We start from the raw sequence: 57,671 nt of genomic DNA, 5'->3' as shown, positions 1-57,671 counted from the left end.
AACCAAGGTTACACCTTCATCATTTAACAAGGTATTCTGTCTGTCGCGATAACCTCTTTGGTCGGCCTGGTAGCTTGTAGAAGCTGTGGCTCCCTGAGGATCTGTTGATTTCGAAATAGAATCGGCACGTTTAGTTTGTGCTTGTTTCTCTGCCCAGGTTTGTTTGCGGCCTGAGTAAGCATTTTCCTTAATTGGATTGCCATACTTATCAAGCGCAATTTTACCGTTTTGAGCATCTTCTAATTTTTTATTGGTGAAATAGTTACCACGGTAAGGGTTAAATGCATCAGCATCGGTAAATGTACCTGTTCTGTATACGTCGTTTACCCATTCGTTCACGTTTCCAGCCATGTTATATAAACCAAAATCGTTTGGTGTATATTGAATAACCGGAACAGTTAAATCACCCTTATCATTCAATGAACCGCCCACACCCATATAATCGCCGGGTGCTCTTTTAAAGTTGGCCTGAATCATACCTCTGGTTTTCTTTTTAGCCGAACTTACGCCCAGACCATTCCATGGGTAGATTTTGTTTTGGTTAATGTTTTCGTATTCAGTATTGCCAATTAAACCTAAAGCGGCATATTCCCACTCTGCTTCTGTTGGTAAGCGGTAAGGTTGCATAATAACACCATCCTCCAAAGTTGCATTTCTTCTCGGCTGACTGTTTCTACCACCACCAGTAGCTGCTGTTGAAGCACCCGCTGTAGTAGTTGCCGAACCAGACCTTGTGTTATAATCAATCGGCGCATTTTTACCTTTATCATCGTACTGGCCATTTAAATAAGCATCAGTATTAAATGGTTTGTTAGGTCTTTGGGTTGCGGCTGCAGTTGCATTATTGTTTCTGCCCGAGTTTCCGCCAGCTAAAGTTTTGTAATCTGTTAAGATTCCTTTTTCACGCAAGATAAATTCGTTGGCTCTCGAAGTTCTCCATTCGCAATAACGCGAAGCCTGCTCCCATGATACACCTACAACAGGATAATCGCGGTAGGCCGGGTGTCTTAAATAGTTATCTACATAAGGTTCGTTGTAAGATAACGCACGACGCCAAACCAAAGTGTCTGGAAGTTCGTTGTAATAAAACTCACGATCTTCAGGATAATTGTATCTGATCCAGTGTAAATATTCTAACCAATCGGTGTTCGAAACTTCGGTTTCATCCATGTAAAAAGAAGGAACGGTAACCTGTCTTTTGTAATTGTAGATATTCGGTTCAACACCAGCCACCTCAATGGCACTACCACCAACTACCAAAACACCACCCTCAATCGGGATTAAACCAGGGCCTGGTGCACGCTTATATTGCGTAGCTACAGCAAAAGCACCAGATTGGTTCTTCTTACTTTTCCTATCTGCATAAGGAATGCCTGTTTTACTAGAACTGTTCCCGCCTTTAGAGCTACAGCTCGAAAGCAGGGCGGCTAATGATAAACAAGTAAAAGAATATAGTATTAGTTTTTTCATATAATGCAACGGGATATAGCCTAATGGCCTTTCAACCGATAAAATTAAACAATTTTAAATGAATATATAAATAATGTGACAATAAAATATCTAATATATTTTTAAGCCATAACGTATTATTTTTAGGCGTATTGTGTCTGTTTACTTTTTCAGTGAAATTTTAGCTAAATAATTAGAAATAAGTGAGATAATTTTGGAGTTTCTTAATTACACCGCTGATTTTTTTATTAAACAGCTACCAAGCAAGCATATGGGATTTGGTGGGTTTGTATAGGTTACGATATGAAATAGCAAAGTGATGCAATCCTTAATCCCATTCAATAAAGCTTAATATCAATTAAACACAGTTGGTCGAAAATTTTGTTCGCTAAATAAAAAACTATGGAAAATTAAGTTTATAATTGAATAAGATAATATAGCTAAATTGCTGTTAATTTAATGTTTAGGTTAAATGCAGTCACAGCGATATGTAAAAATCGTAGGTTTAATTAGTAAATAATGATAGAATTCGTAATTTGGTGAAATATAATTTTTGGTTTTACGTTACATGATATATTCTCTAGTATTTGCTAAATACCAAAATCTAAAATTACGGACCTTCAAAGGATGAATTTCAAGTATATCAGTAAGCTTGCTTTTTCTGCACTCTCTATGGCATTGCTGTTTGGTAAAACAAATGCTCAGGTAACCATAGGAAATACACAGACAAATGGAAGCGAGTCGAACAATATTGTAACAGCAGTTCCGTTCCTGCTTATTACGCCCGACGCCCGTGCCGGTGCAATGGGTGATGCAGGTGTAGCTGTAGCCGGCGATGTAAATTCGGCCAGTATTAATGCGTCGAAACTGGCATTTTTGGATAAACCTTATGGCTTTTCTGTTTCTTATAGCCCCTGGTTAAAAAGCCTGGTGCCCGATATTAACCTGGCTTACTTAAGTGGGTTTTATAAATTAGACGATCGCAATACCATTGGCGCTTCGTTAAGGTATTTCTCTTTAGGCTCTATTCAGCTTACCGATATTAACCAACAGGATTTGGGAATTTCGAATCCTAACGAGTTGGCTTTTGATGTTTCCTTTGCCCGTAGCTTTGGCGAAGAATTTTCGTTGGGAACTTCTGTAAGGTACATTTACTCTAACCTGGCTTCTGGTCAGTTTTCGTCATCGGGGCAGGTACATAGTGGAAATGCCCTCGCAGTTGATGTTTCAGGATTGTATAAAACCAATACCTCAATGTTTGGTAAACAGGCTATCCTTTCGGCTGGAGCCAACATTTCTAATATTGGTACAAAAATGAGTTATTCAGACGGCGGCCAGAATTTTTTCCTGCCTACTAATTTTAAATTGGGCGGCGCTTCAACCATTATTGTCGACGATTTTAGTACCATTACCCTCGCACTCGATTTTAATAAGTTATTGGTACCTACACAACCGATATACGATTCGAACAACAATATTGTAAGTGGTAAAGATCCAAACCGCTCGGTACCAGCAGGTATTTTTGGTTCCTTTAGTGATGCACCAGGCGGATTCAGCGAGGAGCTTAAAGAGGTTGGCATTTCAACCGGACTGGAATATTGGTATAACCAACAATTTGCGGTAAGGGCAGGATACAATTATCAGAGTCCTATGAAAGGCGATAGCCGCTATTTTACACTCGGTCTTGGCCTTAAATACAATGTTTTTAATATCGATTTTTCTTATTTATTGGCCAATGCGCAAACTAGTCCGCTGGCTAATACCTTACGTTTTGGTCTTTTGTTTAACTTTGGCGATAAGAAACTGGTAAAAAAGTAAAACTTTAAACCATTTCCATTGCAGTTAAACAATTAACCCAAATTTCAAATGAAAATTAGAGTAGGCTTCGGATTTGATGTTCACCAGTTAAAAGATCAGCACCCCTTTGTAGTAGGGGGTGTAACATTAGATCATCATAAAGGTGCTTTTGGTCACTCCGATGCAGATGTGTTGCTACATGCCATTTGCGATGCGCTTTTAGGTGCGGCCAACCTTCGCGATATTGGTTTCCACTTTAAAAATACAGATGAACGATGGAGAGGAATCAGCAGTTTAATCCTTTTGAAGGAAACAGTTAGGTTACTAAGTGAAAAGGGTTGGCAGGTAGGCAATATTGATGCGATGCTTTGTTTAGAAGCGCCGAAAATCAATCCACATATTCCGGCCATGCAACAACACATTGCTGATGCGATAGGTATTTCTACCGAAGATATTTCTATTAAAGCTACTACCAACGAGCAAATGGGCTTTGTTGGCAGGGAAGAAGGCGTAGTAGCTTATGCTGTTTGCCTCATAGAAAAAAACTAGATATCCAAAGAAGTCAAGTTTTACAGCACACTGGTTATTAAACTTGACTTCTTTTTTTGCTGTCTATGATTGAAATCTTAAACTACGCGCAGTTAGGTAAGAAATTGGTAAGCCAATACAAAATATCAGTATTATAGTATTGATAATTGCCTTTTCTAAATGAATCGGTGACTCGGGTATTTGAGTTAATGGCACAATTAATAAATTCATTACTGCCCAAACAAAAATGCCATAAATTATGCCCGAAAGAAGAATATTCTTGCTTAAGGCCGATATTTTGTTCGATACCAGTACAAAGAAGACAGTAAAGCTGAAAGTAATGAAATAGTGAAGTACTAAACCAATCAGCACTGTTTTAATGCCACCGGCGTAAGCTGCTTTGCCCATTATTGCACTGGAAATATATTGAAATACCCCGCTGAAATTCATTTTCGCCAGGAATATTACTGCAGCCAATCCATCTAAAGTGCCTGCAATTAATGCTGTAGAAAGTAAGTTGCCGAAAGAAATTACATTTTGGTTAGCTTTTTTCATGCATTAATCTTTTATATAGGCCGGAGTATAAATTTAACGGTTCTAATGCACAATCAGTGATTAAAACCGTTAAATAATACTTTCAATTCTTTACAAAGCCACCTGCTCCTTTACATTACCTGTTCTTTTTAGGGTACCCCATGTTTCCAACTCGCCTTTTATGGCTTTTCTAACCGAGCGGAACAAAACAATATACATTAACTGTCGCCAGAAAAAACGTTGTGGGAAAAGATAAAGCAGGTTTTTATATTTTTCTTTTTCCATTCTGAAGGCGATGGCAGCAAAAAACATATCCACTACAATAAAGATAATGTAATAGAACAGTACCTGGCCAAAACCATTGTGTAAACTCAAAATACCTGAAAAACCTGTTAGCGTAAGATTATTAATGGCGCTTAGAGAAAACAAGCCGCTAATTAATGAGATGAGCATAAACAAATCTGCCAAGGGAGAAAACAAAGGCAAAATAATCTGATAAATCAGGATATTGGGCATGCCAACCATACCAAAGTATCCGTATTTTTTATTGAGTAATGTTTTTCTATTTTTCCAGAAACTTTGCATTACCCCAAAACTCCAGCGGAAACGCTGTTTTAGCAGCATATTTACAGTTTCTGGTGCTTCGGTATACGCAATTGCAGTTGAGCAGTTTTTTACTGTATAGCCGGCTTTTAAAATGCGCATGGTTAAATCGCAGTCTTCGGCAAGGGTATCGATGGTGAAACCGCCCACCTCTAAGATTACATTTTTTCTAAAAGCACCAATTGCCCCGGGTACAACGGTAATGGTGTTCAACAAATCGAAAGCACGTCTATCCATATTTTGGGCCGTAATGTACTCTATTGATTGCCACTTGGTGATGATGTTATGGGCATTGCCCACTTTAACGGTGCCAGCCACTGCAGCTATTTTATCACTATAAAAGTGGCGCATTAATTCGGTTACCGCATCATTTTTAAGCTGGGTGTCGGCATCAATGCAGACTACAAAATCGGCATTGGCTTTCGATATGCCATAGTTTAAGGCTGAAGCCTTGCCTCCATTGGCTTTGCGGTAAACTTTTACCTGCGGGTGGTTTCCAAACTGTTCGTTAATAATTTCGAAGGTTTTATCTTTCGAACCATCATCGACAAAAATCAGCTCAAAATCTGGATAGGTAGTTTTTAAAAGGCTGTTGATGGTTTGTACAGCTGTAACTTCTTCATTATATGCGGGAATAATAATACTCACCTTTTCGGTCGGATTTTGCACCAGCTTACCGGCATTTTGTTTAGTTTTTTTCTGCTGCCTGATGGCCAGGTAAGCAATAAACAGAGTTCTTAATATAGCCAGTACAATCGCTACCGAAAAGATGATATTCAAGGTCATGTTTCCGTAGTAAAAGAAATTGATGAAAAAATAATCACCAGATCCTGAAAAACCGCTATTGGCTGTTGATTTAACAGCAGGCATTAGTTCTGAACGTTTTTTGCCCATTAAATCGCCAACAGTTGTAAAAGTATAGCCTTTTGCTTTAAAGAATTTGATGATCCTTGGTAATGCTGCTACAGTGGCCTCGCGGTTACCACCAGCATCATGTAGCAGAAGAATATTGCCATTATCTTGCTGTTTTACCACCTCATTAAAAATCTGATCAGCAGTTTTTCCGGGTTCCCAATCTTCAGGGTCGATAAATTCGCCAATATTGATATAATTTTCTTTACGGCTTTGCGCAACCGGTAATATCTCAGAGATGTTCTGTGGTTCGGCATCGGCATTAAATGGTGCACGAAACAAAATGGTACTGTGACCAGTAACCGCCTCAATGAGCCTGCGGGTAGCATTCAGTTCAAATTTTACACGTCGGGGTCCAATGGCCGACATATCTGGGTGGAAAAAGGTATGATTCCCAATTTCGTAACCATCGTTATATTCCTGCCTCAACAACTCCATGTTCTGCTCGGCCATAATGCCAACCACAAAAAAACAACCCGGAACTTTTTCTTTTTTAAGGATATTGAGTACCTGCGGCGTGTAAACCGGATCGGGTCCATCATCAAATGTCAGTGCAATTTTCTTATCAGCCTCACCAAATCTTTTAATTACATACTGTTCGGGTAAACGGGTATATTGCTGATTGGCAATAGAAAAATTAGCTGGGTTGAGCGTAAATTTAACCATACCCGGTTGAGGTGTCGAAATCAGATCAAGAATCTCTCCATTGCCGATGTAAGAAATTCCACCCATGTTTAGCGAAGCTATTTTACGTAGGTCGAAAGGTTTTTTCTTTAATGTGTCCAAACTCAAATCGTTCGAAATAAAGCTCCATAAGCGTTTATCTTCCGAGCCTAAGCGCCAAAGCGCAATGCCGGCAATATCCCAATCATCAGCTTTACGGATTAAATTAAAGTAGGTGGCCGCATCAGTAAAATACACGTTGTGTTTTATCCCGCTACCATCACTATAGCTGTAGTTTAAGTTGGCCGATTCCGGATCGAAATTGATTTTGCTTTTGTAGTTTACAGCATTGATCATGGCCTCTTCGTAAGTTACTGACTTGCCTACACTATTTTGCGGCCAATCATAACCATAACAGGCGAGGGCCAGAATCACTTTATTGGCATCAACTTTACTGCAAATATTATCCAGTTTTTCTTCTACCCATTCCTGATGTGAAATGTCGCCGGCATTACTTTGCTCGGTATGCTGATCGTAAGCCATTAACACAATGTAGTCGTTGTATTTTTGAAGAATTTCTGGTTTATAATCATCATTTTCTGGTGAAATATCCTGCGAAACAATCAACTTTTGAGCATGAAACTCGGTGTAAAGATTTTTCATGAAAGCATTAAAGCTATCGCTGTTTTCGAGGTTAAGCTCTTCGAAATCGATGTTAATACCTTTATAGCCATACTTTTTAGTAATGGTGATTAAATCGCTAATTAATTTTTGCTGCGCCGGCTGGTTATTTAACAGGCGTTTTACCGCTGCTCCATCCCAATGGTCTTTATTATAGTTTGAAACTACGGCAATGGCCGATTTTTTAGCAGCATGGATTACTTTTAATGCCGCAGTATCGGCTTTATCAACAATCGAATCGCCATTTAAAAAGAACGATTCTGTAGCCACCATGTCTAAATGACTGATGTTTCTTTTTAAATCTGATATCGATGTTTCTTTAATTCCTGCCCAGCTTACATAAAAGGCCATGTTAATACGTTTGCTGTTACCGCGGTGGGTTAAAATCCGGCGTTCACGGTCTCTTTTAATTTTCTCGAGTTGCGACTTTTCTATCGAAAAAGCTTTGTATTGTTGCGATTTCTTTAGCTTATCTAACTGCTTTTGCGTTAAAGGCGTGTTGGTGTTAATAAAAGGTAAATTCGGTGCCTGTACCGAAGATAGGGTGTACACTACGCAGATAATTGCGATGATGAAGACTAAAAAGAAAGTGCGGCTTACCCATGTAAAAGTGTTCCAGCGGGTTTTAGTCTCAGTTTGAAATATTTGTTTTCCGGACATTTTTTCTGTTCTGATTTATAGTCAAATGTCATTAACGAATATGAAGATTATGTGAAAATAATTCGGGATGATGCCTGCGATCGTTAATTTATTCTAATTTACTCTTTTTAAGGATAATGCAGAAAGTTTGAGGTGAAATTTAAGGCATAAAAAAACCGGCACATTTTACAAAATGCCGGCTTATTATAGAAATGCTGATTAAGTTCAGCAAGACGGATTATTTTATTCTTCTAAATACCCAAACCTGCCCTGGTTATAATCTTCAATGGCTTGCTGTATTTCGGCTTCTGTATTCATCAGAAACGGGCCATATTGAACAATGGATTCATTTATAGGCTCACCACTTAATATCAAAATTACACTGTTTTCTAAAGCTTCGATTTCAATTTCAGTTCCATCATTTTTAAAATGAACGAAGCTATCTACAGGGGCATTTTCACTGCCATTTACTTTTATGCCACCTTCAATTATCACAAAGCCAGTATTAAAATTAGCAGGGAAATTAAAAATCGCCTTAGCTCCTTTATTTAAACGGGCATTGTACACTTCAATGGGGGTAAACGTATGGGCACTTCCTTTTATACCTTTGTAATTACCTGCTATGATTTCGATTTTACCTCCGTTTCCAGGTAAATCGAAATGGGCCATAGCGGCTTGTTTTATCGCCTGATAGCCGGGTTTCCCCATTTTATGTTTTGCAGGCAAATTTACCCAAAGCTGAACCATCTGGAACGGACCTCCGGTTAAGCTGTATTGTTCTTCGTGATATTCTTTATGTAATACGCCGCCTGCAGCTGTCATCCATTGTACATCACCGGGATAGATTACGCCGCTATTGCCTGAGCTATCGTGATGCGCAACTGCACCGTGATACGCAATGGTTACTGTTTCAAAACCCCTGTGCGGATGTACGCCTACACCCCGAGGTTCTTTTCGGGCCGAAAATTCGATTTTTGAACCGTAATCCATTAAAAAAAATGGGCTCATATCGATCTCGTATCCGCTTGGGAAAAAATTGTGCACCCTAAAACCATCACCCACCATGTGTGGAGCAGGTGCTTTAAGTATGTTTTTTATTTGTTTTGTGTCCATTACCTTCTAATTTTTAATAAGGCATGGCGCATAGCGCAGGGAGCGCTTTAAAAAGCTCCATGCACTTTGCTCTATGCTAAATTATGCTTGTTTCACGAATTGCAATTCACCTAAAATGCGCACTTCTTCACTTACCATTACACCTCCGGTTTCTAAAGCTGCATTCCAGGTTAAGCCAAATTCGCTACGGTTAATTTTTCCGCTTAAAGTAAAACCTGCTTTTGTATTTCCCCATGGATCAGTAGCAATGCCACCAAACTCTGCAGTTAGTTTTACAGATTTAGTTTCACCTTTAATGGTTAAGTCGCCATTAACGATGTAATCGTTGCCATCTTTTTTTACTGAGTTAGATTTAAATTCGATGTGTGCAAATTGTTCTGCGTCGAAAAAATCTCCGCTTTTTAAATGATTATCACGGTCTGTATTCCCGGTATCGATTGAACTGATATCGCCTTTGAAAGAAATTTCTGCATTTTCAAACTCATCACCTTCTGATGATAATTCTGCTGAGAAAGATTTTAAACTGCCGGTTACAGTAGTAATCATTAAGTGCTTTACTTTAAATTGTAATTCGCTGTGGGTTGGATCTAAAGTCCATTTTGTAGTTGCCATATTTTTGTTTTTTGAGATGTTTAATATTTACAACACAAAAGTACAGCCTAGGCTTTACCTGCAAATTGATGTATGATAAGTAATTAGGGGGGAGGGAATGATTGAATGAGAGCAGGATTGAATTAGAGAGGGGTTGAATGATTTAAAGCTGGAATGTTAGCTTGGCTAAATCATTCATCATTCAAAATTCAGTCATTTGTTTATTTGTTGGTGGGTCGAAAAGTTGGAATGTTGAAAGGTTAGTTTATCGAATCATTCAATAACTCCTTCATTCAAAATTTCTCAGGGTTTAAAATGTTTATTGGCCAGTTCTTTTCTCACGCGACTTAACGATTCAGGTGTAATACCAAGATAAGAGGCAATCATCCACTGTGGTACGCGCAAAGTAAGATTGGGGTAAAGCTTAATGAAATCGAGGTACCTTTCTTCTGCGGTAGCGCTTAATAACATGTTAATTCTTTTCTGCATAAAGCGGATCGAATTATTGAGCAACCTGATTTGCATGGGTTGTAGGCACGGCACTTTATTGGCCGCCTGTTCCATAAAATCGTTAGGCATCAATACGGCCTCTGTTGCCTCAATGGCATCAATAAAAAATATCGATGGCTCATTATTCATGTTATTCCGGTCTGAGATGAGCCAGTTTTCGGGGGCAAACTGTAAAATATGTTCTTTGCCTTTTATATCGATAGAGTAGGCCCTTAATAAACCTTTACCCACAAAGAAACCATGTTTGAGGTTATCGCCAGTATATTGAAGGATTTCGTTTTTTTCGAATTTCTTTACTTTTAACCCAGCTGAAATACTTTCAAACTGCTCATCAGTAATTTCTATTTTTTCTTGCAGGTACTTCTGGAACTGAAGGATCATAAAAAGAGGATGCTACTTTTTTACAGGTTTAATATCCGAAAAATCTACACCACATTTGCAATTACCACCGCAGCCATCCTTTTTTACCTGCACCGATTTAAAAACCAAACGGCCAACATATACCAATGCTACCGCAAAAAGTAAAAAGACTAAAATCGTTTGAACATCCATAATACAAATATAAGGGCTTTTGGGGTTTGGGTGTTCAATTGAATGTAAATTAATAGTTTTTTACCACAAAGTACACAGCATTTTACACCGAGTGCATGGAGCAATTTTACTGGCCATTAACCACTAATCTTTTTGACCACTATAGATCATTAGCCACAGATTCATGGAAAACACGGAGAGATTTATATCCGATGCTTTTTAAGTACTACTTATATTCATGTTGACACGAACCCCGGCTTTAGCTCTGTGTTACCTCTGTGCTTTTGCTTTGTGGGCTCTGTGGTTAAATTGCGGCTAATGCTATACCTCCATAAATCCAATTGTACCACCAACCCAATCAAAATCGGCATTGTAGCGTACGCCAATCATTTTTCCTCTACTTAAACGCGCCAGGTTTATACATAATTGTGGTTCGCCTCCATCCGGCCACAAGTACATCATCCTGATTTCAGCTTTTACACCTCCATCAGGTGCCTGCACCGCAGGCTCATAGTTTACTTTTCTCTGTAAAATCCAGTTTTCGGGGTCTTTAATGCTTGTAATGTCCGTAGCACTCACATCAATGATTACACCCATCCCCGCAAAAGAGAATAAAGGTTTAAGCACGTAGTTTTCTAAATCGGCTGGAATGGTTTCTACTTCGTTTAAAAAGCGGGTTTCGGGTACAAATTCGCTCTTTAAAAAAGGCATGGTGTATTTACTAATGCGGTAAAACCAGTTTGGATGTGTTACCCATTCAATATCCAGTTCTTCGCGTGGATCGAAACTGTTTTTGAAAATTTCGGTATCGTTAGCCACTTCATCAAATATAAGCCGGTTATAAATCCTTTTAAGCTGGACCTGTTTGCCGTTTTCTTCATAAAATAATTGCTTGCCAACTTTTTTAATGTCTTCCAAAGCCAAAATTTTAATGCCCAGCATCTTTTGTGTAACGAAAAAATCGATAGCTGTTTTTTGGTTTGGTGCATCAACATCCATCAGTGTTACTTCATCAGGCTGATGTTTGCCTATAATTACTTCCTTCAGCAAAGCAATATACTTTTCTTCGTTAAAACCGTTTAAGAAATGATTTACGGTATCGTTTATCTCAAAACTGCTTTTAAAAGTTTTAGCCAGATGGTGCTGAAAGCCATATAAAGATGGAAAGCCCTGCATTTCGATTAGCATAGGCGTAAGTGCCCCGGCCTCGTTTTTACAGATGCCGAAATCGAAAGTTAAGAAGTGAGGCTGTTCATTTTCATTGGGCACCTTCCAGTCTGCCGGAATTGCTTTTTGGGTTAGTGCTTTAAAGTTGGGCTGCTTAATGAGCTTAATGATTTCTTCTCCAGCAGCAATCAATTTTTCCTTTAATGCCTGTGGAACAAAAATTGGGGTTTCTGCAACGCGGAAAGGAATTTCGGGGTAACCTTCACCAAGCTGGGTTAAAAATGCCTGATACTTTTCTGTCGTAAATTGTTGATTGTACTTTTGGCGTTGTGCAGGTATCATAGGTTTTATTTGATTTTTGTTGTCTAAAACGTGATTTCGATCCGATAGCTACCGGATGAAGCATCGCGGAACAGAGAAATCTCTCTGTTTTTGCTAAAAGATTTCTCCACTACGGTCGAAATGACGATAACTGTAAAAAAGATTGCTTTATTCCAAATCTCTGCCCAGCGCTTCAGTTCGCAATGACGTAACTACAAGACTACACCTCCTGCAAATTCCCGATAGCTTTATGCAGAAAATTAGGCAAAATAACCCTTTGGGTTAATACTATCCTTGCCGGATCGTCTAAACTATTTAGCATATCCAGGTATTTTTGTTCGCCATGCATATCTACAATGGCTTTTTTTCTTTCATCCTGAAGCAGGTACATTTTCATGCCTACCGGATCGGCCTCCGGATGAAACTGCGTACCAATAATTTCATCAGAAAACCGGATTGACATCATGCAGCGTTCCAAATCGACATGTTTACGCTCCTTTTCGATGGCCAAAAGTTTAGCGCCCTTCTTTTCAAAAGTATCAAAATCAGGTTCGATAACCTGCCAGTCCCTGCTATCTACAGAATAGAATGGATTGGTGATGCCTTCAAAAATTTCGTCTCTTTCTCCTTCATCGGTTAGCGTAATCGGGAAAATGCCAAATGCGTTAGAGCGTCTTTCGGTAACATTGCCCAACTCGTATTTGCGGCAGGCCAGCTGAAAGGAGTGGCAGATTAAGAAAGCATATTTCTTTTTTTCTTCATTATTTTGGTTAAATGCCTCAATCTGATCGAGCAGGGTAAAGAAATCATTTTCCCATTTTTCTCCTTTGCTCTCAACCGGGCTTCCCGGGCCGCCACTCGAAATATAGGCATCGTAACCAATGCCAGGTATTTCGCCTTTTTGCCTTAAATCAAAAATATCAAAGGTTAAATCGATATTGTTTTCATTTCTAAAACGGGATAAAATTTCCTGAATTCCCCGCATACCCTGATTAGGTGCGCCGTTATTCATATCAATAACAGCCACCTTTAAGCCTCTTTTATCCATTGTAAAATTACTTTGCGCCTATAAGTGTTTGAGTAGTAATGTAATCTACTACGGCTTCAAAGTTACCAGTTTGTTGGTAAACGGCCAACTGTCTGTCTGCACCGGTACCGTGTTCTAATATTTTGTGTACATAATTGATGTCATCGCGGCAGCCTAAATCATCTACTACGTCATCCACAAAATCCAATAATTCTAAGATCAGGTTACGACAGTTTACCTCCATTTCTTTACCGAAATCGATCAGGTTGCCATCAATGCCATAACGTGCGGCACGCCATTTATTTTCATTAATTAATGCCCTCGAATAGCTGATAAATTCCATATTCTGCAAGCGTAACTTGTAGAGCTTGGCACATAATGCCTGGAACAAAGCTGTAAAAGCCATGGTTTCGTCAATCAGCATCGGGCAATCGCAAATGCGGAACTCAACGGTATCAAAAAAAGGATGCACACGGATATCCCACCAGATTTTCTTGGCGTTATCCATGCAATTGGTTTTGATAAGGAGCTTCACATAGTTATCGTAATCTTCAATGCTGTTAAAAATATCCGGAATTCCGGTACGCGGAAATTTGTCGAAAATTTTTGTTCTGAACGATTTATAACCCGTATTGCGCGACTCCCAGAAAGGAGAGTTGGTAGATAGGGCAAACACATGCGGCAGGAAATACCTTACCTGGTTAGCAATGTGAATGGCCAGCTCGCGCGATTGAAAACCTACGTGTACATGCAAGCCAAAAATTAGGTTAGAACGGGCAGCTTCCTGCAGTTCATTAACAATTTCGTTGTAACGCGGGTGCTCGGTAATTAATTGTTTTTCCCAATGGGAAAAGGGGTGTGTGCCAGCGGCACCAATTCTTAAACCTTGCTCTCCGGCCAGCTGCGATACGGTATAACGCAACTGGGAAATTTCTTTACGGGCTTCGGTAGTGGTTCTGCAAATACCGGTACCCACTTCTACTACTGCCTGGTGCATTTCTGCCTTAACCTGGTCTTTGTGTATTTTTTGTGCGGCCTCTACAATTTTTTGGTCGTGCGAAGTAAGTTCTCTGGTAACGGGATCAATTACCATGTACTCTTCTTCTATGCCCAGCGTAAACTCATTCATAATTATGCGTATTAATTTTTAATCCCTTTTATTTTTTTGGTGCTGCTTTTTTGGGTTTTGCAGTTGTTTTTTCAGGTGTAGCTTTCGTAGTTGTCGTTTTTGCAGCAGCAGGTTTAGCTGTTTTTGGAGCGGCTTTTGCAATAAGTGGTTTACCGCCAACTGAGGCTTTAATGTATTCGCCCCAGGTTAGGTTATCCTGTCCGTCTTTTTGCGCTTTTGCCCTTTCAATGGCATAATTTGCAGTGGTTTCTACTACCCAGTCAAAATTTTCCTGGCCAACACTTTTAACATCAGCATCGGGTGCAGGGTTACAGAAATCAATCGCAATAGGCACGCCATCGCGCACGGCAAATTCTACTGTATTAAAATCGTAGCCTAAATATCTACATAGCTTTAAGGTATATTCTTCTACGGTTTTAAGTAATTTCGGATCTGGCGATTTGCCTTCCGTAGCGTAACGTAAATGATGTGGATTACGTGGGTCATATTGCATAATGCGCACATGTTTGCCACCAATGCAATAACACCTGAAATATTCTTCAAAAATAATTTCCTCCTGTAAAAGCATTACCAATTGTTGTGTGCCGCTATGCTTGTCGAAAAAATCTTCTTTATCATGTAATTTGTAAACATCTCTCCAGCCGCCGCCATCGTATGGCTTCATGTAAGCAGGGAAGCCAGTATATTCAAAAATGGCATCCCAATCCAGTGGCATGGACAGATTAGAAAAAGACTCGCTGGTAGTGCCGTCAGGATGTTCTCTTGAAGGGATTAAGGCTGTTTTAGGTACCGGAACACCAATTTGTTCGGCCAGTGCATTGTTGAAAAACTTTTCGTCGGCACTCCACCAGAAAGGGTTGTTAATTACAGCAGTTCCTGTTATGGCTGCATTTTTTAGCGATGCACGGTAAAACGGCACGTCCTGAGAAATACGGTCGATGATTACGGAGTAACCCAGTGGTGCATTCTGAAATATTTTTTCGATTTTAACCGCTTCGGCTATAATACCTTTTTCGGCTTTTTGATTAATTCTTTCGATTACGGCTTCAGGAAAAGAGCGTTCCTGTCCAAATAAAATCCCTATTTTTTTCATTGGTACATTTTTAGTTTTATGATATAACCCATTAAGGTTAACTGATGAATCGGTTAATTGTTTAACTGCGAACTGAAAACTACAGTTGTGCAATGTAATCTGGAAACATTTCTCTCCATATTGGCCAATCGTGGTCGGCATTTGGCCTGATATCAAGCCAGTGGTCGATCCCCTTTTTATTGAGAATGGCCGATAAACGTTCGTTGTCGGGTTTACACATATCGCGATCTGTAGTGCCCAATACAATTTTCATGTAGTGCAATTCGGGATTACTGTTATTTAGCAGATTATCGACCGGATTGTTGAAGTACACATCGTCGTTATAAAAACCATCTAACTGACCGGTAATATCGAAAGCCCCACTCATACTAAACATGTGGCTAACCAGCCAGGGGTGCCTGAAAGCAAAATTTGCTGCGTGGTAACCACCAAAACTACAGCCTGCAGTAATAATTTTGCTGTGGCCGGTTTCGTGCCTGGCCAGTGGTGCAACTTCTTCAAGCAAATACTTGTCGTACCAGATGTGGTTTTTTACCCTATCGGCCGGATGAATGCTTTTGTTGTACCAGCTCAGCTTGTCAACTCCATCGGGACAATAGATTTTGATTTTGCCTTCGTTGATAAATCCTTCTACAGAATCTATCAGTTTGAAATCCTTGTTTTCAAAGTATCGCCCCATGCTCGTGGGGAACAACAGGATGGGGATACCACTGTGACCAAAGATGAGCATGTCGATTTCGCCGCTGAGGTTAGGGCTGTACCATTTCTTATGTTCTTCTTTAACCATAACAAAAAATTGAATGATTTAAGGTATAAATTAAAATCTATAAAAAGAATACTTTAAATGGTAATTTGGGGTAAATTAAAAGTGTAATGTAAAAATTAACCTTTGATAATTAATAGTTTATAGAGATTTGTACCTTTGCACCCTAATTCTGAGGCAGCAGCCATGTGATAGGGGATTTTGATTATGATGTACACAACAATTTTACCGGTAAAAATTAATACAAACGGTTATAAAATACAATCGACTTGTTTAAAGCACGAGGTAGAAATAGATATTTATACGCCTGAAGGTATTTTGGGGAATGAAAAAATAGAGCTTCTGTTATTGAATGATGGGCAGGATGTTGCCAAAATGGATTTTAGCCAGATTTTGGAGCATGCACACCATGGTAAAAGAAACCACAGGTTAATTGTTGTGGCTATTAAGGCATCGGCAGAGCGCTTGCTTGAATACGGTGTAGCTGGCGTTGCCGATTTTAAGGGGCGCGGAGCAAAAGCTAATCTATACACCGATTTTGTAATTAAAGAACTCCTACCTTTTGTTAAAAAGAAAATTGCTTTGCCAATTACTGGTAAGGTGGGTTTTGCGGGCTTTTCTTTAGGTGGTTTATCTGCATTTGATATCGTGTGGAATAACCCAACGGTTTTTGATGTTGTTGGTGTCTTTTCTGGTGCATTCTGGTGGCGCAAAAAAGACCTTACCGATGGTTATACCGATGCTGACCGTATTATGCATGAACAAATTGAGCATACTGCCACAAAACCTGAAATGAAATTCTGGTTAATGACCGGTACAGAAGACGAAAAGGCCGACCGGAATAAAAACATGATCATCGATTCTATTGATGACACGATTGATGTGGTTAAATTGCTCTTAAAAAAAGGATATAAACGGCCTGACAATCTTTTTTATTATGAAAAAGTTGGCGGTAAACACGATGTTCCCACCTGGGAAAGTGTAATGCCTGCATTTTTAAACTGGGCATTTGGCTATTAAGTGTGAAAAGCCGTATGCCCAACTACTTTTTCTTAATTTTCGAAATCCGCTGACCTATTATTTTTGTGGGTTTCTCCATGTCGTTTATGGCCAGGGCAATTGCTTCTTTAATCAATTGGTTTACTTGTTCATTTCTATAATCGCTTGTTTGTTTAACCGGAATATGTTTAATGAGGTTTCCGGTTCCTGCCAGTAGGTGCTGCGGATCATTTAATAAAGTGCCTTTGTTGAAACCGAGGTTTAAATGATTGGTGTAAATCGGGATCATACAGAATGAATCGCTAAGCTTATCAGAAATAGAGAATACCGTTGTTAGGGCGTGGGTATGATAGAGCAATTCGTTGGCATCGGGATAAAGCTCCAGTATAAAGGTCCTTAAATCGCAAAAGAGATTAATTAGGCTTTTCTCCTTAAAATTTAACAAATAACCAAAATCAGGGTGTATCGGTTTTGCTCCTGTCATTTTTATTCAGTTTTTGATTGTAACTGATGCTTAAAAATACCAAATTTTTGCAAATCCTGAATCGTTTTGCCACAGATTACATTAAATCTTCCCTATCAGCAGGCGCATTTTCAGGCTCAACTTTTTTGCGCCTAATTCATTCAAATGATCACCATCGTAAAAATCCTGCGCATGAAATGTGCTGTCTTCTAAAAGATTGTAGTATCTGATAGAAGTGTGCAATGTGTTTAGTTTTTTTATAGCCGAAAAAGTACCCTTCAATTGGATTTGGTTTAAATGCGAAACGTACGATTTATAGGCCGGCCCCGTAAACAGCAGTATTTTAATGTGCTTTTTTTCGGCAAAAGATACAATACTATTCAATAAGTGCAGGTTTGTTGAGTACTGCAAGTTATCTTTTGCTGTATGCCTTGCGGCGGCTATAACTCCCGATTTCATTAAATCTTTATGGTTAATGGCTTTGTAGCCCGATCCCCAGCCTAATTTAGTACAGCTGATATCATTTTCGCCCTTAAGGTAATAATTGTAGATTCTATGCAAGTTGACATCAAGTTTATTGCTGAGCATTTCAGCTGCATTGAAAATTTTATGGTCGTTATTAATATCGTAATATATGCGGTAGTTTTTTGCACGCCAGGCCTCCGGACTGTTTTCTAATCTGCCATAAAAAGAAAAATAATCGATCGGAACAACAATGTATTTTAAATGGGTCCATTGGCTGTTGTATTTTTTTAAAATCTCGAGATCATAATCGAACGATTGTGAGATATAGCTTGCATTAAAACTCGATTTGATGTACTTTGGATCAATACCATAATATACGTGGGAGCTGCCCAGAAACAAAACGTTTACCTCACCAGCATGATGATCTAGATAGCTTTTCTTATACTCATAATCATTGGGAATTCTTCTGATCAAAATTTCAGATACAAGCCCCAAAGCAATAATTGGAAAAAGGAATAAAGCGGTGTGTTTCACAAAGTTTTTCATAATCAGAATTGAAAGTAAATAAACTGTTGTTCTGCCCCGGCGAAAAAGAATATCAGTAAAACCAGGCTGTAATAAATGCCCCATCGAATTGGTTTGGGCCAGGACAATGCAAACCTGGCAATGGCATATTGTTCCATCCGGCCGTTCCATTCTATTGAAATAAACAACGCCAGCAGTAAGAAAAGTTTAACAGGCAGTATTTGTGGAAGTGTAAATAACGATCCGGAGCCAATGGCTGATATGATATTGAATGCATGCTGAACAGAATTGGCCCTGAAAAATATCCACGCAAAAACCGTTAAAGCAAAGGTTAATGCCATGGCTGCAAATTCTTTAAAGTTTGGGAACACTCTTCCCTCTGCAACGGTATCCAGATTTGAGCGGTTTGTGCTGAAAACTATTGAAGGCATAATGTACAATGCGTTTAACAATCCCCAGATAATGAAAGTCCAGTTGGCGCCATGCCAAAAACCGCTGACTAAAAAGATAATAAAAGTATTTCTTACTTTAATCCAGGTGCCACCTTTACTTCCACCCAATGGGATGTATAAATAATCCCTAAACCAGGTAGATAGCGATATGTGCCACCTGCGCCAGAACTCTGCAATATCTCTCGAGAAATAGGGGAAGGCAAAGTTTCGTAACAACTCTACACCGAACAACCTTGCTGTACCCAGGGCAATATCAGAATAACCTGAAAAATCTCCATAAATTTGGAAGGCAAACAGTATGGCGCCCAACAATAGTGTGCTTCCGTTGTATTCGGCAGAGTGGTTGAAAATAGTATTGGCGTAATTGGCGCATTGATCGGCAATTACAATTTTTTTAAATAAGCCCCATAAAATCTGCCTCAGACCATCAATGGCTTTGCTATAATCGAAATATCTTTCTTTTTTTATCTGCGGTAAAAGGTGAGTTGCACGCTCAATGGGGCCGGCAACCAATAGCGGAAAAAAGCTCACAAACAGCGAATAATCGATAAAATTCTTTTCGGCCTTTATGCGGTTTTTGTAGATGTCGATTACATAAGATAACCCATGGAAGGTATAGAACGATATGCCTACCGGTAAAATTACTTTTAAAGTCCACGGGTTTACCTGCAGCCCAAAGTTGGCAATGGCCTGCGCAAAAGAGTCGGCAAAGAAATTGTAATATTTAAATACGCCTAAAAAGCCCAGGTTGATGGAAATACTTAACCAAAACCAAAATTTTTTAGCCATTTTATTTTTGCTTACAGTCATTTTTAACCCGGTGAAATAATCAAGCAAGGTTGAGAAAATAAGCAGAAACATAAAACGCCAGTCCCAACAGGCATAAAAAAAGTAGCTGGCACCTAAAAGGAGTATGTTTTGGGCTTTTAGCCTTTCTTTGCCTAAAAGCCAGTACAGTATAAAAATGATTGGCAGAAAAACTGCGAAACTAAAAGAATTAAAGAGCATGACGTTTGAATTAATACTTCGTTAAGGAATAAAATTAACGCTTTAAGCCTGCCCGTTTATGCTACTCTATTAGGTTGTACGCCAATTGTTTAATGTGTAAAGGAAACTGTGAATGCACTTCTAACCCCTGTCTGCTGATTAAACTACCTGTATTTGATAAAAATGCCGGTATCGAAAATGGTCCACAGGCAGCTTTTTTGCCCACAAGCTTTTAGGGCAGCGTTTGCCCAGGTGTTGCAGGTTTTAAAAATACTGTAACTGCCTTTTGCCTCGTAAAAGGCGTCACCAATATCGTAATGCATAGTTGTTTTAATATAAATCAAATGCCCTGCCTTATCTTTTTCAAAACTGTTCAGTATATAATCAATCAATCGTTTGTATTGTTCACGGCTGATCATGATTTTTTTACAGTCGTTATCTTCACTTATATTTTGATAGTAAGTAGTATGCATGGCTGATGTGCTTAATCCGGAAATGGCACTGAGTGCGGTACTTAGCTTAAGATCTTCAAAACCAGGTGTTTCGATATAGAATTTTTTATCGCCCCAGCCCACGGCCAGGTATTGATAGCTGCTATCTGCTTCTAAAGTATTTTGATAGCTGATTTCTTTCGTCCAGTTTATTTGATTACTAATCGCCGGCATCACAATATCGGTATGTATACCATTAGTCATGATGTAGATGGCAACCTCGGGTTTATTTACTGGTTTAGCGTTTATGGTAATGCGTGATAAACAAAAGGCCAGCAGGAAATAAAATCCGATTAAGACAATCAGAAACAGACTAAATCGAGCTGCATGTTTAAGAAACCTTTTATTCATTTACTTAGATTCGAAAATTTATCCTTAATACAAAATTAAGCTTTAGGGTAACCCAAATGGCAAGGTTTAAACATAGATATCAATTTTATTGATGTGTTTATCGAAAAACATGATTTTTTATGCACATGCCGTATCGTTACCTTCACTTTATGATTAAAGGACTATTTGAAACACACATTTATGTAGAAAACCTGGAAAGATCTATCGATTTCTACAGCCAGACACTAGGTTTAAGCCAATGCCATTACGAAGCTGAACGACGGATTGCCTTTTTCTGGATTGGCGAGCCTAAAGGAGCCATGTTGGGAATTTGGGAAAAACCAAAGCAAGAGATCGATATCAGACATTTTGCATTTAGGTGTGAGGTAGCTGATGTGCTCAATAAATCAGTTAGCTTTTTAGAGGAGCACAACCTGAAACCGTATAATTTTTTAAAAAGTAACAATGTGGTTCCAATGGTGTTTGCATGGATGCCTGCAATAGCCATTTATTTTAACGACCCGGATGGCCATGCATTAGAGTTTATTGCCATTTTACCTGGTGAGGGACGGCCAGAGCTGGGCGTTATTACTTATGAAAACTGGTTGATGGTATATCAATAACTAATCTTTTTGGCATACATATTAATCCACCGGGTACCTTTACTCCGTATAGCATCGTAAGTAATTTGTTGTATCTCATTTGTAAGCGCAGTTAACGCCAATCTATTTAGCAATAAGCGTGGGGCTGTTGCACGGTAACCATAAAAACGAATGCGGCTAATTGCTCCCGAACTGTTATCTGGTGGCAGCGGCTCATGGTAGGTAAAAACAAAACGGGGTGTTTTATTATCGTTAGAAACAACTGCATAATTTAAATAGAGCACCAGGTTTGCCTCTTGTGGCGAATTTACTAATTGTATACTTTGTTCCTTTTCCAGCTTTGTTGTTATAGCATTCGCCAGATCTTTTGGGATAGACATTAGCACATAAAACCTACCCCGTTTGGCCATCGGAGAGATTTCTCGATGTGGATTTAGCTGGTTGGTGTATAAAAAGGTTGAGCTGCTAATGTCAAAAGTCCAGTTAAAATAATCCTGGTAGCCTTTATTTTTAGTGTAAGGCAATATTTCTCTTTTGAATATACTTGTAAATTCTGCCGAATTAAGGTTCGAAGCAGGAATAAAAATTTTAAGTAAAGGAGCTGAAATTCTGTAGGGATCTGACCGCACAAATACATCTCCTTTTTTAACTATTAAAGCCGGATTTATTGTAGCTATTGAGCTATCGGCAAACACTTTTAAAATTGTAAGGCTAATTTTATTGTCTTTTGATTTAAAAACATTCCCGAAGGCGATTTCATCATTGTAGCCAGCATTAAGTGTAATTGTACTGCTGCCGATGTTTATGCAACTTGCCATAAACGAAGGAGTAACTTTTTGCAAGGGTAAGCCAATAAAATTGGTGTACCTTCTTAAACTATCGAAATGATAAGTTGGGTCTTGTTGCAAACGTTGCTTAATGTCGACCTCGTTTGTTATCCTGGATATCACTTCTGAAAAAGACAGGTCTACCTTAGTCCTTTCGAAAACGCTGATCAACGATTTGGTAAATGCACCATGCGACCGGCCCGATTCGTCATAAATTTCCAGCGCCTTTTCTGCATTTGTACAGGCCGAAAGTGAGGCAAAACGTGAGTTTTTGGTTTCTGATGGTCGCGGAATGTTGGCTGTATCGGCAATTGTTAGCGTAGTAGTCATATCAAAGGGGATGCTTCCGCGCGGAACATCCTTATTTCCCTCAATTTCGTTGTAACGATAACCATTGTGCATAGGTGGAGCCTCTTTACCCATGGCAATATTTCCGCTATAACAGCAATCGAATAGGGTGGTAAGGATTAATTTTTTTTCTACGAAGCGGTTAAACAAGATCTTTAAGGTATTGTCTTTTACCAAACATCCGTGGTTGGGTGCATAAAGGTTGCTCATGCAAATGGCTTGACTGTACCCCAGTTTGAAAGGGTTTTTTAAGGTTGCCGGATTATCGATGTAAACCCCATGACCACAAAAAAAGAAAACTACCGCATCACCTGCTTTGCCTTTATCCAATATCTCGAGCATTGCATCCGTCATGTTTTTTTCGGTAGCTGCAGCATTTAACAGCATGGTAATATTTTCTTTTGGAAAACTGAAACGGTTTAAAAGCAGTGATTTTATACTTAATGCATCGTTTACGCAACCTTTAAGGTTATGCCTGTTACTTTTTACTCCCGGAGCATCAAAATATTCATTTATACCTATAATAACGGCATATTTATTTTGGGCTCCACTATTTAGCGGTAAAAAGAAAATGAAAAATATTATTATGATCAGGAACTTGCGCATATCATTCATTTTTGATTAAATTTAGTTTTTAAATAGCTGGTAATGAAAGAAGTAACTATTTTTTGTGCAGTATTCTTTACATGTTTTACAGTTTTTGCACAAACCAGGGAAGTAGATAGTTTATATGAAAATTTATCCTATCAGAAAACAGATACCGGCAGAGTTATTGCACTTTATAACCTCAGTTATTATTACCACAAGTACAAGCCCGATTCTGCCATGTTGCTGGCAAAACAGGCTTTTGATCTATCTAAAAAGATCAAATTTTTAAGGGGCGAATCGTGGGCTTTAAACAGTATTGCAAATGCTTTTCATTCTTTGCATAATTACCCAAAGGCGATAGAATATTTTATTGCGCAGATAAAAATTGAAGAAAAAAGGGCTATACCAGAAAATATTGGGAGTGCTTACCTCAGTATTGCACTGGTTTATAACAGCGAAAAAGAAGTAAAAAAAGCTTTGTTTTATGCCTTCAGGGCCGATTCTATTGCGAAGGCCAATAAACTGCCCGAACTTGCATTATATGCCAAGCTCAATATTGGAGATATTTATGAGAAAGCAGATAGCCTCTCATCAGCCATGGTATACACGCAAAATGCCTATGAGTTATCGCTGCTTCAAAAAAACGGACTAATAACGGGAACTTCCTTAAATAATTTAGGCAACATTTACATTAAGCGGGCCGATTTTGCACAGGCCTTTACTTATTATAAACGAAGTATTCCATATTTAACGGCAGTTGAAGATTATAATACACTGGCCGAATGTAATTTAGGCTTAGCCAAAATTTACCGCGAGAAGGACAAAATAGATTCTGCTATTTATTATGCGCGCTATGTGTATCAACTGGCCAGTAAAAATGAATTTTTAGCCAGAGCTGTAGATGCAAGTGCATTTTTGGTGCAGCTTTATAAAAGCGAGGGTAAGATCGATAGCGCATTTGCTTATCAGGAAACGATGATTAACCTTTCTGATACGATTGATAGTAAAGAACGGGCAAAAGAAGTGCAAAGCATTACCATTGCCGAAGAAATGCGCCAAAAAGAAATTGTGGAAGCCCGGGAAAAAGAAGCTGAAGAAAGGAAACAGAAATTGCAGCTGCTTGCCATTGGCATTCTCATCCCCATCTTCTTTTTCATCAGTATATTTTTGAGCAGAAGAAAAGTAAACAAAAAACTGATCGAATTTTCGGGTATTGTTTCACTGCTAATGCTATTCGAATACCTTACACTGTTTATTCATCCCTTTGTTGCCGAAAAATCGCACCACTCGCCACTGATCGAAATTGTAGTTTTTGTGGTTATTGCATCCTTACTTACACCGGCTCACCATAAAGTGGAGCACTGGCTGATTAATAAGCTGAGTAAAATACGAGAATACCATCAGCAAATAAGGCAACTTAAAAACAATGACTAAATAACCAGGATTAGCTACTTATTTTTTTGGAGGTGGGGCTTGACCGTTCCTTCCGCCTGTATCGGTAGAATCTTTCATTTTTGAGGATGACATTACTTTTGTGCTATCTACAACCATTGTATCGGTTGTTTTTACGATAGTTGTGTCGGTAGTGGTTTCGATTTTCTTTTCATTGTTGCAGCTTTGCAGTGATAATGCCGATCCGAGTGAAACAACAATTGCCCCGGTTAAAATTATTTTTTTCATCTGGTTTGAGTTAAGTTTTCTGAAAGTTACAGCTTAAAATTTGCTTAGTAAATGGTTGTAAATCATTTTGTTGAAATGTGTAAACTATTTTTGCCGACTTACAAAGCAGTATTAAGCTTAAAATGGTTTATTACAGCTACTGCTATGTATAAAGCAATTTGAGCCGTATCGGCAGATTTTAGAAATTATATCGATATTAGATCCAAAGCTATTTAACCTCCTTAACCATGCAAGAAATAGATGTTGTTGCGTATGCCTTTTCTCAATTTGCTAAAATGGACAGTGCGGCCTTCGAACTATCAAAACTCAACTGGAAAATAAAACGATATAAAAAAGGCGAATTTTACAATGAGCATAGAACAGTTTGCAAATTTCTGGGCTTTATAATAGATGGTGTATTCCGTTCTTATGTGGTTGACGAAAAAAGTGGTGAAGAAAAAAATGTATTTCTCTATTCGGGCAATCAGTTTGTAGTCACTTTTAAAAGTTTTATTAATCAGCAACCCTGCGATTACCACACGCAGGCCATGACCGATGCATTGGTCGTATATATCCACATTGATGATTTACTACAGCTTTACCAGCAGTCGCACCAGTGGGAAACCTTTGGGAGGCTTTTGGCACAAGAAGCTTTTAATATTGCCATGGATAGGGCAGAGAGTTTTGTGTTTAAAACGCCCGAGCAGCGTTATCTTGATCTGATTAAGTACCACCCACAGATTTTTAACAATATTCCGCTCTATCACATTTCTTCTTATTTAGGCATTCAGGGGCCATCATTAAGCAGGATAAGAAAAAGACTTACCGGTAAATAACGATTTTAACCTGGGTTAAAATTATTGCTGTTTTTAAGGCGGAGATTTGAGGTGTCAAATTAAAACTAAAAACAACATGAAAACTTTAAAATCAAAAACAATCGTATTGGTACATGGTCTGTTTGTAAACAACAAAAGCTGGGAAAACTGGAAAACTTTCTTCGAAACCAAAGGGTACACCGTTTATGCACCTGCCAATCCATCTCATAACGGCAATCCCGAAGCGTTAAGAAAAAACATCGACCCTAATTTAACCCAGGTAAATTTTGTTGATGTGGTAAATAACCTCGTTCAGTTTATAGATGCCTTACCCGAAAAACCAATTCTGATTGGCCATTCCTTAGGCGGTTTAACTGTTCAGAAATTAATGGACCTCGGTAAAGGCGAAGCAGGCGTAATGATTGATGGCGCTCCTCCACAAGGTGTTATTCCATACGAATGGAGTTTTTGGAAATCTAATTTTACAGTGGTTAACCCATTTAAAGGCAACTCCGTTTTTATGCCAACTAAAGCCTGGTTTCATTATACATTTGGTAATACCTTGCCAAGAGTAGAATCGGATAAAGTATTTGATGAATTTGTAGTTCCCGAAAGCAGGGCAATTGCCTGGGGAACATTAAAAAGCTATGCTAAAATTGATTTTAAAAAGGCCCATCAGCCACTGTTATTCATTGCCGGCGAGAAAGATCATATTATGCCAGCCAGTTTAAATAAACGAAACTATGAAGCCTATAAAAACCAGGATAGCCATAGGGTAACTGATTTTAAAATGTTTAACGGCAGGAGCCATTTTATTTGTGGTGAGGAGGGCTGGGAAGAAGTAGCAACCTATATTTACAATTGGATTAAAAACTAGTTGTCTGCTGGTTTATATTCCGAAAGCTGGGGTTGAAATGAAAATTCGAGATAGCGGCTAGAGCGCTTTGTGCTCAACCAGGTAAGGTCATGAGCAGAGCGCTTGCCTTCTGATTAAAAATGAGCCAATTACAACATTATCTTCTTATTAAATAGTGGCTTGTATAGTTGAAAATCCATTTCTAAACACTATCTTTGCGCCAAATTTGAGGCGCATTTTATGCAAAAGATTAGAAATATAGCTATTATAGCACACGTTGACCACGGTAAAACCACGTTGGTTGATAAGATTTTACACTCTTGTTCTGTTTTTAGAGATAATGAACAAAAAGGAGAGTTGATATTGGATAACAACGATTTAGAGCGTGAGCGTGGTATCACAATCGTATCTAAAAACGTTTCTGTTCAATACAAAGATGTAAAAATTAACATTATTGACACTCCTGGTCACGCGGATTTCGGCGGTGAGGTAGAGCGTGTTTTAAAAATGGCCGATGGTGTACTTTTACTTTGCGATGCTTTTGAAGGTGCAATGCCTCAAACACGTTTCGTAACGCAAAAAGCTTTGGCACTGGGTTTAAAACCAATTGTGGTTGTAAACAAAGTGGATAAAGAAAACTGTCGCCCTGAAGAGGTTTATGAGCAAATTTTCGAATTGTTCTTTAACCTTGAAGCAACTGAAGAGCAATTGGATTTCCCGGTTATTTACGGTTCATCTAAACAAGGATGGATGAGTACTGACTGGCAAAAACCAACTACAGATATTTTCGCATTATTAGATGCGGTTGTGGCCAACATTCCACCTGCACCAATAAACGAAGGTACTTTACAGATGCAAATTACTTCGTTAGATTATTCATCTTTCGTAGGTCGTATTGCAATCGGTCGTGTTCACCGTGGTTCAATTAAAGAAAACCAACCGGTTACTTTAATTAAACGCGATGGTAAAATCGTTAAATCAAGAGTAAAAGAACTTTATACTTTCGAAGGTTTAGGAAAAATCCGTACTACAGAAGTGGGTTCTGGCGATATTTGTGCAGTTGTAGGTATCGATGGTTTTGATATTGGTGATACAATCGCTGATTTCGAAGCACCAGAACAATTACCAGTAATCAGCATTGATGAGCCAACAATGAACATGTTGTTCACCATCAACAACTCACCTTTCTTTGGTAAAGAAGGTAAATTAGTTACTTCTCAACGTATCAAAGATCGTTTGATGAAGGAAATGGAGAAAAACTTGGCATTAAAAGTTGTTGAAACTCAAGGTGCAGATTCATGGTTAGTTTACGGTCGTGGTATTCTTCACTTATCTGTATTAATCGAAACGATGCGTCGTGAAGGTTATGAATTACAGGTTGGTCAGCCACAGGTTATTGTTAAAGAAATCGACGGTAAAAAACATGAGCCGGTTGAAACTTTAATTGTTGATGTACCTGCTGAAGTTTCTGGTAAAGTAATCGAATTGGTAACTCAACGTAAAGGTGAGTTATTAATTATGGAGCCAAAAGGCGATTTACAACACTTAGAATTCGAAATCCCATCTCGTGGTATTATCGGTTTACGTAACAACGTATTAACTGCTACTGCTGGTGAGGCGATTATGGCACACCGTTTCAAAGCTTACGAGCCTTGGAAAGGTGCAATTCCTGGTCGTTTAAATGGTGTACTAATCTCTATGGATAAAGGAACTACTACTGCTTATTCAATTGATAAATTACAAGATAGAGGCCGTTTCTTTGTTGATCCGGGAGTTGATATTTACGAAGGACAAATTTTGGGCGAGCACATTCGCGATAACGATTTAGTAATTAACATTGTTAAAGGAAAAGCTTTAACAAACATGCGTGCTTCTGGTACTGATGATAATACTCGTATTGCACCAGCAATTAAATTCTCGTTAGAAGAATCTATGGAGTACATCCAGGCTGATGAGTACATTGAGGTTACACCGCAAAGCATGCGTTTACGTAAAATCTTCTTAACAGAGCAACTACGTAAAGCAAACGGAAGTAAAAACTAATAACTTCTAAATCTCCAAAAAGGGATTTAAATACATACAGCCCATTTCTTAATTGAGATGGGCTTTTTTGTTTTAAGCCTTAATATTTGGCAGGGTTAAAAAATTAACAATTAAATGGCGGTTAATTTTCGTTTCGGCCCTAAATTTGTAAATTTATATCCTAATCTTTATCATGCTTAATAAAGGATTATCCTACTTGGGTATATTTTTCCTTAATATGCTCTCCCTTTTGCCATTGTTTGTTTTATACAGGTTGGCCGACTTCTTTTATGTATTGATATTTTATGTTTTCGGTTATCGCCGCAAAGTGGTTAAAGAAAATTTAATCAATGCTTTCCCCGAAAAAAGTATTGCTGAAATTAAAGGTATAGAGAAAAAGTTCTACAAATTTTTAGCCTCGCTTTTTATTGAAGTAATTAAAATGAAAAGTATTTCTAAAAAGGAACTGAATAAGAGAGTTGTTTTTAAAAATGCTGATCTGGTGGAGGCCTATCTTAAAAACAACGAAAGTGTAATTTTCTGCTCATCGCATTACGGCAATTACGAGTGGGTTTGTATGGCCATTGGCCTAAACTTTTCGGGCGAGCATTATCCCATTTATAAACCATTGAGCAGTGAAGCTTTTGATAACTGGTTTATTAAAATGCGGAGCCGGTTTGGTAATCACATGGTTTCGATGCGCCAAACGTTAAGATCCATTCAGGCAACCAAAAATGAAGCCACCATGTTTACTTTCGGTAGCGACCAGGCACCTACAAGAGAGGATTCGAGTTATTGGACTACGTTTTTAAACCAGGAAAGCGCCATTCAATTGGGAGTTGAAAAGATTGCAAAAAAAACAAATAGGCCAGTTTTTTACCTCAAAATTAATTACCTGAAAAGAGGTTATTATGAAGTAGATTGTGTGCCAATATGTTTAAACCCTGCAACAACTGTTGAGTTTGAAATTACAGAACTTCATACCCGCTTCTTGGAAGATATGATAAGGGACACCCCGCCTTATTGGTTGTGGAGTCACCGCAGGTGGAAATATAAAAGGGAAGACAGTGGACCAAGAGCGGAAGTGAAAGGTCGGAATTTAGAAGTTTAAACCATCTAAATGTTGGCTTAACATCTAATTGTATTTATGGGTGTAATGTTTGCAAGCAATGAAAACCATCAAAAAAATACTCTTAATTTTCATTTACGCCTTTTTCTTATCCCTATTTGGGTTATTTGTTTGGCGCCCCTATCTGCTTAAAGTAATAAAATACCGTACCCCAGGTGCCGAAACTTATAAAATTTTTCCGCAGGAGCTTGTACATAAAAGCGATTCGGCTTTTCATTTTATCCGGCCCACAACTCAGCGGAACGACCTGGATACGCTCCATGTTTTAGATGGAAAAAACCAATCGGTTACCTTAAAAGAATACCTGAAAAATGGATCGATCAATGCTTTTTTGGTAATTCGAAATGATAGTGTTTTGTACGAAAGATACGATAAAGGTTATAGCGATAGCACACTAACCACCATTTTTTCGGGCGCAAAAAGCATGATTTCTATTATGATTGGCCAGGCCTTAAATGAAGGAAAAATTAGGCACTTAAACGATAAGGTAACAGATTACATACCGGAGTTAAAAACTAACCGAGCCTTTAAACAAATTACACTGAAAAATCTTATAGATATGAAATCCGGGCTGGATTTTCAGGATGCTGTGGGTGGTGTTTTAAAGGCTTTCTTTTCTGACGAAGCTAAATATTATTATACCGATGATGTACAGGCTGAGCTGATGAAGGTGAAGCTGGTGAATAAACCCGGTACGGTTTGGAAATACAAAAGCATCGACCCGATTTTATTGGGCTGGGTATTAAAGAAAGCAACTGGTCAATCGGTTGCCGAATATTTCGAATCTCATGTTTGGAAGAAGATAGGGGCTGAATATAACGCAACCTGGGGTTTGGATCGGGTAAATGGAATAACCAATACGGCCAGCCGTTTTCAGGTTACCGCCATCGATTGGGCTAAAATAGGCCGTTTGTATTTAAATAAGGGTAAGTATAACAGCCAGCAGTTGGTACCGGAAGATTGGGTAAACCAATCGGTAAATATTGGTACCGAAAAACCTGCTTCAGCAAAAGGCTGGCAGCAATCTGCCCATCATTACCTTTGGTGGATTCCGCAGGCTGGCGAAAACGGAGACTATGCCGCAGAAGGTATGCTTGGCCAGCGCTTGTATATCGATCCTAAAACGAACACTATAATTGTGCAGTTTGCCGATCATGGCGCAGGTAATTACCCTTATCGAAAAATAAGCCGGTATTTAAGTGGCTTGCCATTTAGCTACCCGAAGCTTTAACCGCCAAGCTCGCAAAGAAAATAGGCGCAAAGTGCGCAATTTAGTTTTGCATTGCGTAAAACTTAGCGTTCTTTGCGGTTAAATTTTTAAACTGTACATTGCCCTTGCATGGAAAACAACGACGTAAAAATTTCGAAAAAGAAACCGATTTTTCCGGTTAGCCCTGCTTTGCAGAAATATTTGCGTACTTACCAACGCGAGGCTAAACTACCTATTTCCTATCAGGATTTGATGCAGTTTAATGAGGCTTTTCCGTTAATGGATAAGTTTGGCAAGGATTCGCTTTGGGAAGGACCTATTTATGCCCAGGATTTAATTGAGCATCTGCATAATGGGTTGAAAGAAGTTTATGCCAACTTAAAAGCATCAGGCAATCTACGTATTGTGCAGCATAAATATATCGATAAAATTGAATACTGTACCTTTGGCAATACGCATCCCTTTCGCATCAGGATTGTTAACCGGTTAAATGATGTTTACGATTATTTCTACATCAAAAAAGCTGATGCTTCGCGTATTTATGGCCTGGAGATGGAAGAAATACTGTCGCCAAATCAAGTTAATTATCTGGTAGATGGTGATACGCTGGTAGAAGAGCATATTGCAGGTATCCCCGGTGATGTATTTACCAAAGGACAGTTGTATGCACCCGAATTTAACCCAACACGTATAGCAAAAGAGTTTGTAAAGTTTAACGAGCGTTGTTTAATTATGCTTTTGGGCGATATGAGGGCCTATAACTTTGTGGTTCAGATTACTCCCGATTTTGACGATATTCAATTCCGCATCAGGGCAATTGATTTTGATCAGCAGTTTTATGAAGGGAACCTTAAAGTTTATCTGCCACAGTTTTTTAAAGAAAATTTGCCCTATGTAAAAATGAGCATGGAGCAACTTACTGATAAAACGGTGCTACAGTATCAGCAGGAAGAAAGATCGTCGATTGTACATCGGGTTAGGAGCGAGCGGCACCGTTTAACCGATTTGCGGGATGTATCTAACAAAGAGGAACTAACTACACCTGAAAATATTGCTATGCTGAAACAGGGAATGAGCGATTATTTTAAAGATACCAACTACCTGAAGTGCAATACCATGACCGATATTATTGAACTGAACATTAAAAATATTATCAGGCAGGTTAAACTTTAAAAAAGAAACGGCTGGTAAAATTACCAACCGCTTTTGAGTGAATCTAGAAAGAGCGTCCAAAGTTTTTAGGCGTGCTGGCCTTCGTGAACACCCTCTGCAAATTCCTCTACAATTTTATCGTTAAATGCAGGTAAGTCTTCTGGCGTGCGGCTCGTAACCAAACCCTGGTCTACCACAACTTCCTCGTCAGACCATAAGGCACCTGCATTGATTAGATCTTGCGAAATATTTTTAACTGAAGTCATTTTGCGCCCCTGAACCACATCTGCATTAATCAGCGTTTGTGGCCCATGACAAATAGCGGCAACAGGTTTTCCATCGACAAAAAATGACTTTACAAAAGCGAGGGCATCGGCATTAACACGCAACTGATCGGGATTAATTACCCCGCCCGGTAAAAGTAAACCGTTATAATCATCCGCATTTGCTTCCGAAATAGTTTTATCTACATCAATTTCTATTGACCAATGATCGTGATTCCAGGCTTTTATTTTACCGCTTTTTGAGGAGATGATGTGAACGGTTGCGCCTTCTTCTTTTAACCTTTTTACTGGTTCTGTAAGTTCTACTTCTTCAAATCCCCTTTCTGAAAGAACAGCAATAATGCGGTTACTTAATCGTCCCATAATCTTTTCTGTTTTTAATAGGTATGTATTAAAGACAGTTGGGAAAAGTTATTGTTTTCAGAAATTTGAGATTGCGATTATTATAGTTGATTTAAATGAGTGCTTGTCATGTTGAGCCTGTCGAAACGTTTCGATACCCATTTTAGATGAAATCTTTCGATAAATCCAGTAAAATTTAGAGATGCTGAAACAAGTTCAGCATGACGATGTTGTAGTGAAATAGCTAATCATTAGTCCTTCGGTGCTTAACAAAGTACCAGGCTAAATTGCAAGCGATAATTACATGGTTGAAGATGTTTGGAAGTAAGCCATAGTATTTGCTAAAGATATTAAACCGCTCTTTTAAACTTTCGCGGTGTTTTTTCTTGCTCATGCCACCAACCAGGTATTTAGCTACATAACGGTGTACATTCACAATATTCGAGGCCTTTTTAGCTGCTTTAATAATCCAATCGATATCTGAACTGTATTTATAATTTAAATCGTAAGGCACAATAATGCTGCGGCGGATATAAATGGCCTGATGACTGATATTCATACCATATTTAAAACTGGTCCAGTCAAATTTTTCGGGAGCCTCGTGCCTTCTGCGGCCTAAACTTTCCCAGTTATCATTATACATTTCGGTTTCGCCATAATAAATATCCGCCCCCGGCGAACTGGTAAAAACGTCCTCCACTGTATGCTGGTCATATAGCTCATCGCCAGAGTTCATAAATAGCACGTAATCACCCGTGGCAATTGCCAGGCCCTTGTTCATGGCATCATAAATACCCTTGTCGGGCTCAGATACGATTTTCGAAACCTGGTTCTTATACTGTTCAACCACCTGAAGTGTTCCATCAGTTGAAGCACCATCAATTACGATATATTCTATTTTTTTATAAGTCTGGTTTAAAACAGATTTTAAGGTGCGTTCAATATCACGAACGTTATTGTACACAATGGTAATGACAGTTAACTTTGGCAAGGGTTGGGTTTTTGGATTGGAGTAAATTTAATAAAGATTGTGTAATTTTTGTTTACTGTCAGCGAAAATGAAATTGACCAAACATTTTGAATGAATTCAGGTTAAAAGCTAAGCTGAAAGGTAATTTCTAGCGGTTATTTCGGCTGTAAATCAATCAAAGTTTCATACAAATGAATGTGTTCTGCAGCAATTACTTCTTCCGAAAAATCGGTAAGGATGCTTAACCGTGCAGCTTTTTGAATCTCATCTTTATTGGGGCGGTGGTAAAGCCATTCAATACCATTGGCTAGATCTTCGGCATTCTGGTATTCGGCCAGGTAACCGTTTTGCATGTGTTTAACCATATCCGGAATGCCACCTGTAGTAAAAGCCACCACCGGAGTGGCACAGGCCAGGCTTTCCATTACGGTGTTGGGCAGATTATCTTCCAGAGAGGGGGTGATAAAAGCATCGGCTGCCGAATAGCATTTGGCCAAATGGTCATCTTTATTAATAGTGCCCAAAAAAGTAGTTTTAAACGGAAATTCGGGCATTTCTGCATTCTCCTTATTGCCGAAAATAACAATTTCGATATTTTCTTTTTGAATGCCGGAGCGGCGTGCTAAAATTTCTAAAGCTTCTATTAAATAAGGCGTACCTTTATGTTTGTCGTTTTTTGAGGGCATAAAGCCACTCATCAGCACAAATTTATCCGGATTAATTTTCAGGATCTTCTTTGCTTCAGCCTTAACATAAGGCTTAAAAATTTTGGTTTCGATGGTATTCGGAATAACTGTAGTTTTTCTGGTGCCCAGCAAACTGCTGAATTTTACCGATGCAGCCATCCACTTGCTCGGCGCTACAATATGGAAATTTAATTCGGTGTAGGCTTTCTGTTTCCTCATCCAGGTTTTGTGCGAAATATCATGCTTGCCGCTGATTTTTAAAATCGGGCAATTACCACACTGTTGGTGGAAATGTTCGCAGCCATAGCGCACGTGGCAGCCGCCGGTAAAAGCATTGCTATCGTGAAAAGTCCATACAATTGGTTTTTCAAGTTCATCCAGTTGCGCTAAAAATTTAGGATTGAGAAAACCATGGTTTACCCAATGTAAATGGATAATGTCGGCATTTTTAACCTCAGGATGGTTGATAACCGAACGGCCAAACCATTGCAAACTAAAGGGTGTTTTTACCGATTTACTTAACCATTTGGAAAAATATCTTTCTGATAAGATGTTGTAAATGGCCCTGGCTTTTTGTATAGGCGATTTACTAAAGGTGTCTATTTTAGGATTTTGACCAAATTTATAGTAAACCAATACTTTTGAATCGATTCCACTCGCTTTTAAAGCATTGCTCAGGCGTAAGCAGGCACGGCCGGCTCCACCATTTCCATCATAGGTATTTAGGTGTACTACTTTCAAATCAATCAAAAATACATTTTATTGTTTACGATTATAAAATCTGTTGCGTAATTTCATCCACATATTTTATCGTTCTAAAGGTTAGGCATGCCTTTTATCAAAAAAAGGACTGTCTTTCCGGAGCCAAACTAACTTAATCATGATTAAATCCTTACTAAAATCACTTGCAACTCTGGCTTTTTTATGGCCGGCGCATTCATTTTGCCAAAACCAAACTTATTTTGCTGCATATCCAGCTTTAACGCCCGATGCACAGACAATAGTATTTAGCTATGATGGCGATATTTGGAAAGTTCCTGTAAAAGGTGGCGTGGCATCGCGCATTACAGCCATGCAGGGAGAAGAAATTAATCCGAAAATATCTCCTGATGGAAAGTGGCTGGCATTTTCATCTAACCAGTTTGGCAATTACGATGTTTACCTCATGCCTGTTGCGGGTGGAGATATTAAACAGCTAACCTTTAACGATGCGTCCGATGAGGTTGATAACTGGAGCTGGGATTCGAAAACCATTTATTTTACCTCGGGACGCTACAATTCTTTTTCGAGCTATAAAGTAAATGTAAATGGAGGCACAGCGGTGCGTTTATTCAATAACTATTTTAACACTACACACCATATCGCCGAATCGCCAGGCGGAGAGCTGTTCTTTAACGATACCTGGGAAAGTATGCGCTTTGCCAATCGTAAACATTACAAAGGAGCTTACAATCCCGATATCCAATCTTATAACCTGAAAACAAAAAACTATAAACGTTATACCGATTATATTGGTAAAGATTTCTGGACCAGCGTAGATCAGAAAGGAAACGTGTTTTTTGTATCAGATGAAGGTAATGATGAATACAATCTGTACACTTTTATTGCGGGTAAAAAAACCGGGTTGACTAATTTCGATACCTCAATTAAACGTCCGTTCGTTGCTGCAAATGGAACTACTGTAGTATTTGAAAAAGATTATCAGCTGTACACCTACGATGTTGCAACGAAAAAAACGGAAAAGGTAAACATCAGCACTTCGCGTAACCAGGTGTTAAGCAAAGAGCAGGAATATGATGTACGTGGCAATATTTCCGCATTTGATGTCTCAACCGATGGCAAAAAAATGGCCTTTATTTCACGTGGTGAAGTTTTTGTAAGTGATGCTGATGGTAAGTTTATCCGCAAAATTACCAACAGTGGCGAGCGCGCCATGGAATGCAAATGGTTGGCCGATAACAAAACGATTTTGTTTAGCCAAACGGCTAACGGCTATCAAAACTGGTTTACCATAACCGGCGATGGCAAAGGAACGATAAAGCAATTAACAAAGGACAAGGCAAACAACCGCGATATTACCCTGAATAAAACCAAAACCATGGGTGTTTATTTAAGTGGTAGAAATGAACTAAAACTGATTGACCTTAAAAATTTCGAAAGCAAAACGCTGGTAACAGATGAGTTTTGGGCTTTGCAAAGTGCGGCGCCAAGTTTTTCGCCAAACGATGAATATGTACTTTTTACTGTTTACCGCAATTTTGAGCAGGATATTGTAGTGCATAGCATTAAAGGGAATAAAACCATTAATTTAACCAATACAGGCGTTACCGAAACTGGTCCGGCATGGTCACCAGATGGGAAATACATTTTCTTCACCAGTGCCCGTACCAAGCCTTCTTACCCTACCGGAATGGCCAATGCCCATATTTACCGCATGGCTTTAGATAATTATGGAGAGCCTTTCCGTTCGGATAAATTTGATGACCTGTTTAAAGAAACCAAACCTGCTACTACAGAAGTAAAGCCTAATCCGGCAAGCCAAAATGATAAAAAGGCAAAAGCCGATACGGCCAAAAAGAGAACAGATGTTAAGCCTACGCCGAACCCTGCAAACGTAATCACCATTAACACTCAGGATATTCTGGATAGGATAGAGCTGGTTGGCCCTTCTTTTGGTGGTCAGTATGGAACGGATGCTTATGCCAAAGGTGATAAAACTTATGTGTTTTATTCGTCGAACCATGAAGGTGGTGCACCGGGCTTGTACCGTACAACTATTGAGCCTTTTGAAGCCAATAAAACCGAAAAAGTAGCTGATGGTGGCGATTATTCACTGATTCAGGCTGGTGATAAGTTTTTTGTGTTAACGCGGGGAGTAATCAACAAGTATACCTTAGAAGCCAATAAGCTGGATAGGATAGACCATGGCTACAAATTTACCAGAAACTTAAATGCCGAGTTTAACCAGATGTTTTACGAAACCTGGGTAGGACTAGATGAAAATTTCTACGACGAGAAATTCCACGGGGTAGACTGGGATAAAATGAAAACCCGTTATGCTGTGTATTTGCCGTATGTAAATAACCGCAGTGATCTACGCATCCTTTTAAATGATATGCTGGGCGAGCTCAACTCCTCACACATGGGTTTTAATAGTTTGGGAGCCGAAGAGCGTAAAAATTTAACTTATGTAACCAATGAAACCGGAATTATCTTCGACGATGAAAACCCACTAAAAGTAGCGCGTATTGTAGCTAAAAGTAATGCGGCACACATCGGGACAAATATTTTAGCTGGCGATATTTTAACAGAAGTAAACGGAGTTAAGGTAGATGAAAAAATAGATCGCGATTATTATTTCAGTAAACCTTCTTTAGACCGCGAAATGACCCTGACCTTTAGCCGGAACGGTAAGGAAGTTTTTGTCAATGTACATCCCGAAAGTACTGGAGCTTTAAGGGGCAATTTGTACGATGAATGGATTACCCAAAATCATAAAAATGTAGATAAATGGAGCAATAACCGCATTGCTTATTCGTACATGAAAAATATGGGCACCGGAGAGCTCGAAACTTTCCTGCTGGATATGGTGGCTCAGGAAGAAAATAAAGAAGCTATTATTTTAGACCTTCGTTACAATACCGGAGGTAATGTGCACGATGATGTATTGAAATTCCTTTCGCAACGCCCATACCTGCAATGGAAATACCGTGGCGGAAAATTGGCACCACAAAGTAATTTTGGCCCAGCTACGAAACCGATAGTGCTGTTAATTAACGAGCAATCGTTAAGCGATGCTGAAATGACTGCAGCTGGCTTTAAACAATTAAAACTGGGTAAAATAATCGGTACAGAAACATACCGCTGGATTATTTTCACATCAGCCAAAGGTTTAGTAGACGGTTCTTCATATCGTTTACCATCGTGGGGTTGTTATACCATGGATGGTAAAAACATAGAAAAAGAAGGCGTTAAGCCCGATATTTTTGTGAAAAATACCTTCGAAGACCGCCTGGCTGATAAAGACCCGCAACTGGAAAAAGCAGTTGCCGAGATTTTGAAAGATCTGAAATAGGGTTAATCGGTTAACTGTTTAAATTGGTTAATTGGGCATGATACAGAAAGGTTGTTTTATTGTCGGATTGTTAGCTTGCTGGCAACCGACAATCAAGCAATAGAACGCTCCACAGTTTTAAACAGTTAACCAATTTAAAAGATTAACCAACTTGCTTCAAATTAGCAATAGCGCCAATTTAATAGTCAAGCAATAGAATGCTTTCACAGTTTAAGTAGTTAACCAATTTAAACAATTACCATTTTAGGCAGTTAACCAAATTTTTCCGTTTCTTTGGAGCTGGAATTTTTAAAATATGGCAAATTTATTAACCGACAGGGCTTTTTGGGTAAATTATTGGGAAAGTAAAAAAGGACTTGCCGTTCGGCTACCATCAAACTATTTGTTTCATCGCCAGCTGGCTGATGTGATTCAGCAAAACCAGGTTAAAACAGCTATCGAATTGGGTGGTTTCCCAGGGTATTATGCGGTGTTTTTGAAAAAGTATTTCAAACTGGATGTTACCTTACTGGATTATTTTGTACATCCGCCTGTTGTAAAAGAGCTGTTGGAAAAAAATGAATTGACTGAAAAGGATATCCACATTATTGAAACCGATTTGTTTAATTACACGCCCGAAAAACAATACGACTTGGTACTCAGCTGTGGTTTAATTGAGCACTTTAACGATACAGCCGATATTATTAATCGCCACATTGCATTTGTAAAACCTGGGGGCACTTTATTTATCACCTTACCTAATTTTAAAGCTGTAAATGGCTGGTTCCAGAAGAATTTCGATAAAGAGAACTACGATAAACACAATATCGACAGCATGAACCCTGCTTTGCTTCAGAAAATTTGCGAAGATGCAGGTTTAAAAGAAGTAAAATCGGGCTATTTTGGCCGTTTTAGCGTTTGGCTGGAAAACGAAGACCAAAAATCGGCTGGCGTGCGTGTTTTCAAGAAAGCGGTATGGTTGGCCGGAAAAATATTTACCAAGATTATTCCATTCGAGAGCAAAAATCTATCACCATATATTATATTAGAGGCGAAAAAAAACTAGCGCTCTATGGCAATCAGTTGGGGTTACTCGCCTAAAATTGAAAAATATATCCCTTTGGCCGATTTTCCGGCCGATAAATATTTAATTATTGCCCGTCAGGTAATCGAAAACCTGGGCTGGAAATTAAGTCACATTTCCAAAACAGGGATTATAGCTTATACCCCAATCTCTTTTCAGTCGTACACCGAAGAGATTTCTATCCGTATTCATGGCAATTTTGCCGTGGTAAAAAGCGAGTGCGTTGGCATTCAGATGCTTTTTAACGATTACGGGAAAAACGACCTCAATCTGGAGAAATTTTTTCACGAATTTGAATATGCTCAATTCCACTTGCAGGATATTTGGGATGAAAGTCTGGCCGCATTTCATACCTTAATTGCAACGCAGGATGATACTTATTTTGAGAAAGCTCCGCTAACAGCAAAGAATAAGATTAAGAACATTCTATTCCTTTTTTTACCTCAAAAGGGCTATCTGGTTACGCCCATTCTTGTAATTTTAAATATTATCTATTATGCAATAACCTTTTTATTTATCACAATTGTATTTAAACTTCGTAGTGAAGATGCACTTATTCCTGAGGTAATAACTAACGGGTACTTAAACCTGGGTGCAAACAGCAGGGAACTGGTTTTAGAAGGCCAGCTCTGGCGCTTAATTACGCATCAGTTTATTCATTTAAATATCTGGCATGTGTTTTTTAACCTCTATGCGCTCATTTATATCGGGCTCATGGTTGAGCATAAATTAGGTTCGGTTAAATTTCTGATTACTTACTTACTGAGCGGTATTTGTGGTGGTCTGGTGAGCATCATCTTTCATAAAATCGGTTTTATGGCAGGCGCATCGGGAGCCATAATGGGTATTTTTGGTGCTTTTATGGCCTTAAGTGTGAGCAAGGCATTCGAAAAGAACGCAAGCCGAGCGCTGCTAATCAGTACCGTTGTGGTAACTGCCATAATGCTTTTAAATGGTATAGGTGGTAATGTAGATAACAGTGCACATATTGGCGGGCTTGTTTCGGGTTTTGTAATTTGTTACCTGCTTTTTAATGAAAAAGTAGGGCGCTGGAAGATCACATCCGGCTTACAATATGGATTAACAAGTATAATTGTTGTAGTGTTTGCTGCTGCGGTTTTAGCCCTCACACCAAATTATCATAACAGAAAGTTTTACAAGCTACAGTTTGCCTTTGAGCAAAATACTTTCGATTTTAATAAGGTTTATTCCATTCCCTACGATCTGTCGAAAGCCGAAAAGGTAAAGATGATTGACCAGTATGGAATACAGGTATGGCGTAAAAATAAGCAGATTGTTGCCGAAATGAAGAAGCTCAGGCTCGAAAAAAAGGAGAATTACAGAAGAGATTTTGATAGCAAGATTACGAATCTGGGCATCAAAATCTCTGAACTTTTGCACCGCGAATATCTTGAAGGAACATCAAAATACCGCGATGAAATTGAACAGCTTACCGACGAAGTGAATATACTGCGTGGTGAAGCCAGTTCAAGCGAATATAGCCGCGATTAAGCGATTTTTTTGTAAAGCCCTATTTCGCTTAAAGTAATACAAACAGGCGATTTATTGATATTGATTTTTACTTTATTCGTGGTAATAGGGGCATCGAGTTGAATTAATCTTTTGGCACCAATGCTGGTGCCATCGTAAACCTTTTTCCATGCTCCGTTTTCAAAAGCCTCAATGGTATAGGCCTCAATTCTTTGTCCTAACGGAATATATTCCTGCAGGCTAATGATGTCGAAAGTTTTTGAAGCGGGTAAATTAAGTTCAATTGTAGCTTCGTGCACCTGATCTTGTGTAGCCCAGTAGGTTGTTTTGTTGTTATCCAATAATGCTGCTGCATTATATTTGCCACCGCGGCTATTGCTCAGTTTTAGTTTTGCATTTTTAGCCAGATTATTGGCAAAGGTATGCTTAACCATATCGCCGAAGGTTTTTAGAGAGGCAACATCGTCTGCGTGGAGCTGGCCACGGGTATCGGGAGCTAAACCAAGGTCTAAACCGGCACCACGACCAACGCTTTTTAAATATAATTCGAAAAGCGTTTCAGGGCTTTTCGGCTTTTCGTTGGCATGGAAAAACCAGCCTTTTCTTAGTGGAACATCACATTCGGCCGGCATCCAGAATTTTCCGTTTCTAATGCCCTCAGGACTTTGCGGGTAATTGGCCTGGCCCGGAACGGCAACACTTTTTCCATCAGGTGCCATTGGGGTAAAAGTAGCCCAGCTTGTTTCGGCTGCATGTCCGTCTTCGTTTCCTACCCAGCGGATATCCAAACCAATATCACTAAATATGTTAGCCATAGGTTGCATTTTACGGGTAATGGCCCAGGTATTGTTCCAGTCGTAATAGGTGGTATTGTCGATCGAGCGCTTTTCTCTTGCTCCGCCATAGTAACCATCGCCGCCGTTGGCGCCATCATGCCAGCTCATAAAAAGGCCACCATAATTGCTATATAGTTCTTTTAACTGGCCCTGGTAAATGGCTAAATATTTATCAGTTCCATAAAGGGCATTGTTCCGGTCCCATGGCGAACAGTACACGCCAAACTTTAAGCCATTTTTACGTACTGCCTGCTCAACTTCTTTAACCAGGTTACCTTTTCCGCCTCTGAAAGGGCTCTTGCTGATGTTATAACTGGTTGTTTTGGTTGGCCATAAGGCAAAACCATCATGGTGCTTGGCCACCAAAATAATGCCTTTTAAACCGCCTGCTTTTGCGGCTTTGATAATCTGATCGGCGTTAAAATCAGTTGGATTAAATGTTTTCGGATCTGCATCGCCAAATCCCCATTCTTTATTCTCAAATGTGGTTGGTGTAAAGTGGATTAAACCATATACTTCTGTATCGTGCCATGCGAGCTGGCGTTTAGAAGGTAGCGCTCCGTAAGGTTTGGGCGCGTTTTGGGCATATGTTGCTGCCGAAAGAAATAAAAATAGAATTAATAAAGGTCTCATATTGGTTGTTGCTTAGGCTGACTAAAATACATAAAATAACGGTTGAGCGATTAGAATTAACCAACATTTAACCTGTTGCTCACGTAATTACCAAATTATTTTTCCATCTTGATCGTTACATACGGGCCTCAAACATTTAATTTTATAATGCGTTTAGCTACTATGATTACCATGCTCCAGATTCCTCCCGATGGAGGTACAATATATACCGAAACAAACCTTAACCAGCTCTTTCCCGAGCCTTTTAATACCATAACCAGTGCTTTCTTTTTGGTAATAGCCCTGTATTGGACCATTAAATTGCGCCGAAATTTTAACCAGCATAAATTTTTAAGTGGCGCTTTGGTTTTGCTTTTTATTGGGGGTATTGGCGGAACAACTTATCATGGATTAAGGCGCTGGCCGGTTTTTATTGTGATGGATTGGATGCCGATCATGCTGCTTTGCCTTTCGGCCGGGGTTTACTTTTTAGCTAAACTAACCCGGTGGTATTTTGCCGTTTTAATTGTGGCTGTGTATGCCTTTTTTCAATTTTATGTACGGCAACTTTTTAGTCATGGCGATTTTCAATCATTTATTAATATTAATTACGCTTTTATGGCTGCTTTAGTATTATTTCCAGTGTTTGGCTATCTGGTAAAAACCGATTGGAAAAATGGCAAATGGGTAGGTTTTGCATTAATTGCTTTCATATTTGCCCTTACTTTTCGCATTGCCGATAAATGGGAGATATTCACTATAGGCACTCATTTCTTGTGGCATACTTTCGGGGCTATGGCCTCTTTCTGTATGCTCAACTATATTTACCTGGTGAATCTTAAAAAAACAAAACTTAATTAAAAATTCATTCTTAATAGTTGTATATATTCTATATTAGATCAATAAATAATTTTAAAAATGAAGAAACTATTGATCTTGTCAGCCCTGGTATTGGGTTTAAACTTAAGCTCGAATGCGCAAAGTATTTTAAATAAAGTTGGAACTGCTGCTGCGGCAGCAACTGGCTTCGATGCAAACAGCTTAACATCTACTATTCTGGGTAAACTTACACCTGCATTGAGTTTAACTCCTGCGCAGAAACCAACAGTTACCACGATTATTAAAGATTTTTTGGTGCAGAAAGCCACTATTATGGCTACACAGAAAACAGACCCCGCAGCTTATACGAGCAAATTCGGTAAATTGTATGCAGGTTTAAAATCTAAATTGGGTACAGCCTTAACCGTTGCCCAATTAGCGAAATTTACATCATTAAAACCTGCTGCACCAAGCGCGAGCAACGTTTTATCGCAATTGTTCTTTTAAGAAAAAATCGCCTGTTAAACTTTATTAGCAGGCGATTTTTTCTTGTGGCTTAAAGCAGTTTAGATTTTGCTTTACTGTAATCCAGTTTCTTTTGTTTGCCTATAGCGTATTCTATGCCTCCCCAAAGGTGATTTAAGAATTTTTCTTCAGCCCATGCTTCGTTAGTGTGCCCCATCGAAGTATAAAAGGCCCTTCCACCATCGAAATCGTGGTACCAGCTAAAAGGATGGAAGTCGCCATTTTTACCACCTTTGTACGATTTTTCATCCAGGGTGATTAAAACTTTGATATCAGGGTTGATATCTTTAAAGTTATAAAGCTCATCTTTATGCAGCCATACAGAATCGGTGAAAAATTTGGTCGATGGATGTTTTTTATCTTTAATTACAAATCTGGCATCCTGTATTGCCGGGTGACTGGTGAAATAAGCTCCTGCAAGTTTTCCATACCATGGCCAATCGTATTCGGTATCGGTTGCTGCATGAATACCTACATAACCACCACCTGCCTGGATATATCTTTCGAATGCCGCTTGCTGGGCATCGTTTAATACATCGCCTGTGGTGCTTAGAAAAATTACCGTAGCATATTGCTTAAGATTGGCTTCTGTAAATACATCGGCATTTTCGGTAGTATCTACTTCAAAATTGTGGCTTAAACCCAGTTTTTGGATGGTTGTTTTGCCCACCCCGATAGAACCGTGCCTAAAACCTTTGGTTTTGGAAAAAACCAGGACTTTTGCAGGCTTTTTTACTGCGGTAAATCCCTGAAATAAAATAACGGTTGCGATTAATAAGCACAGTGAAAGGAATTTTTTCATTTTCGATTTGGCTAGTGTGTGTTGTTAATAGTGAAAGCTAAAATTAAGAAAGTTGTTTGATAATTTCTAAACATCTTGCTTCAACCTGCTTACAAACCGGGGCAAATAGGGCATTATCCCAGTAGGGGTCTGTAACTTCGTCGTTATCTAGAAAAAGTTGAATCTTTTTTTCTTCTGCTTCGCTTCTGGCCAAACTTTTAACATCTTTCAAATTATTCCTGTCCATTACCAAAATCAAATCGTATTGGCTAAACATGGTTTGGTTAAATTGTTGCGCGCGTTGTTTACTTATGTCGTAACCAATTTCTTTGGCGGCCGCTATACTTCTGTGATCGGGAGCCTGGCCAATGTGCCAGTTGCCGGTACCTGCCGAGGCGATTTTCCAGTTTAGGTTTTGTTTCTCAGTTAAGTGGCGCATAATGCCTTCTGCCAGGGGCGATCGGCAAATGTTGCCTAGGCATACCATTAAAATTTTCAATGTTACTTGGATTTTGCAGTAAAAATATATGTTACTGTAAAAGTAGTTCCATTTTGCTCGAAAACATATTTATCGGTGATATTTTTCCCTTCTATTTTTACCACCCTTGCATTGCTGCTAAAACCATCGTTAAGGGTTATTTCACTTCCTTTTTTGCTCCATTTGGCATTCTGGTACGAAATCATATCGCACAGCGGGCCGGTTGATGTGATGGCAAAAGTGCCGTTCTCAGAAAAAGAAAGGGTGTAGTTATTGTTTAAGCAACCAGAAGGACCAGACATGGTCATGAAATTGGTTACGGCTTTGCCTTCAATTTGCATGGCCGGACTTACTGTAGCAGATTCTAAGGCCCAATTGTATTTTGTTATTTCAGTAGTGTTTTCAGCATCATTTTTCTTTTTGCAGCCTAATGCCATGCACAGCGTTAAAATTAAGAATAGTTTTTTCATCACGTTTTTTTAGTTTGTTTTGTCTTAAAACGAGTGGGGTAATCAATACGCTACAAAAAAAAAAGTGCCCCGGCCTTTTTCTGACCGGAGCACTTAAATTTGAAATCTATTTCATTAACCGTAAATATCGTTAAGCATTTTGGCCAAGCGTACACCACCTTTTAACAATTGATTGTTGAGCGTGTCTACCCAATCAAAGTTGTAACGATAGCTTAGTTTAGCATCGGCCTTAGTGGTATCGTAAATTTTATTGCAAATGTTGTACGATTCGAAAATGCAATCTTTTAAGCTGGTGTTTTGCCAGTTGTAAAGTTGAACTGCTGAAGCATGATTGATGGCTTTAGCATATTCGGTATAGCTTAATTGCTGATATTCAATCAACTGTTCATCCCAAACGCGGTGGATATTCGATTTTTCGTTAAACCACAGTACCGAAACGCGGTTGCCGCCCAAATCTTCTTTACGCGCTACGTGCATGGGCTGGCATAAATCACCAGCCAGGTGTACCAACATGCGCAATGCTAGTTTCTTTTCATCAGGCGTGCTACCTGCTTTCTTTAAAACGGCAATTAAATCAGGGATTTTGGTATATAAGCTTATCGATTTGTCTGTTTCCAGGAAATTATAAACCCCATCTTTATTTAACCCGGCTGGCAGATTAACAAAGTGCCAGTTGTACATGTAATTGTAGGTCGAATCTGATTTGATGAAATCGCCCCAATTGGCGCACATAGCCAGGCTTTCGTAACCCAAAATACCCTGTACAGCCTTACGGGTTTTGACTTTTAGATAACTATCGGCAATTTCGCCAACCACGCGGTGACCAATAGTGCCCCAGGCACTTACCTGTGTGGGTGCATAAGCTAAAAATCCTACGATTAAAGCTGTGGCTAGTTTTTTTCTAATGGATGTTAAGATCATTTTATAGTTCTTTTTGGATGCAGGTAACTTTTTGTTTCAACGCCAGTTTTATTTCACGTTGATCATTCATGCTTTCGAGCGTAAGGCTATCTGCTGAACGCTTATTAATCAGGAAGTTTTTTTCGTACCGGCCAATGCGGTAGCAACCCGATATTTTTTGTTTGTAATTGGCGTGCGTAAAGGTAGCGCCGATAATTAAGGTGTCGCCCCTTACAGTATAAACGCCTTTTGCGTATTCTTTCCAGATTCCTTTATTGAAGCAGGAATCCTCGTAGAAATTAACTTTACTGTGGGTAACCAGGTCAATATAAACCGAATCGCAGGTAAATTTGAAATGATGTTGAGTATAATTACTTAACCTGTTACTGAAGGCAACCGAATCTTCATTCCAAACGCCTTGCATAAATGCTTCGCCCTTACCCTGAATATTAGGCCTCGGACTACAGGCTACCTGAAAGATGGATAATGTAAAAAGGATAATGTAAAAATTCCTTAAACAGGGATGCATTTTGTTCATTGGGTTTTTAATCGTTGCTCATAGGAAACTGATCATGGAATACATTAGGCTTTTTAACCGTATTGTGAATCAGGATTAACAAACCTACAGCAAAACAAAGGCTGGCTAATGTACCAATAAGACCAATTATGGTGTAATATATTGAAATTTCAGTATAGGCGATATTTCTACTGGCTGTCCAAAGCGGGACTAAAAAATAAAGCAAGTGTGTAAATAAACCAATTCCGGAGCCAATAGTCATTAAAATAGCTTCAACTACTTTTTTTTTCGATAGAAAATAGCAGCAGCTTCCAAATACGATGCAAGGTGCAATAACAGATGTTAAGCTCAGCAGAGTAGTAAGTATTGAATTCATATTTGTCTATTGTTTAATTAGCCATGTTGATTTAAACCTGCAATTATATTTTTAACTGAGACGTCATTCCCACACAGGCGGGAATGACGATCTTCTTCAGCTTATTTCAAGCTGCCTACCATATCTTCCGGACGAACCCACTCATCAAACTGTTCGTTGGTTAACAGGCCTAGCTCTACAGCTGCTGCTTTTAAAGTTTTATTTTCTTTATGTGCTTTCTTTGCAATTTTTGCTGCGTTTTCGTAACCTACATGTGGGTTTAATGCAGTAACCAGCATTAACGAATTTTGTAAGTGTTTTTCAATTTCAGGTAAGTTTGCAGTAATTCCTTCCGCACATTTATCGGTGAAAGAAACACAGGCATCGCCAATTAAACGTGCCGATTGCAATACGTTAGCTGCAATTAATGGTTTAAAAACGTTCAGTTCGAAATGACCTGACATGCCACCAACTGAAACGGCTACATCGTTACCAATTACCTGGGCGCAAACCATAGTTAAAGCTTCAGGCTGGGTTGGGTTAACTTTACCTGGCATGATAGATGATCCTGGTTCGTTATCCGGAATAACAATTTCGCCAATACCGCAACGTGGGCCAGAGCTCAACATGCGTACATCATTGGCAACTTTCATTAAGGCAACAGCAGTACGTTTTAAAGCGCCCGAAAGTTCAACCATGGCATCGTGTGCAGCTAGAGCTTCAAATTTATTTGGTGCAGTAACAAATGGTAAGCCAGTTAAATCGGCAATTTTTTTAGCCACTAAAACATCGTATCCTTTTGGGGTATTTAAACCTGTACCTACAGCAGTACCACCCAATGCTAATTCAGCAACCATAACCAAAGCATTTTTAATGGCCCTGATGCTATTATCAATCTGTTGTACATAACCTGAAAATTCTTGCCCTAAGGTAAGCGGCGTAGCATCCATAAAGTGGGTACGTCCGGTTTTGGTAATTCCGGCAAACTCTTCTACCTTTTTAGCTAAAGCGTTTCTTAAATGGGTTAAGCCCGGAATTGTATTTTCTACAGTTAATTTATAGGCTGCAATGTGCATTGCAGTTGGGTAAGTATCGTTTGATGATTGCGATTTATTTACATCATCATTCGGGTGAAGTACTTTTTTATCATCGGCTAATGAACCGCCGTTAATTACATGTGCACGGTTTGCAATCACTTCGTTTCCGTTCATGTTGCTCTGCGTACCAGAACCGGTTTGCCAGATTACCAATGGGAACTGATCATCAAGCTGGCCGGCAATAATTTCATCACAGGCTTTTGCAATTAATTCAGCTTTATCGGCCGATAGTACACCAAGCTCGGTATTGGCTAGTGCTGCTGCTTTTTTCAGGTATCCAAAAGCGTGGATAATTTCTTTTGGCATCGAACCTTCCGGACCGATTTTAAAGTTATTACGTGAGCGTTCGGTTTGTGCACCCCAGTATTTGTCGGCAGGTACCTGCACCTCGCCCATGGTATCGTGTTCTATTCTGAAACTCATTATATTTTTAATTTTTGTTGTGGCAAATTTAGGTTTTTTGACTTTTAAAGCGTTGTATTTATGTAAGATATTTAGTGCATGGCCAAATATGTGGAGAAAATATAGGCTGGGATTCTGATTTTGCTACTGAGATGTAGGTAATGCCAGAATTTTTATCGTTATCGGCGGCTTCTACCAATGAAATCATATTCATACCTTTACGGCAAATATGCAGGGATTAGTTATTAAATCTACAGGTAGTTGGTACAATGTGCTGGCCGATAATGGCGAACGCTACGATTGCCGCATTGTAGGCAAGTTCAGGATTAAGGGGATTAAAACAACCAACCCGATTGCGGTAGGCGACAGGGTGAAATTTGAGCTGGAACGGGATAGCAATCAGGGCCTGATCAATGAAATGCTGCCCCGCAAAAACTACATCATCCGCAAATCGATCAACCTGAGCAAGCAGGCTCAGATATTGGCTGCCAATTTAGATATGGCCATTCTGGTGGTTACTTTAGCTTCGCCGCGTACATCTTTGGGCTTTATTGATCGTTTTTTGGTTACCGCCGAAGCGTATGATGTGCCTGCTGTTTTGGTGTTCAATAAGCTCGATCTGTTTAGTGAAGAAGGATTAGAGATTCTTCAAGAGTTTAAAGATATTTACCAAAACATAGGCTATGCCTGTTACGAAGTTTCGGCTTTAAAGGGAATTAATATTCCGGTGATTCAGGAGCTGATTACCGATAAAATTACCTTGATTTCAGGCCATTCGGGCGTGGGTAAATCGAGCTTGATTAATGCATTGTTACCCGATCGCGATTTAAGAACAGGTGAGGTATCAGACTGGAGCGATAAAGGGCAGCATACCACAACATTTGCCGAAATGTTCGAATTGCCGCAGGGTGGTTTCATCGTAGATACCCCCGGTATTCGCGAGTTAGGCGTAATTGATATTGAAAAGGAAGAGCTTGGCCATTTTTTTAGGGAGATTTTCGAGACTTCGCACAATTGCCGTTTTAACAATTGCCGCCATGTTAACGAACCTGGTTGTGCGGTTATAGAAGCTGTTAATGATGGCGAAATTGCCATCTCGAGATATGAAAGTTATCTGAGCATTTACCACGGAAACGATACGAGGCATTAATCTTAAAAAAGCTTAAAGTGGCTAAAGGTCTTATGCATACTTAAAAAGATCTTGGTGTACCTTATACCTTAGTGGTTATTATAAATATAAACGATATTAAATAAATGGAGAAATCTCTTTTGGAGATTTAGGAGATATGAAATTTAAACTGGGAGATTTTGTGCGTTTTGTTGATGAGAAACGTGAGGGTTATGTAACCCGGATTATCGATGCCCAAACTTTAGGTGTTACCGATGAAGATGGTTTTGAGATTCCGGTTGCAGTAAGCAACTTAACATCTGTACATGGCCATGGCGTTGTGGCAGAGGAAATAGATGTGCCTAAGCCGATACAGGTGAATGTGCCCGGCGTTACTAAAATAGAGAATGGGATTTATGTTGCCGTAGCAACTGATGATAAAGTAGGTAATGTAGTTCATTTTCATCTGCAGAACCAATCGCCAAATACGTTGTTGGTGAGCTTGAGTACCGAAAAGAAGGGGAAGTACGCCAGTGCTTATCATGGGATTATAGCCTCTTACGGTACCTCCTTGGTATATTCGGCTGCTTTGGCTGATTTAGATCTTTGGCCTGAATTTACCTTTCAGGTTTTAGTGGTGAGTACGGCCGATGCTAAACCAATTGATCCATTGGTGATCCGCAAGAAATTCAGGGCAAAAGATTTTAGCACTGAACAAAAAGCGTTGCCTAACCTTAAAAATAAAGGCTGGTTGATTCGCCTGGATGACCTGGTGCCGGTAACAATCGATGCACAAAAGTTAAAGGAAAGCTTTTTTAAATCGGCCGACGAAAAGAAAATGGTCGAAGCCCCTGCAAAAGAGATCGATTTGCACATTGAGAAATTACGCGATGATCATCACTTTTTAGAAGCCAGCGAAATTTTACAGATTCAGCTCACACATTTTCAGAATGCCCTTGATGCAGCAATTGTGCACCATTTCGATAAGATGATTTTTATCCACGGCTCCGGCAATGGTACTTTACGGGATAAAATCCACAAACTGATTAGCAAAAATCCGCACATAAAAACGTATATGGATGCCAGGAAGGAAAAGTTTGGTTATGGCGCTACGGAGGTAGTTTTTAAGTAATTTCATACCGTCATGCTGATTTTTTTAAGAATGATTGAATTTTGAATGATTGAATGTCTGAAGCGTAATGCTGATTCATTCATTCAAAATTCACTCATTTTAGCATTCAAAAAGGAATGTTAGTACCCAAACTCCAAAACTAACACAATTGCATTGTTGCTCAATGCTTCCAGTTCAACCTGTGGCAAGTCCCAAAGCGCCAGTCCATCACGGGCATGGAGTAATCGACCTTCAATTTCAAAGGCACCATCTATAACAAAGCAATAAAATTTGCTGTTGCTATGCTGTAGAGTGTAAATGGCTTCCTCGCGACCAGCGAAAATACCGGCACTTAATTTAAAAGGCAGTTTTGGGTTGGAAATAAGTTCGATTAAGTGATTCTGATCTTTTTCAAAGTCGAATTGATAAAGCATTTCACTCGGACGCAGTAAAAAGAAATCCGTTTTTATCCCCAGCTGCAGGTAATTGATGGTATCCTTAGGGTAGGGGTTACTAATTTCCAAAACTTCACCTTTACCTAAGTTTAACACTTGTAGTTTACCGGTATCAATCGAAAATTCTTTGTTTCCCTGCACCACATCAATGCCGCCGGTAATGGGAAAGAAAATTTGAAAGGAGTCTTCTTTGGATAGGAAAAAGGAAACTTTTCCACCTGCTAACGATTCGTCGTTACAGAGAAAAAGGTTTTCAAGTGGCTCCCTGTGCTCGCTGTAATATTTTTCGAAATTAAAGGTGCTATACCTGCGGAGTGTCGAATTTTCCGTCAGCCCGCGCTGATCGGCCAGGTATATTTTTCCGGGGCTAAGTTCCATGCTTAATCGATATTTTTTATAGAGTGGATGCTAACAAATGGCTGAATGGTAAAAAGATTGGTGAAAACCTCTTCATCAGTGGTCTCTTTATATTGCGATACTAGCAACTGATCGCCGATCGTATCATGCCAGATTAATGGCTTTGAAAAAAAGTTGATGGCGATTTTATGCTTATCCAGATGGTTGATATCGGAATTGATGATTTCGAACTTAAAATGCTCAAAGGTCAAAAATCTTCTGCCCAAATTATCTAAAACATCAGGAATTATCCCGTTTAATTGGCGCAGATAACCTGTAATAGCCGCACTAACCAAAAAATGGAGTTTTTCGGCATCTGGTACATGTAATAGTATTTCTGCAAAAGAGGTAAACTGCTGTTCCTGATTATAAAACTGCGATTGCATTTTGAATTCAGCAAAACTATCTTCATGCACAAACTTACTCCATGGATTATTATCCGTAGCATCGATTATTTTTCGATAGCATAAAACGATCACCTTTTTAGACATGGCATAAAATTAAAAAAGACGTTAAGAAAACCCAACGTCTTTAATGAAAATAAAACAAATAATAATAAGGATGATATTATGCTTTAACGTTCAATTTAAATGTAAGGTCGAAACCTGAGGTTAATGTTCCGGTTACTGTGGCAATTTCAATACCTGTTTTGTCGTCGCTAAAAACATTGTCGGCATTGTTGTACGTATAACCTGTCATTCCCTTGCTGTAACCATTTACCAAAGCCAGCGAGGTTCCGTTACCTTCGGGGAAAGCAATTTGTGTTACATTTAACGATGTTCCTGCTGCATTATATACATGAACATGAATATGTGTTGCCCGGCCGCTGTACCAACCTGGAAAAATAGTAGTAAAAGTTACCAGCCCGTTGGCATCGGTAGTTTGGCGGCCACGTAAAAAGTGTACCGATTGATAATTGGTACTTTGCATCCCTGTTCCACCATATTCCGAATAGTTTCCTTCTGCATCGCAATGCCAGATATCAACCAGGGCGCCAGCCAGGGCCGCACAACTGTTATTCAAATTGCCAATAGTTATTTTCACCGTCATTTTATAACCAGTACGACCATCGGTAATATCGCTACGTACATATGATGCTGGTACTTTAGTTGGGAAAGGCCCTTCGGTTTCGGTAGGGGCTACGGTACAGGTTCCATTGGTGCTGGTGGTTGTACCTGCAGTTCCCGATCCTGATGTGCTGGAACCATCTGTTATGCTGCTTTTTTTGCAGGCTTCGATAATTACCGGAGTAGAAATTGCCCCAATCATTAAGCTTCTGATGAAATTTTTTCTTTCCATAGGTAACTGTTTTGCTTTTGTTGATATAAAGGTAAAACCCTGAACCTAAGTAACGGCGATGTGACGATGTATGCCGATTTTGTATCGTTTAATCGCAAAAAGATAGGTTGTGCTACTCGGTAATGGCATGCAATGAGAGGAAAGCTAAAAGACACCAAAATTTGAGGTACGCTTTTTGCGATAATGGAATTTCTTTTTATAAAAGATTAAAACTAGCTTTGCCGCTATTAATGAAACACCTGGTTACCATATCTCTTGTATTTTTTAGCTTAACGCATTTGGCCAAAGCCGAGCGCGTTGAAGGGCTTAGAATATTAAACGAATATTGTAATGAGTATAAAATCAGTTCAAATGCTACTGATAAAAGCATTGTTCAGTTCAACGAACAGCGTAACCCTTATTTATTATCGTACACCCGACTTGCTTTAATTGGAACCCAACCCCAGTTAAAAGTTGCAAAATATATTAGTGTAAATCAGGTAATCACCGATTTAACCATCCGCAAAAAACCGAAGAACAATAGCCCCTAGTATCCTTCGTTAAAAGATCTTTTTAAGATTTGAGCCCCCATTTATACCAATAACTGCCAAACTGACTTAATACTGACAGTGGCTTAGTTGTTGTAACACACCATTTTTTAATAAATAAATACAATTTAAAATATAATGTTAGGATTTTTAGCGAAGATTTTCGGAAGTAAATCAGAAAGAGATATAAAGCTTATTCAACCATTGGTTGTTAAAATAAACGAACACTACAGTAAACTTTCGGCACTTAGCCACGATGAGTTACGTGGTAAAACCATAGAATTTAAAAGTAAGATTGCTGATTTCTTAACTGAAGTTGACAATAAAATTTCGGCCCTTAAGGCTGATGCAGAAAACGAAGATTTAGATCTTCACGAAAAAACGGCCATTTACGATCAGGTTGATGCATTAGGTAAAGAACGTGATGCTGAATTGGAAAAAGTATTGTTAGAAATCCTTCCTGAAGCTTTCGCGGTCGTTAAAGAAACATCGCGTCGTTTAAGTGAAAACGATTATTTGGAGGTTACTGCAACTCAGTTTGACAGAGACTATGCTGCCAGAAGAAACAATGTTAAAATTGTTGGCGATAAAGCACAATGGGCCAATAAATGGGATGCCGCCGGAAACGAGGTAGCCTGGAACATGGTACACTATGATGTACAGTTAATTGGTGGTATTGTATTGCACAGCGGTAAAATTGCCGAGATGGCTACAGGTGAGGGTAAAACCCTGGTAAGTACTTTGCCGGCTTACCTAAACGCACTTGCCGGACAAGGTGTACACATCGTAACCGTGAATGATTACCTGGCACGCAGGGATAGTGAGTGGAATGGCCCGTTATTCGAATTCCACGGTTTAAGTGTTGATTGTATTGATAAACATGAGCCAAACTCTGAAGAGAGAAGAAAGGCTTATGCAGCTGATATTACTTACGGAACCAACAATGAGTTTGGTTTCGATTACCTGCGTGACAATATGTCGCAAACACCAGATCAGTTGGTGCAGCGCAAATTGCACTTTGCAATGGTTGATGAGGTCGATTCGGTATTAATTGATGATGCCCGTACCCCATTAATTATTTCAGGCCCGATTCCACATGGCGATCAGCATGAGTTTTATGAGCTAAAACCACGCATTGAGCGTTTGGTTAATGCACAAAAAGCCTATGTTACCCAGGCTTTAAACGAGGCTAAAAAATTAATCAATGCTGGTAATACCGGTACCGAAGAAGGCGAAGGCGGTTTGGCTTTATTACGTGCTTATCGTGGTTTACCTAAAAATAAGGCTTTAATTAAGTTCTTAAGTGAGAGCGGTGTTCGTGGACTGTTGTTAAAAACAGAAAACTACTACATGGCCGATCAGTCTAAGAATATGCCTAAAGTAGATTCGGAATTGTTCTTCTACATTGATGAGAAAAACAACCAGGTAGAATTAACCGAAAAAGGTATTGAGTTAATTACCCAATCGGGTGAAGACCCTCATTTCTTTGTATTACCTGATGTAGGTACTGAAGTGGCTGAGTTAGAAAAATCTGACCTTCCTCTAGAAGAAAAAGTGGTTACCAAAGATGCCTTGATGCGCGATTATTCTGTTAAGGCAGAGCGTATCCACTCAGTAAACCAGTTATTAAAAGCCTATACCTTATTCGAAATTGATGTAGAGTATATCATCGATGAGGGTAAAATTAAAATCGTTGATGAGCAGACCGGCCGTATTATGGATGGTCGCCGTTACTCTGATGGTTTGCACCAGGCGATTGAAGCTAAAGAAAATGTAAAGGTTGAAGATGCAACCCAAACTTACGCAACAGTAACCTTGCAAAACTATTTCCGTATGTACCACAAGCTTTGTGGTATGACGGGTACTGCAACAACCGAAGCAGGTGAGTTCTGGTCAATCTACAAACTGGATGTGGTTGAGATTCCAACCAACAGAAATATTTCAAGACAAGATCAGCAGGATTACGTTTACCGTACAGTGCGCGAAAAATACAATGCTGTTGCCGACGAAATTGTAAAATTAACTGAAGCAGGCCGTCCGGTATTGGTAGGTACAACTTCGGTTGAGATATCTGAGTTGTTAAGTCGCATGCTTAAACTTCGTGGTATTAAACACAATGTATTAAACGCTAAAATGCACCAGAAAGAGGCTGATATCGTTGCCGAAGCTGGTCAGGCCGGAACCGTTACCATTGCTACCAACATGGCTGGTCGTGGTACCGATATTAAATTAGGCCCAGGCGTTAAAGATGCCGGTGGTTTAGCGATTGTAGGTACCGAGCGTCACGAGTCGCGTCGGGTAGACAGGCAGTTACGTGGTCGTGCTGGTCGTCAGGGTGATCCGGGTTCTTCTCAATTCTTCGTTTCATTAGAAGATAATCTGATGCGTTTATTCGGTTCAGAAAGAATTTCGAGCATTATGGTGCGTATGGGTATCGAAGATGGTGAGGTGATCCAACATTCTATGATTACCAAATCTATTGAGCGTGCCCAAAAGAAAGTAGAAGAAAACAACTTTGGTATCCGTAAACGTTTATTGGAGTATGATGATGTGATGAACTCGCAGCGTACCGTAATTTATGCTAAACGTAAAAATGCTTTGTTTGGCGAACGTTTAGATGTAGATATGAACAACATGGTGTTCGATGTTGCTGAAGATATCGTTACCGAATACAAAACAGAAGCAAACTTTGAAGGCTTTAAGCTTGAAGTAATTAAAAACTTCTCTTTAGATACAGCGATTACCGAAAAAGAATTCTCATCTACAGCTATTTCACAGTTAACCGAGCGTTTGTTTGAAGAGGCTGAAGCATTTTATGCGCGTAAATCAGAAGCCATTATTCACCAGTCGTTACCAGTATTAACGCAGGTTTACGAAGAACGTGGTCAGCACATTGAGCAGATTGTGGTTCCGTTTACTGATGGTATCCGCGGTATTCAGGTAGCTGTTGATCTTAAAAAAGCAATCGATAATAAAGGAAAAGAAGTGGTTCGCTCATTTGAGAAAACCATTGTACTGGCTTTAATTGATGATAGCTGGAAAGAGCATTTACGCGAAATGGACGATTTGAAACAATCGGTTCAGAATGCAGTTTACGAACAAAAAGATCCATTGGTAATTTATAAAATGGAAGCTTTCAACTTGTTTAAAGATATGCTTAACGCAGTAAACAAAGAGGTGGTAAGTTTCTTATATAAAGGTGGTATTCCGGTTCAGCAAGAGCCAGATCAGGTGAGAGAAGCACCAGCTCCGGTAAAACAGCCTAAGCTGCAAACCACTAAACAGGAGTTTGGCAGGGAAGAACCTGGTATTGAGTTTGGCGATACGCGCGAAGCCGTTCCACAACAACCAATCCGTAAAGAAGCAACCATTGGCCGTAACGAGCCATGCCCATGCGGAAGCGGTAAAAAATACAAAAACTGCCACGGCGCTAATTTGTAGTTAGCACAATATAATGCATTAAGCCCCGACATTTTTGTCGGGGCTTTTTTTATAACTAAGTTTTTAAGTTTCAGGATTAGTTATATCTTTATCAAACAAACAGAGTCATTGATAAACTGGTAGGCAGTTTATCTGTATGGCCATTAAAATGGAGCTGTAACCAAAAAAAACGGGGAGTAACCGAAAAGCCATAAGAGTAGGGACACATACACAAACACACACAAATGAAAAGAATCTTTAACATTGCCGCTGTTTCAGCGACACTGCTGCTATCTGGCTGCGCCACTGTTTTTACAGGGACAAAACAAACCGTTCAAATTAATTCTTCGCCACCTGCTGCCGATATTGAGGTAGATGGTGTTAAGGTGGGAGTAACCCCAATGGCAGTTCCCTTAAAAAAAGGCTTTACAGGTCAAACCCTAACGCTGAAACTAGATGGGTATGAAAGCAAAACTTTCCAGCCCCAAATTGCTTTCAATGCTGTATCTGTGGTGAACTTGTTGTTTATTCCTGGTTTTATTATAGATGCGGCAACAGGTTCGATGATGAAATACGATCCAAAGGTTTACGAGCATAAATTTGAACCTAAAAAATAAATTAATTTGATTCCATTAATGGAAATAATTCGAAAAGCCAGATTTAGACTGACCCCAAAAAGTT

Annotated in this window: 53 protein-coding genes and 1 pseudogene (1 of these 54 running past the window's edge); 21 read left to right on the top strand and 33 right to left on the bottom strand. The window is 39.2% G+C overall.

What is annotated here, in order from left to right:
* Positions 1-1,470, bottom strand: partial view of an SUMF1/EgtB/PvdO family nonheme iron enzyme gene (locus tag DBR40_RS01335; protein WP_124558015.1) — the 5' portion only. The gene continues 219 nt to the left of window position 1, outside the view; the window shows 1,470 of its 1,689 coding nt (coding positions 1-1,470); the start codon lies at positions 1,468-1,470; its stop codon lies beyond the left edge, outside the window.
* Positions 1,471-2,076: 606 nt separating this feature from the next.
* On the opposite strand from DBR40_RS01335, the gene porV reads away from it, so the two are divergent.
* Together porV and ispF are read left to right on the top strand one after the other, a co-directional pair.
* The gene (gene porV / locus DBR40_RS01330; RefSeq protein ID WP_124558014.1) at positions 2,077-3,267 is read left to right on the top strand and encodes a type IX secretion system outer membrane channel protein PorV; all 1,191 of its coding nucleotides are present in this window, start codon (positions 2,077-2,079) and stop codon (positions 3,265-3,267) included.
* Between the two features lie 48 nt (positions 3,268-3,315).
* Positions 3,316-3,795 (top strand): 2-C-methyl-D-erythritol 2,4-cyclodiphosphate synthase, encoded by a 480-nt coding sequence (gene ispF / locus DBR40_RS01325; RefSeq protein WP_124558013.1) that lies wholly within the window; start codon positions 3,316-3,318, stop codon positions 3,793-3,795.
* A 63-nt stretch (positions 3,796-3,858) separates the two neighbouring features.
* Here the strand turns inward: ispF and DBR40_RS01320 are convergent, their stop codons facing one another.
* The 11 genes from DBR40_RS01320 to DBR40_RS01270 all read right to left on the bottom strand — a co-directional run bounded on the left by DBR40_RS01320 (position 3,859) and on the right by DBR40_RS01270 (position 16,075).
* A complete protein-coding gene (locus DBR40_RS01320) occupies positions 3,859-4,329 on the bottom strand; it encodes a DUF1440 domain-containing protein (protein ID WP_124558012.1) in 471 nt (156 codons plus the stop codon).
* Between the two features lie 90 nt (positions 4,330-4,419).
* Entirely contained in the window at positions 4,420-7,827 is a 3,408-nt protein-coding gene (locus tag DBR40_RS01315) for a glycosyltransferase (RefSeq protein ID WP_124558011.1), read from the bottom strand.
* 222 nt (positions 7,828-8,049) lie between these two features.
* Positions 8,050-8,919 (bottom strand): pirin family protein, encoded by an 870-nt coding sequence (locus DBR40_RS01310; RefSeq protein ID WP_124558010.1) that lies wholly within the window; start codon positions 8,917-8,919, stop codon positions 8,050-8,052.
* Positions 8,920-9,000: 81 nt separating this feature from the next.
* Complete coding sequence (locus DBR40_RS01305) at positions 9,001-9,531, bottom strand: YceI family protein (RefSeq protein ID WP_124558009.1); 531 nt, start codon at positions 9,529-9,531, stop codon at positions 9,001-9,003.
* Positions 9,532-9,813: 282 nt separating this feature from the next.
* Positions 9,814-10,401, bottom strand: a complete 588-nt coding sequence (locus DBR40_RS01300; RefSeq protein ID WP_124558008.1) for a Crp/Fnr family transcriptional regulator — start codon at positions 10,399-10,401, stop codon at positions 9,814-9,816.
* Between the two features lie 12 nt (positions 10,402-10,413).
* Positions 10,414-10,572 carry a FeoB-associated Cys-rich membrane protein gene (locus DBR40_RS01295; protein ID WP_124558007.1) on the bottom strand — a complete coding sequence of 53 codons (159 nt, stop codon included), beginning with the start codon at positions 10,570-10,572 and terminating at the stop codon, positions 10,414-10,416.
* A 300-nt stretch (positions 10,573-10,872) separates the two neighbouring features.
* The gene (locus DBR40_RS01290; RefSeq protein WP_124558006.1) at positions 10,873-12,060 is read right to left on the bottom strand and encodes a hypothetical protein; all 1,188 of its coding nucleotides are present in this window, start codon (positions 12,058-12,060) and stop codon (positions 10,873-10,875) included.
* Between the two features lie 199 nt (positions 12,061-12,259).
* On the bottom strand, positions 12,260-13,087 hold the full coding sequence (locus DBR40_RS01285; protein WP_124558005.1) for a type 1 glutamine amidotransferase: 828 nt from the start codon (positions 13,085-13,087) through the stop codon (positions 12,260-12,262).
* 7 nt (positions 13,088-13,094) lie between these two features.
* Positions 13,095-14,195, bottom strand: a complete 1,101-nt coding sequence (locus tag DBR40_RS01280; RefSeq protein ID WP_124558004.1) for a carboxylate-amine ligase — start codon at positions 14,193-14,195, stop codon at positions 13,095-13,097.
* 28 nt (positions 14,196-14,223) lie between these two features.
* Entirely contained in the window at positions 14,224-15,288 is a 1,065-nt protein-coding gene (locus DBR40_RS01275; RefSeq protein ID WP_124558003.1) for a RimK family alpha-L-glutamate ligase, read from the bottom strand.
* 79 nt (positions 15,289-15,367) lie between these two features.
* Positions 15,368-16,075 (bottom strand): esterase family protein, encoded by a 708-nt coding sequence (locus DBR40_RS01270; protein WP_124558002.1) that lies wholly within the window; start codon positions 16,073-16,075, stop codon positions 15,368-15,370.
* Between the two features lie 183 nt (positions 16,076-16,258).
* Between DBR40_RS01270 and DBR40_RS01265 the strand changes: the two genes are divergently transcribed.
* On the top strand, positions 16,259-17,071 hold the full coding sequence (locus DBR40_RS01265; protein WP_124558001.1) for an alpha/beta hydrolase: 813 nt from the start codon (positions 16,259-16,261) through the stop codon (positions 17,069-17,071).
* Between the two features lie 22 nt (positions 17,072-17,093).
* Here the strand turns inward: DBR40_RS01265 and DBR40_RS01260 are convergent, their stop codons facing one another.
* The 4 genes from DBR40_RS01260 to DBR40_RS01245 form a co-directional block, all read right to left on the bottom strand.
* A complete protein-coding gene (locus DBR40_RS01260; RefSeq protein ID WP_124558000.1) occupies positions 17,094-17,534 on the bottom strand; it encodes a DUF1801 domain-containing protein in 441 nt (146 codons plus the stop codon).
* An 81-nt stretch (positions 17,535-17,615) separates the two neighbouring features.
* Complete coding sequence (locus tag DBR40_RS01255) at positions 17,616-18,524, bottom strand: hypothetical protein (protein ID WP_124557999.1); 909 nt, start codon at positions 18,522-18,524, stop codon at positions 17,616-17,618.
* A gap of 2 nt (positions 18,525-18,526) precedes the next feature.
* The gene (locus tag DBR40_RS01250; RefSeq protein WP_233603753.1) at positions 18,527-19,744 is read right to left on the bottom strand and encodes an MBOAT family O-acyltransferase; all 1,218 of its coding nucleotides are present in this window, start codon (positions 19,742-19,744) and stop codon (positions 18,527-18,529) included.
* A gap of 362 nt (positions 19,745-20,106) precedes the next feature.
* Positions 20,107-20,784, bottom strand: a complete 678-nt coding sequence (locus DBR40_RS01245) for a TIGR02117 family protein (RefSeq protein WP_124557997.1) — start codon at positions 20,782-20,784, stop codon at positions 20,107-20,109.
* A 149-nt stretch (positions 20,785-20,933) separates the two neighbouring features.
* On the opposite strand from DBR40_RS01245, the gene DBR40_RS01240 reads away from it, so the two are divergent.
* The gene (locus tag DBR40_RS01240; RefSeq protein WP_124557996.1) at positions 20,934-21,386 is read left to right on the top strand and encodes a VOC family protein; all 453 of its coding nucleotides are present in this window, start codon (positions 20,934-20,936) and stop codon (positions 21,384-21,386) included.
* On the opposite strand, the gene DBR40_RS01235 is transcribed toward DBR40_RS01240, so the two are convergent.
* Positions 21,380-23,146, bottom strand: a complete 1,767-nt coding sequence (locus tag DBR40_RS01235; RefSeq protein WP_158673974.1) for a caspase family protein — start codon at positions 23,144-23,146, stop codon at positions 21,380-21,382. The two genes, DBR40_RS01240 and DBR40_RS01235, sit on opposite strands and share 7 nt — an antisense overlap.
* A 42-nt stretch (positions 23,147-23,188) precedes the next feature.
* Between DBR40_RS01235 and DBR40_RS01230 the strand changes: the two genes are divergently transcribed.
* A complete protein-coding gene (locus DBR40_RS01230) occupies positions 23,189-24,562 on the top strand; it encodes a tetratricopeptide repeat protein (protein ID WP_124557994.1) in 1,374 nt (457 codons plus the stop codon).
* 18 nt (positions 24,563-24,580) lie between these two features.
* Here DBR40_RS01230 and DBR40_RS01225 read toward each other — a convergent pair whose 3' ends face one another.
* Both DBR40_RS01225 and DBR40_RS27230 read right to left on the bottom strand, forming a co-directional pair.
* Positions 24,581-24,808: a hypothetical protein gene (locus tag DBR40_RS01225; RefSeq protein WP_124557993.1), complete on the bottom strand. Its 228-nt coding sequence runs from the start codon at positions 24,806-24,808 to the stop codon at positions 24,581-24,583.
* A gap of 98 nt (positions 24,809-24,906) precedes the next feature.
* Positions 24,907-24,987 (bottom strand): annotated as a pseudogene (locus tag DBR40_RS27230) (sortase B protein-sorting domain-containing protein); the annotation flags it as partial.
* A 48-nt stretch (positions 24,988-25,035) separates the two neighbouring features.
* Here DBR40_RS27230 and DBR40_RS01215 point away from each other — a divergent pair.
* From DBR40_RS01215 to DBR40_RS01190, 6 genes are all read left to right on the top strand, one after another.
* Positions 25,036-25,623, top strand: a complete 588-nt coding sequence (locus DBR40_RS01215; RefSeq protein WP_124557992.1) for a Crp/Fnr family transcriptional regulator — start codon at positions 25,036-25,038, stop codon at positions 25,621-25,623.
* 76 nt (positions 25,624-25,699) lie between these two features.
* Positions 25,700-26,479 (top strand): alpha/beta hydrolase, encoded by a 780-nt coding sequence (locus tag DBR40_RS01210; protein WP_124557991.1) that lies wholly within the window; start codon positions 25,700-25,702, stop codon positions 26,477-26,479.
* A 219-nt stretch (positions 26,480-26,698) separates the two neighbouring features.
* Complete coding sequence (gene typA / locus DBR40_RS01205) at positions 26,699-28,501, top strand: translational GTPase TypA (RefSeq protein ID WP_124557990.1); 1,803 nt, start codon at positions 26,699-26,701, stop codon at positions 28,499-28,501.
* A gap of 172 nt (positions 28,502-28,673) precedes the next feature.
* Positions 28,674-29,591 (top strand): lysophospholipid acyltransferase family protein, encoded by a 918-nt coding sequence (locus DBR40_RS01200; protein WP_124557989.1) that lies wholly within the window; start codon positions 28,674-28,676, stop codon positions 29,589-29,591.
* Positions 29,592-29,649: 58 nt separating this feature from the next.
* Positions 29,650-30,840, top strand: coding sequence for a serine hydrolase domain-containing protein (locus DBR40_RS01195; protein ID WP_124557988.1), 1,191 nt, complete (start codon positions 29,650-29,652; stop codon positions 30,838-30,840).
* Between the two features lie 108 nt (positions 30,841-30,948).
* Positions 30,949-31,992 (top strand): hypothetical protein, encoded by a 1,044-nt coding sequence (locus tag DBR40_RS01190; RefSeq protein ID WP_124557987.1) that lies wholly within the window; start codon positions 30,949-30,951, stop codon positions 31,990-31,992.
* Positions 31,993-32,057: 65 nt separating this feature from the next.
* Here the strand turns inward: DBR40_RS01190 and DBR40_RS01185 are convergent, their stop codons facing one another.
* The 3 genes from DBR40_RS01185 to DBR40_RS01175 form a co-directional block, all read right to left on the bottom strand.
* Positions 32,058-32,618 carry a type 1 glutamine amidotransferase domain-containing protein gene (locus DBR40_RS01185; RefSeq protein ID WP_124557986.1) on the bottom strand — a complete coding sequence of 187 codons (561 nt, stop codon included), beginning with the start codon at positions 32,616-32,618 and terminating at the stop codon, positions 32,058-32,060.
* Between the two features lie 223 nt (positions 32,619-32,841).
* Positions 32,842-33,588, bottom strand: a complete 747-nt coding sequence (locus tag DBR40_RS01180; protein WP_124557985.1) for a glycosyltransferase family 2 protein — start codon at positions 33,586-33,588, stop codon at positions 32,842-32,844.
* A 134-nt stretch (positions 33,589-33,722) separates the two neighbouring features.
* Entirely contained in the window at positions 33,723-35,003 is a 1,281-nt protein-coding gene (locus tag DBR40_RS01175) for a glycosyltransferase family 4 protein (RefSeq protein WP_124557984.1), read from the bottom strand.
* A 130-nt stretch (positions 35,004-35,133) separates the two neighbouring features.
* On the opposite strand from DBR40_RS01175, the gene DBR40_RS01170 reads away from it, so the two are divergent.
* From DBR40_RS01170 to DBR40_RS01160, 3 genes are all read left to right on the top strand, one after another.
* A complete protein-coding gene (locus tag DBR40_RS01170) occupies positions 35,134-38,328 on the top strand; it encodes a S41 family peptidase (protein WP_124557983.1) in 3,195 nt (1,064 codons plus the stop codon).
* A 295-nt stretch (positions 38,329-38,623) separates the two neighbouring features.
* Positions 38,624-39,373, top strand: a complete 750-nt coding sequence (locus DBR40_RS01165) for a class I SAM-dependent methyltransferase (protein WP_124557982.1) — start codon at positions 38,624-38,626, stop codon at positions 39,371-39,373.
* A gap of 6 nt (positions 39,374-39,379) precedes the next feature.
* Positions 39,380-40,903 (top strand): rhomboid family intramembrane serine protease, encoded by a 1,524-nt coding sequence (locus DBR40_RS01160; RefSeq protein WP_124557981.1) that lies wholly within the window; start codon positions 39,380-39,382, stop codon positions 40,901-40,903.
* On the opposite strand, the gene DBR40_RS01155 is transcribed toward DBR40_RS01160, so the two are convergent.
* Positions 40,900-42,351: an alpha-L-fucosidase gene (locus DBR40_RS01155; protein WP_124557980.1), complete on the bottom strand. Its 1,452-nt coding sequence runs from the start codon at positions 42,349-42,351 to the stop codon at positions 40,900-40,902. The genes DBR40_RS01160 and DBR40_RS01155 overlap by 4 nt on opposite strands.
* A gap of 147 nt (positions 42,352-42,498) precedes the next feature.
* Here DBR40_RS01155 and DBR40_RS01150 point away from each other — a divergent pair, with 147 nt between their 5' ends.
* Both DBR40_RS01150 and DBR40_RS01145 read left to right on the top strand, forming a co-directional pair.
* The gene (locus DBR40_RS01150) at positions 42,499-43,191 is read left to right on the top strand and encodes a hypothetical protein (RefSeq protein ID WP_233603751.1); all 693 of its coding nucleotides are present in this window, start codon (positions 42,499-42,501) and stop codon (positions 43,189-43,191) included.
* A gap of 57 nt (positions 43,192-43,248) precedes the next feature.
* Positions 43,249-43,656: a hypothetical protein gene (locus tag DBR40_RS01145; protein ID WP_124557979.1), complete on the top strand. Its 408-nt coding sequence runs from the start codon at positions 43,249-43,251 to the stop codon at positions 43,654-43,656.
* A gap of 49 nt (positions 43,657-43,705) precedes the next feature.
* Here DBR40_RS01145 and DBR40_RS01140 read toward each other — a convergent pair whose 3' ends face one another.
* The 7 genes from DBR40_RS01140 to fumC all read right to left on the bottom strand — a co-directional run bounded on the left by DBR40_RS01140 (position 43,706) and on the right by fumC (position 48,695).
* Entirely contained in the window at positions 43,706-44,476 is a 771-nt protein-coding gene (locus DBR40_RS01140) for a ThuA domain-containing protein (protein ID WP_124557978.1), read from the bottom strand.
* A gap of 43 nt (positions 44,477-44,519) precedes the next feature.
* Positions 44,520-44,954, bottom strand: coding sequence for a low molecular weight protein-tyrosine-phosphatase (locus DBR40_RS01135; RefSeq protein ID WP_124557977.1), 435 nt, complete (start codon positions 44,952-44,954; stop codon positions 44,520-44,522).
* Positions 44,955-44,956: 2 nt separating this feature from the next.
* A complete protein-coding gene (locus DBR40_RS01130) occupies positions 44,957-45,403 on the bottom strand; it encodes a hypothetical protein (protein ID WP_124557976.1) in 447 nt (148 codons plus the stop codon).
* A 114-nt stretch (positions 45,404-45,517) separates the two neighbouring features.
* Positions 45,518-46,324 (bottom strand): S1/P1 nuclease, encoded by an 807-nt coding sequence (locus DBR40_RS01125; RefSeq protein ID WP_124557975.1) that lies wholly within the window; start codon positions 46,322-46,324, stop codon positions 45,518-45,520.
* A 1-nt stretch (position 46,325) separates the two neighbouring features.
* Complete coding sequence (locus DBR40_RS01120) at positions 46,326-46,841, bottom strand: fumarate hydratase (RefSeq protein ID WP_233603750.1); 516 nt, start codon at positions 46,839-46,841, stop codon at positions 46,326-46,328.
* Between the two features lie 7 nt (positions 46,842-46,848).
* Positions 46,849-47,196 carry a hypothetical protein gene (locus DBR40_RS01115; protein WP_124557974.1) on the bottom strand — a complete coding sequence of 116 codons (348 nt, stop codon included), beginning with the start codon at positions 47,194-47,196 and terminating at the stop codon, positions 46,849-46,851.
* 101 nt (positions 47,197-47,297) lie between these two features.
* A complete protein-coding gene (fumC, locus tag DBR40_RS01110; RefSeq protein WP_124557973.1) occupies positions 47,298-48,695 on the bottom strand; it encodes a class II fumarate hydratase in 1,398 nt (465 codons plus the stop codon).
* Between the two features lie 208 nt (positions 48,696-48,903).
* On the opposite strand from fumC, the gene rsgA reads away from it, so the two are divergent.
* The gene (rsgA, locus tag DBR40_RS01105; RefSeq protein ID WP_124557972.1) at positions 48,904-49,824 is read left to right on the top strand and encodes a ribosome small subunit-dependent GTPase A; all 921 of its coding nucleotides are present in this window, start codon (positions 48,904-48,906) and stop codon (positions 49,822-49,824) included.
* A gap of 136 nt (positions 49,825-49,960) precedes the next feature.
* A complete protein-coding gene (locus DBR40_RS01100; protein WP_124557971.1) occupies positions 49,961-50,914 on the top strand; it encodes a Smr/MutS family protein in 954 nt (317 codons plus the stop codon).
* 119 nt (positions 50,915-51,033) lie between these two features.
* Here DBR40_RS01100 and DBR40_RS01095 read toward each other — a convergent pair whose 3' ends face one another.
* From DBR40_RS01095 to DBR40_RS01085, 3 genes are all read right to left on the bottom strand, one after another.
* Positions 51,034-51,726, bottom strand: a complete 693-nt coding sequence (locus DBR40_RS01095) for a hypothetical protein (RefSeq protein ID WP_124557970.1) — start codon at positions 51,724-51,726, stop codon at positions 51,034-51,036.
* 2 nt (positions 51,727-51,728) lie between these two features.
* A complete protein-coding gene (locus tag DBR40_RS01090; RefSeq protein WP_124557969.1) occupies positions 51,729-52,235 on the bottom strand; it encodes a hypothetical protein in 507 nt (168 codons plus the stop codon).
* A gap of 76 nt (positions 52,236-52,311) precedes the next feature.
* Entirely contained in the window at positions 52,312-53,043 is a 732-nt protein-coding gene (locus DBR40_RS01085) for an intradiol ring-cleavage dioxygenase (RefSeq protein ID WP_124557968.1), read from the bottom strand.
* A 161-nt stretch (positions 53,044-53,204) separates the two neighbouring features.
* Between DBR40_RS01085 and DBR40_RS01080 the strand changes: the two genes are divergently transcribed.
* From DBR40_RS01080 to DBR40_RS01070, 3 genes are all read left to right on the top strand, one after another.
* On the top strand, positions 53,205-53,573 hold the full coding sequence (locus DBR40_RS01080; RefSeq protein WP_124557967.1) for a hypothetical protein: 369 nt from the start codon (positions 53,205-53,207) through the stop codon (positions 53,571-53,573).
* Between the two features lie 135 nt (positions 53,574-53,708).
* On the top strand, positions 53,709-57,011 hold the full coding sequence (gene secA, locus DBR40_RS01075; RefSeq protein ID WP_124557966.1) for a preprotein translocase subunit SecA: 3,303 nt from the start codon (positions 53,709-53,711) through the stop codon (positions 57,009-57,011).
* A gap of 224 nt (positions 57,012-57,235) precedes the next feature.
* On the top strand, positions 57,236-57,607 hold the full coding sequence (locus DBR40_RS01070; protein WP_124557965.1) for a PEGA domain-containing protein: 372 nt from the start codon (positions 57,236-57,238) through the stop codon (positions 57,605-57,607).
* The last annotated feature ends 64 nt before the right edge of the window (positions 57,608-57,671 follow it).

It is taken from the genome of Pedobacter sp. KBW01 (genome assembly GCF_003852395.1).
Taxonomy (GTDB): domain Bacteria; phylum Bacteroidota; class Bacteroidia; order Sphingobacteriales; family Sphingobacteriaceae; genus Pedobacter.
Note: the sequence above shows the minus strand (reverse complement) of the source record. Positions and strands in the feature narration are given on the sequence as shown.

Coding starts and splice junctions, on each gene's coding strand:
- porV (WP_124558014.1), top strand. CDS start 2,077: ATGAATTTCAAGTATATCAGTAAGCTTGCTTTTTCTGCACTCTCTATG.
- ispF (WP_124558013.1), top strand. CDS start 3,316: ATGAAAATTAGAGTAGGCTTCGGATTTGATGTTCACCAGTTAAAAGAT.
- DBR40_RS01320 (WP_124558012.1), bottom strand. CDS start 4,329: ATGAAAAAAGCTAACCAAAATGTAATTTCTTTCGGCAACTTACTTTCT.
- DBR40_RS01315 (WP_124558011.1), bottom strand. CDS start 7,827: ATGTCCGGAAAACAAATATTTCAAACTGAGACTAAAACCCGCTGGAAC.
- DBR40_RS01310 (WP_124558010.1), bottom strand. CDS start 8,919: ATGGACACAAAACAAATAAAAAACATACTTAAAGCACCTGCTCCACAC.
- DBR40_RS01305 (WP_124558009.1), bottom strand. CDS start 9,531: ATGGCAACTACAAAATGGACTTTAGATCCAACCCACAGCGAATTACAA.
- DBR40_RS01300 (WP_124558008.1), bottom strand. CDS start 10,401: ATGATCCTTCAGTTCCAGAAGTACCTGCAAGAAAAAATAGAAATTACT.
- DBR40_RS01295 (WP_124558007.1), bottom strand. CDS start 10,572: ATGGATGTTCAAACGATTTTAGTCTTTTTACTTTTTGCGGTAGCATTG.
- DBR40_RS01290 (WP_124558006.1), bottom strand. CDS start 12,060: ATGATACCTGCACAACGCCAAAAGTACAATCAACAATTTACGACAGAA.
- DBR40_RS01285 (WP_124558005.1), bottom strand. CDS start 13,087: ATGGATAAAAGAGGCTTAAAGGTGGCTGTTATTGATATGAATAACGGC.
- DBR40_RS01280 (WP_124558004.1), bottom strand. CDS start 14,195: ATGAATGAGTTTACGCTGGGCATAGAAGAAGAGTACATGGTAATTGAT.
- DBR40_RS01275 (WP_124558003.1), bottom strand. CDS start 15,288: ATGAAAAAAATAGGGATTTTATTTGGACAGGAACGCTCTTTTCCTGAA.
- DBR40_RS01270 (WP_124558002.1), bottom strand. CDS start 16,075: ATGGTTAAAGAAGAACATAAGAAATGGTACAGCCCTAACCTCAGCGGC.
- DBR40_RS01265 (WP_124558001.1), top strand. CDS start 16,259: ATGATGTACACAACAATTTTACCGGTAAAAATTAATACAAACGGTTAT.
- DBR40_RS01260 (WP_124558000.1), bottom strand. CDS start 17,534: ATGACAGGAGCAAAACCGATACACCCTGATTTTGGTTATTTGTTAAAT.
- DBR40_RS01255 (WP_124557999.1), bottom strand. CDS start 18,524: ATGAAAAACTTTGTGAAACACACCGCTTTATTCCTTTTTCCAATTATT.
- DBR40_RS01250 (WP_233603753.1), bottom strand. CDS start 19,744: ATGGCTAAAAAATTTTGGTTTTGGTTAAGTATTTCCATCAACCTGGGC.
- DBR40_RS01245 (WP_124557997.1), bottom strand. CDS start 20,784: ATGAATAAAAGGTTTCTTAAACATGCAGCTCGATTTAGTCTGTTTCTG.
- DBR40_RS01240 (WP_124557996.1), top strand. CDS start 20,934: ATGATTAAAGGACTATTTGAAACACACATTTATGTAGAAAACCTGGAA.
- DBR40_RS01235 (WP_158673974.1), bottom strand. CDS start 23,146: ATGCGCAAGTTCCTGATCATAATAATATTTTTCATTTTCTTTTTACCG.
- DBR40_RS01230 (WP_124557994.1), top strand. CDS start 23,189: ATGAAAGAAGTAACTATTTTTTGTGCAGTATTCTTTACATGTTTTACA.
- DBR40_RS01225 (WP_124557993.1), bottom strand. CDS start 24,808: ATGAAAAAAATAATTTTAACCGGGGCAATTGTTGTTTCACTCGGATCG.
- DBR40_RS01215 (WP_124557992.1), top strand. CDS start 25,036: ATGCAAGAAATAGATGTTGTTGCGTATGCCTTTTCTCAATTTGCTAAA.
- DBR40_RS01210 (WP_124557991.1), top strand. CDS start 25,700: ATGAAAACTTTAAAATCAAAAACAATCGTATTGGTACATGGTCTGTTT.
- typA (WP_124557990.1), top strand. CDS start 26,699: ATGCAAAAGATTAGAAATATAGCTATTATAGCACACGTTGACCACGGT.
- DBR40_RS01200 (WP_124557989.1), top strand. CDS start 28,674: ATGCTTAATAAAGGATTATCCTACTTGGGTATATTTTTCCTTAATATG.
- DBR40_RS01195 (WP_124557988.1), top strand. CDS start 29,650: ATGAAAACCATCAAAAAAATACTCTTAATTTTCATTTACGCCTTTTTC.
- DBR40_RS01190 (WP_124557987.1), top strand. CDS start 30,949: ATGGAAAACAACGACGTAAAAATTTCGAAAAAGAAACCGATTTTTCCG.
- DBR40_RS01185 (WP_124557986.1), bottom strand. CDS start 32,618: ATGGGACGATTAAGTAACCGCATTATTGCTGTTCTTTCAGAAAGGGGA.
- DBR40_RS01170 (WP_124557983.1), top strand. CDS start 35,134: ATGATTAAATCCTTACTAAAATCACTTGCAACTCTGGCTTTTTTATGG.
- DBR40_RS01165 (WP_124557982.1), top strand. CDS start 38,624: ATGGCAAATTTATTAACCGACAGGGCTTTTTGGGTAAATTATTGGGAA.
- DBR40_RS01160 (WP_124557981.1), top strand. CDS start 39,380: ATGGCAATCAGTTGGGGTTACTCGCCTAAAATTGAAAAATATATCCCT.
- DBR40_RS01155 (WP_124557980.1), bottom strand. CDS start 42,351: ATGAGACCTTTATTAATTCTATTTTTATTTCTTTCGGCAGCAACATAT.
- DBR40_RS01150 (WP_233603751.1), top strand. CDS start 42,499: ATGCGTTTAGCTACTATGATTACCATGCTCCAGATTCCTCCCGATGGA.
- DBR40_RS01145 (WP_124557979.1), top strand. CDS start 43,249: ATGAAGAAACTATTGATCTTGTCAGCCCTGGTATTGGGTTTAAACTTA.
- DBR40_RS01140 (WP_124557978.1), bottom strand. CDS start 44,476: ATGAAAAAATTCCTTTCACTGTGCTTATTAATCGCAACCGTTATTTTA.
- DBR40_RS01130 (WP_124557976.1), bottom strand. CDS start 45,403: ATGAAAAAACTATTCTTAATTTTAACGCTGTGCATGGCATTAGGCTGC.
- DBR40_RS01125 (WP_124557975.1), bottom strand. CDS start 46,324: ATGATCTTAACATCCATTAGAAAAAAACTAGCCACAGCTTTAATCGTA.
- DBR40_RS01120 (WP_233603750.1), bottom strand. CDS start 46,841: ATGAACAAAATGCATCCCTGTTTAAGGAATTTTTACATTATCCTTTTT.
- DBR40_RS01115 (WP_124557974.1), bottom strand. CDS start 47,196: ATGAATTCAATACTTACTACTCTGCTGAGCTTAACATCTGTTATTGCA.
- fumC (WP_124557973.1), bottom strand. CDS start 48,695: ATGAGTTTCAGAATAGAACACGATACCATGGGCGAGGTGCAGGTACCT.
- rsgA (WP_124557972.1), top strand. CDS start 48,904: ATGCAGGGATTAGTTATTAAATCTACAGGTAGTTGGTACAATGTGCTG.
- DBR40_RS01100 (WP_124557971.1), top strand. CDS start 49,961: ATGAAATTTAAACTGGGAGATTTTGTGCGTTTTGTTGATGAGAAACGT.
- DBR40_RS01095 (WP_124557970.1), bottom strand. CDS start 51,726: ATGGAACTTAGCCCCGGAAAAATATACCTGGCCGATCAGCGCGGGCTG.
- DBR40_RS01090 (WP_124557969.1), bottom strand. CDS start 52,235: ATGTCTAAAAAGGTGATCGTTTTATGCTATCGAAAAATAATCGATGCT.
- DBR40_RS01085 (WP_124557968.1), bottom strand. CDS start 53,043: ATGGAAAGAAAAAATTTCATCAGAAGCTTAATGATTGGGGCAATTTCT.
- secA (WP_124557966.1), top strand. CDS start 53,709: ATGTTAGGATTTTTAGCGAAGATTTTCGGAAGTAAATCAGAAAGAGAT.
- DBR40_RS01070 (WP_124557965.1), top strand. CDS start 57,236: ATGAAAAGAATCTTTAACATTGCCGCTGTTTCAGCGACACTGCTGCTA.